Genomic DNA, 57,671 nt, shown 5'->3' on the forward strand with positions numbered 1-57,671 from the left:
GTCCCGCACCTTGGGTACTTTGACGGGTACCGGACCCAGAGCGGTCATGATCTCGCGCTCCGGCAGATGCCCATTACGCACGACCGCCTGACGCCCATCAACCATCCGCACCGTCGCAAATTCTTCCAGCAATACCGCCACCTCTGCCTCTATGGCCTGCTCAATCAGAGAGCGTGCCGCGCGTCGAAGTATCCCTTCAATGCCCAGACCCAACTCTCCCATCCCACCTGCTATTACGGTATTCTTTTCCACGGCGTACTCCTTATGTTGCTCTTTGAGTCGGAAACCCTTTGTAGCAACAGTACGCCACCTCATTCAAGCCAGTTGTAACGCGCCCGTACACCACTTTCGAGCATAGCTCCACCTTGCGTCCCGACGGGCAGAAGCTGCTGGCCCGGTTGTGAGGGTGGGTCAAACCGTATCAAGGCTGATCATGGGCGTCTCACTGTGATCGTGATAGACCGCCTATAATCATTAGATGAGCCGTTTTGCGACATTAACGCCATAATATTAGCTGTATGGCGACAAATCACGAGAACTACATGCCTTCTTTAGCTGGAAAACGACGATTGGGCATCGAGGACAGCGCAGTTCTTCGCCTATGTAAGAGCGAATGAAACGGTCAAGGGCGGCCAGATGGCCGCCATTTTCACCTCCGACCTGGTGGCCACTGCCTGGTAGCGTGTAGCACACGCAGCACGCGCACCAGGTCGCCAGCGACGTCATAGATCAGGATGTAATTCTGATGAACCACTAGCTCGCGAGTGCCTGCGACACGACCAGGCCGACCGATGCCGGGATGATCGAGCAAACGCCCGGCCTTTTCTGCAAACAGTTCATCAAGGGCCAATGCGGCGGCCGGGTTGTCGGCCTCAATGTAGTCATAGATTTCGTCGCGGTCTTGTGTCGCCTCTGGCGTCCAGAACAACGCCATCATTCGGCGGAGGCTTCAAGTCGGCGGCGTGTTGCTGCCCGCTTGACCGCGAACTTTGCTTCGACCTCGGCCGCTGGGATCAGATTACCGGCATTGGCTGAGTCAAGGCCGATTTGCGCCTGGCGACGAAACCAAGCGTCATGCTCGGCGGCTTCCTGCTGCTGCCGAACGAAGTCGCGCATGAAGTCGCGTAGGAGCTGCGCGGCGTTGCGATCGCGGTTTTTGGCTGCGGTGGAGAACTCGGATTTCAGCGCTTCATCGACCCGGAAAGTAAAGGTAGACTCGCTCATGGCGTTGCCCTCATGTGTTACAGGATAAATACATCGTAGCACAATGCTAGGTGCGCTGAAATTGTTTTGCCGTGTCGCGTAAGTCCTGAAGGGAGGGCGGAAGGCGCCTTGCGCACTGCGGAAGGCCGGCTGGTGGCCCAAGGGATGCCCGGGGATTCGGGCGCGCTGCACCGCCTGGGCCGGCCGGCCGATGCCCTGCAGGAGACCCCCTGCCCTGCTTGACAATAGAGTTCTTTGAGTCAGGGCCTTTTCTGAGAAGCCATTAATCTGAAGTTTCAGTAAGTTTCATGAGGCACAGATTGTTGGGCGCTACGCTACCATATCCATTTGTGCCTGGACGAATAATTTATGAGGAGTTGGCAGAGATTTGACTAAATCCCCAGAATTGATCGGGGATGATTTCGTCCGCAAGCAGTAAGTGGATACACTCCTGCACCACTACGCTAATACATTACGACATGTTGATATGTTAACATGTCGTAATAATTACATGTATACACGTAGCATGATAGGCTTGGCTTTTTGCTTCTTGTAATTGCGGTATTATCCGGAATTATTGGATCGACGTCATTGACGATGGTGCTCATCGAGAAAAACGAGAGGCTGCCACTCCTCTGTGATGGATAAGGCATATATCGCTGTATTGACTAATATATCCGCCATACAATACACTTATACAAGTATCCATTATGACATAACGAGGTGTATACATGTCAGAGTGTAAAGTTGTGTCGGTAATTGCAGAAAAAGGAGGTGTGGGCAAGACTACAGTTGCCTTGACTCTTGCTGTGGCTGCTGTTCAAGCAGGCAACAAGGTTGCCGTGTTTGACCTTGATCCTCAAGCAACTGCAACACAATGGACCGATCGTCGTGAAGCCGAATTTCCATGGGTTGTTGCAATTCCATCGACTCGTTTGTCGGTTTCTTTAGAAAACGCCAAGGCACAAGGCGTAAATTTTGTGGTGATTGATACGCCTCCCCATGCAGGAAGTGCTTCTGTAGAAGCTGTTCGATATTCAGACTTAACGGTAATACCCGTAGAACCTCACTTATATACTATTGAAACACTACCAAAACTAAATGACATAATAAGATTGGGTGGGGATCGGCCGGCTTTATTCTTAATAAGTAAAGCAGCAACACAGGGTAAAGAAGGATTAGATGCCGCAACATACATTACGAAACAAGGGTTTAATGTCTGTCCTACAATCCTTCACCTCCGCGCAGCACATCGACATGCGGGAAATGTCGGCATGACAGCACAAGAGTATGAACCAAAAGGGAAAGCTTCGGAAGAATCTAACCTTGTATACATGTATACATTATCGCTTTTAACCATTTAGGAGAGAGGCATGGCAAAAATAAACCCATTATCACAAGGACTTAAACAACAAGAGCTACATCCTGACAACGCACAAGGGAAATCTATTCAGATTGATGTGCAAAATGAGCATATCGAGCATACAAAAAAATTGCCACCATCCCGTGCTGGCCGCGTCTTGATTGGAGGACATTTTGCACCTGAGGTACAAACAGAGTTGAAGATATTAGCGGCTCGAGAAAGAACAAGCGTTCAATCACTTATTGCTGAAGGTATAAATGCTGTTTTTGCTAGGCGGCACAAACCACAAATAGCAACAATCTCTCCGCTATCTCTTTCTACAAAGAAAACAAATTAGTTCATTATAAATTAAAGGAGATGTGCCATGGAATCTAAGACACGCCCCCCAAAAAAAAGAAATATGCAATCTATCAAACCAGTCCCAGAAAATGCCTTTAGCAATAAGCAACTGAATTTATTCCAAGATTTTTTGGTTAACTCTGACAGCGAATCGGAGGCACTATCTAATGCTATTGACTTATGGGATAGCATACCACGCTATTCTATATCAAGAAAGAAAGAGGATGAATTGCGCCTTCCTGGCGGTTTTCTTCCTGCAAGAAAGGTCGACTTTAAATATAGGGGACGGAACTATATAGCACAAATAAGACCTGCTAGAATAGATATTAGAGATAAAAACGGAAATTATACAGGTGATACAATAGAACATTATCCAAGCGCGCGCGAAGAACTAATTGAGCACACATTACGTAAATTAGCTACAGAGAGTTTTTCGGGTTTTTACGATGCGCCAGACTATCGGAGCGGTGTGTCGTTTACCTTACATAGATTACGTACAGAGCTAGCAAAACACGGCCATTCAATGACTTACAACGGAATTGTAGAAGGCCTTGAAATATTGCATTATTCATATCTAGCAGTAATTGATGCTGAATCAGATCCTAATGACCCAAATATGATATCCCAACCATACTTTCCAGCCTTAGCAAAGGTTAATAGAAAAAAAAGAGCAGAAGATCCAGAGGCAAAATGGTTTGTTCAGTTTCATGGTCTTGTCACTAACAGTATAAATCATATTACATATAGACAATTTAATTATCAGCGCCTGATGAAGTGTAATTCACAGCTTGCACGGTGGATAATTAGTCAGCTGGTGTTAAAATACACGCAAGCATCAATTACAAATAGTTTCCAGATTAATCTAAGTACAATTAAAAGAGACAGTGTTTTGCTTGATGGGTATTCACGCCAACGTGATGCTCTGGCTGCTTTAAACGAAGCGTGGGAAGAGATCAAATCTCTTGGGGCGGTTTCCTTGGTTGAGAAAGTGGAAAAGCGTGGCGTTCGAGGAAAGCTAGAGGATGTCGTCTACACTATATTTCCAACCAGTGAGTTTGCACAAGAGCAAAAAGCGGCTAACCGGAGACGTAGAAATGCGGCGGAATCTCAATTATCTGACTCACCCCATGAAATTTAAGAAATTTTCCAACAAGGGGATAGAAATCACATAGCAGGTTATCCAGGTCGCACATAGCAGGTTATCCAGGTCGCACGTCATTTTTAGGCAGGTTATCCAGGTCGCGAGTTTTGCTAAAGGCAGGTTATTCAGGTCGCGGGTTTCGCTAAAGGCAGGTTATTCAGGTCGCGGGTTGTGATCAAAAAGAAATTAGCGATCGTGATCACCACAATTTATAGCCAAACACACTGTAAAATATATACATAGCAGGTTATCCAGGTCGCACATCATTTTTTCAGCGTTTTGTTTTTTAACAATAAAACTCGAATTAACCAGCCCCTATCCTTTTTATCCTTTTAATTAACCTTTTATTATCCTTGGCTTCGCAAGCTCCGCCGCCGTCTCTTGGGGGCTTCGCCCCCGCCGACTCGAACCCACGCCTTTGGACGCTTCGCGTCCGTCTGCGTGTCCCACCCGGCATCCCCCTTATTTTAATGAGCACCCACTTGCCGCCTACGGCGCCGGGCACAAACCTAACCCGGCGGGGACCCTGCTGGTCCCCCTGTCCGCGCCTACGGCTTGCCGGGTCGACCCCCTTCGGGGACTGCGTCCCCCACTGCCTACGGCAGTGGCTCCCCCTCTAGTTTTACAAAAGAGGGGTAAATTTGGCGTAGGGCGTTATTTTGGTGGTTGAGTGATGGAAATGTACCGGAATAGGATTTACGTCGGTTCTGGGGCGGTTTCTGGGCCTTTACAGTAGGATTCTGTGTCGGCTTTCTGATTAGCTCTTTGTCAACTGTTAGGACGATTCCTCTTGTGGTCGTTACAGTCACGGTTTATGCTCTGCTCCTGTAACCGTTTTGGGGGTTCTTAAAAATGGGCAAAAGCCCGGCTGAACGACAAAGAGACAAGCGGGAAAGGGATTATGCGTTGGTCTGGGGGGGAGGAGGTGATGAAACCCAGTTGTCCGATACCGCCTTACTGGAACAAATCGCTATTGCCTATCGCAAGGGACGAAACCTTCCCGGTGAGAACGTCATCCTGCGCGGATTGATTCAGGAACTGATGCAACGGGCGCGGCTGTTGTCAGAATGAACGCGCGGACCCCGCAAGCCCGCCATCCTCTGGCGGCTCAGGATATGGGGCGGATTCTTGCCTATCTGCAGCAAAACCCCGGTACCTCCGTGGAGATTGCCCGGGCCTTACGATTGACCGTGAACCGGGTGAATGGATTGCTTCTGGAGTTGCGGGCGCAGGGACTAGTGTATGTGCCTTCCTGTACGATCGGCAGTAAGGGCAGTACGGTCAATGTCTGGGCCTGTAGGGAAGCGGAGGAGGGCGCCCGATAGGGGGGGAGGGTTCTCTATATCGCTCGTGCGGCTTAGTCCCGGCAGGGCTGACAGGTTTTTACGGTTTTTATAGGACATACCGATCGCTGGAGGAGAATGGGTCATGGATACGTCCGATTCAGATAGCGATCTGGTTTATGATCTGTCCCACTGGTGGTGTGTGACCTGGCAGAAGGTTCAACCCGATGCAGTACCCCCGGTCTTCCGCTATTACCGGCTCTGTCTGCAGCAGAATCTTTGGGGACAATGGGAGCTGCTCCGCTGTTGGGGCAGAATCGGTCAGAAACCCTCCCGCGAACAGCGCGAAAGGGTGGGTTCTCCGGGAGCGGCAGAAGTCATTCGACAGCAAGTTCAGAAAACCCGACGGCAGCATCGCTATGTGCCGGTAGAAGTCCCCTTGGTCGCGCTGGATCTGGCCGACTGGACCTCCGAGCATACAGGGAACACCGTTTTGCGGGGAAATCTAAATAAAGGATAGCTCGAAAACTCCATTTTTTTGACGGATGAAGAAAATAAAGGCAAAGAAAACGCTCAAAAAAAAGGTTTTTGAAAAGACGTAATGACATTATCTGGCTGTTTCTATGTGGAAGAAAATGTGGATACAATCATCCAAAATTCTCTTTAGATAAGCTGACGAATCAGTAGCACTGTGAGAAAAACAATGACGAAATCCGAACTCATGGACACGATCTATCAGGCCTTACGGGATCAGGGAAACCAAGCGATATCCCGCCAGGAGGTCATTATGGCCGTCGGACTGATCCTGGATCATTGTGCCCAAGCTTTAGGGGCCGGCGAGCGGATCGAGATCCGGGATTTCGGGGCGTTTACCCTGCATACGATAGCGGCCAAAGCCGGCCGGAATCCGAAGACGGGTGCGTCTGTAGCCGTACCTGAAAAACGCAGCGTGCATTTTAAGCCCGGTCAGGCGATGCGGAGATTGGTCAATTCGCAATAAAACCTTACGCGGAATGGCACGCGCTTGTGTTGCGCCGGTTATGGGAATTCCCTACATTGGCCAGACACGTATCCTAAAAAAAGAGGTTCTGATGAACAAAACCGAATTTATTGCTGCCCTGGCCCGTCATGGGGAGATGTCCAAAGTGGATGCGGAAAAATGTTTTCAGGTGTTCCGTCATACGTTGGAAACGGAATTGCCTGCGGCCGGTAAAATCACTTTTCCCGGATTCTGTACGTTTGAAATCGTGGACAAACCCGCGCGTAAGGCCCGGAATCCCGCTACGGGACAGGAAATTGAAGTACCTGCCAAGAAAAGTATCAAGTTCAAGGCGGGGAAAGAGTTTGCCGGGAAAGTGAATCACTGAGGAACAGAAAAGGAGAAAACGTGACTGAAGGGAAAAAACGGGTGCGGCGCACTCCGGAACAGCGTCTGGCCGATCTGGAGAAAAAGCAGACGGAGATTCTGGAACGCCAGAAAGCGGCACTGGCCAGAATCGAGGCGGCGAAAAAACGGTTGATGCAGACTCCGTCAGCTCGTAAGAAAAACGTAGCGCAGGAAAAACGCTTTGTGCGGGCGGCTGAGGCATTAGCTCCGGAATGGGATTACCGTCACTTTATCGCGGCTATTGAAAAAGCCCTTCAGGAAGATCCACAGGCCTTGCAGGAACGGGGGGAAGCTTTGTTGGAAGAACATGGCAAGGCCCGGCGGGGACGGCGACCAAAGGTCCATTAAGCATGCGGTCAGGGTAGGGGGCCGCAGGGGGAATGGTCCTGGTCCTGACTCGGCGTACTATGAAAACTGTCACGGGTCGGCAATATGGCGCCATTGCAGGGTCACCATAATGGTGCCACCTGCGGCTTAGTTATCAGGGTCTCGAACTTCTATTGGATCGGTTACCTTCCTCACTTTTGGAGGGAACCATGAGCAACAGGAGATTTGAGATGTTTACGATTCGTCAGATTTTGGTGCGGATGCGCCAAGGCGACACCGACCGCAGTATTGCCCGTGCTGGACTCATGGGCCGTAAGAAATTGGGGCTGTTGCGGCAGCAAGCTGCACAAAGGAACTGGCTGGATCCTCGGCAGCCATTGCCCGAGGATGCCGAGATGGCGGTGGCCCTACAACGGCCGCCAGAAGGTCAACCACCCCAGCGTCTCTCCAGCCTCAGAGAGCATGAGGAACGCATCACCGCGTGGGTAGCCCAAGGTATTCAGGGGACCACCATTCATGCAGCACTGGTGCGGCAGTATGGCTTTGGCGGTAGCTATTCCGCCGTTAAACGGTTGATTCGTGGGATTCATGCAGCCGAACCCCCTCGCGTCACCTCCCGACTGACCTTCACTCCGGGGGAAGCGGCCCAGGTGGATTTCGGTGCGGGTCCGCTACTGGCCGATCCCAGAACAGGAGAATTACGCAAGACGTGGTTTTTTGTGATGACCTTGTGTTGGTCGCGACATCAATATGCGGAGTTCGTTTGGGACCAGAAGGTGATGACGTGGCTCGCTTGCCACCAGCATGCTTTTCGCTGGTTTGGAGGCGTACCCAAGCGGGTGATTATTGATAATGCCAAATGCGCCATTACGAAGGCTTGTATCAATGATCCGGTGGTACAACGGGCTTATGGCGAATACGCTGAGGGGTATGGTTTCCGGGTCGATCCCTGCCCACCTCATGACCCGCAAAAAAAGGGTATCGTGGAATCGGGTGTGAAATACATCAAGCGATCCTTTTTGCCCTTGCGGGAGTTTCGCCACCGTGATGACGCCCAGCATCAGCTTCAGGAATGGGTGCTGGGCGAAGCGGGCAACCGGATCCATGGCACGACCAGAGAGGTGCCACTCAACCGCTTTGCCGAGGTCGAGCGGCCCTTACTGCAACCGTTACCGGAGAACCCGCCAGAAATCTCCGAATGGGCTCGCCCAAAGGTCTATCGCGACGGGCATGTCCAATACAATCGTTGCTATTATTCCGTCCCCTTCCGATTTGTTGACCAGCAGCTCTGGTTGCGTGCCACCTACACCACTGTCCGAATTTATTGGGAACAGGCCTTGATTGCTACGCATCCACGGCTCTTTCAACCGGGCAGCTTTGCCACCGTCCGGGATCATCTGCCACCGGAGGCCCAAGCCTGGCAGACTCAGGACATCCAATGGTGTTTACGCATGGCAGAAGGTGTCGGCCCTCATTGTCATGCGGTGGTTCATCAGCTCTTTGCTGACCGTCAACTCGTCTATTTGCGCACGGTGCAGAATCTCTTGCGTCTCCGCGAGAAGTACAGTCCGCAGCGGTTGGAGAATGCTTGTGCACGAGCGGTGCATTACGGGAATGCGCGCTATAAGCCCATCGCTGAGATCCTGAAGAAAGGGCTTGATCAGGAACCACTCACTCCGGTCGACATTCAGAACGACAGCACCTATACGCGCGGTGGCCGTTTCCTGCGCGACAGCAGAAACCTTTTTCATTGAGAGGCATACACCATGCAAACCCAAGAATTACTTTATGCTCTACGCTCCTTGCGTCTATCCGGGGTACTGGAGACCCTGGAAGCCCGTAATCGCCAGGCGATCGACGGGCAACTCGCCTACACCGAATTTCTCGCGCTTTTACTTCAGGATGAAATGGCCCGCAGGGACCAAAAGAAATTCGACACGCTCTTACGCCAAGCCCGGTTTCGCAACCACAAAACACTGGAGGATTTTGCCTTTGATCGCCTGCCGACCTTAAATCGCAGCATGGTGCACGAGCTCGCCACAGGCCGCTATCTCCAGGAGAAAGCCCCTGTGCTCATCGTTGGGCCCTGTGGTACGGGCAAGAGCCATCTCGCGCAAGCGCTGGGCCACAGCGCTGTCCGCCAAGCTGTTGATGTGCGATTCCTCACGCAAAGTGAATTGGTGGGTGGTCTCCATGCGGCTCGGGCTACGGGTACCTATGACAAGGTTTTCCGGCAGTGGGTCAGAGTCTCTCTCCTGATCGTGGATGATTTTGGACTCAAGCCATTGCGACCGCCCCATGATGAGGACTTTCACGACCTCATCGCCGAGCGCTATGAACAGACCACAACTATGGTGACCAGTAACCTGGATTTTAACGAATGGGGAGACGTCTTTCCCGCTAACCGAATGCTGGGCGTAGCCACGCTGGATCGGTTACGGCACGGTGCTTACCGACTCATCCTGGAAGGGGAAAGTTACCGCACGCCAAGGCCCTGCCAGAGGACCCGAAAAGGACGGTTGCGAAACACCCAAAAATCGCCCAATCTTGACCCTGTTTGAGACCCCGATTTTGACACTTTGAAATGGCGCCATTATGCCGACCTTCGGTGGCGCCATATTGCCGGCCCGTGACAGTCCCTTCAGAAAACGGAATATAAAACCCGTTAAGCTCCTGCGAAGGGCCTCAGCGGCCGATATTTTCCCTGCCTGGGGGTGTAAGCCGGAACCCCAGAAAATTCCGTCGGGAAACATCGGCGGCAGAGTTTCCGAGCATCGCACCTGACCGACATGGTTTTCCGACAGCCCGCACCAGAGCGGGGTTTTGGTCTTTTTTTCAAATCATCTGGGAGGCGTTTCACACAAAACTCCAGAGCAGGTTTTTCAAGTTTGACGTAAAAATCTGAGGTTCAGGCTTACACCCCCATGACGGAGAGCAAGGTGGCATCGGCCAGGAAACTTCTGGATAACGGCACACCACGCAGAGAGGTCGCGGAGCACCTCGAGGTATCCTTGCCGACGCTCTATCGCTGGATTCCAGGAGCATCGCGCCCTTAACGGGTTTTATATTCCGTTTTCTGAAGGGACCCCTAATACAATACCGGAAACGGGAATACGTCCGGTGCTCCACAAGCACTGATTAGCCCCTGGCCGCCTGAGTCATTCAGGCACTTTGCACAGAGGGCTTAGATCATGGAAAACCTCACAGATTTAACCGAGATCAACGAAGCGCAATATTTTGATGTGGACCGGACTGACAGCTCCGGTGCGGCGGCGCTCGACGGCATTACAGCGATTCTGTCCGTTCTTCGTGGCGATGTATCGAATGACAGATGCGCTGATTGTACTGGTAGGCCAGCGGTACGCCTAAGTCCATATACAGCGGGTGGCCTCATCGAGGCTATTGAAGTGCTGACGGAAGTCGCGAGAACCGAATTGGACGGCAGTTGAGAAAAGGGGAGAGGCGTCTGACTGCCTGTCAGACAGCACGGTTTTTTTGTCTGACCAAGCGTCTGACACCCCGTCAGACAATGCTGTCGGACGCCCTGTCCGACGCTTTTTATTTCACCACACCTGACGCACCAAAGGTGCAGTTTTTAGACCCCGTCCAGATGGCTGGATGTCGGACAATCAATAGGTTGCGCGTCTGTCAGTAGGTTTGCTAAAACGGTTGTTATTCTTGTAAGGAGGCTTTTTTATGAGCACACAAGCATTGGCCCAGACCCAGATCAATAACCGGGAAATCCGCTACGCCAGAGTTGAGCGGTTTACCGGCATTGAAAGCGTCATTCAATTGATGCCCCCCAGAGACAACGGGCGACCCGAGTTCACTACCCTGCTCGACAGTGCTCGGGAAATGGGCATCCTGAATCCGGTTGTCGCCATTGAGCATAATGACGGCGCGCTGTATGTCATTGACGGATACATGCGGATAATGGTCGGAGATCGGCTGGGACTGCAGCAGATTCCCTACATCCACACGCCGTTAAATCCCGATGATCCCGCCGTAGTGGACATGGCCGCCCGTCTCAATTGGTCTCATCGCCATCTTTCGGATTTTGAAAAGGTCTGGGTGATTGGGAACCACTATATCAGTGAAAAACAGAGAGAGGGCGCACCAAGTGGTAATTTGAATGCAGCCAAAACAACGGTGCCAAATGACACCGTTGTTTCCTCAACATCGGCGGATGGCCGTACAAGAGAAAAGCTTGCAGATCTTTATCATGTTGGTGCGCGTACCGTTCATCGCTACGGCAACATGGCCAAGGTCTGCCGCAGCATCATCCGCGTGCTGGCCGGACAGCTGCAGATCAGCGAGGAAGATGCTACATCGCGCTTCTTCGATTTGTGGAAGGACACCCAGCGCGGCAAACATGTCGATCTCAGTGTGCTTTCCAAAATCAGCTATCGGCTGGTGGAATACGGAACCATTGATGACCCGGATCCCTGGATTCGGCAGGCTTTCAGCGCCTACGCTGTGGATCTCGCCCGATTTCCCAAAGATTCCGCAGCGCATGAATATGCATTGCCCAATCTGAGAGCGGAAGGATTGATCCTGGCCACCTTTGCGGAACTCGAAAAGACCCTACCCCCCAAAAAGGGAACAGAACAATGGACCCGACAAAATAAGGCCGCACCGACACAGACAAAATCCGGAGAATATCTGCCAGCAGAAAAAAACATGGGACAGCCTGAAGCAGCGATCGTTGAGGAAATTCCGTCTATTCCAGAAGATTCATCGCCCATCAACCACATTCAGCAGCGTGCCGTTCAGTTTCAGTCTGGGGTCTCTGCCATGCAGCACCAACTGGATAACACGTTGACGGCATACATCCCCAATCTGACCCGGCTAACAGACGATCTGATCCAGATCATGGAAGACAACTGGAAAGAGGACTTCAACAGCGCCAATAAAGCGTTGCGGCCTACCTGGGAAGACATATCCCGCTTTTATCGATCTCTGAACCTCAAAAAAGGCATTTTGCTGGAAGTGATGGAGGCAGACCGGGATGCCATCACCCGACTGCGTAGCCGTCTGGAAAAACTCGCGGAGCTGGTCAATAGCAGGATGCCGGAGATTAGCAGCGGACTGTTCTAGCGACTAAATCCTCCGTAACCATTATTGCGATACGTTACTGTTACGGCGTAACGACAGTCACAGAGTTTCGTGACTGGTCGCAAATAGGGTTTTTCGGGAGACACTTGGGCGCATTTTGGGCAATGTGGTCAAATCTGCCCCATTCAAAGACCAAAAACCAGCATGGATAATGGCTTCAGAGCCAGTCAGACCAGCGGATTAACAATCCGGGGGTCTGTGAAACAGCCGTTACCGTAACGATTGCGGCAGACCTCCCAAAATAGGGTTGTTCGTGATGCTTCCGTGAAACTTGCTGTAGCAAGTCCCCTCATAACTCCTCATCGGCCGGGCGATGATGCTTCGATGAATAGGCATCGAGAATGGCTTCTCCCAGCGCGTTTTGTGCTTGTTCCATAATGCACCAGTCTAAAGCTTCTAGAGAGACTGATAATTGGCGGATCATCTCTGCGAGGGCTTTGTGGTACTCCCTATGACGCTGATCTAATGGGCTTCCTTCTGATACACCCAGATGCTGCATCGCCCTGTGTAATGGACAAACGCCAGGATCTACCATCTCTTTATAATTCATCAGCCGAAGATTCTGGCGCATGGTTTTTTCCAGGACGCTGTGGAGGCTGAGATGAAGGGCGTATAGCCCCAAAAAGGTATGAGGATAAGTCGATCGCTCAATGGCTGGGCGCCGCAAGAATTGCTGTAGTTCTTTCATGGGCAAGGGCCTAGCAATAGCGTATCCCTGTAAAAGGGAGACGCCTGCAACCGTGACCGCATCCAGGATGTCTTCTGTTTCCACCCCTTCTACAACCAGAGTCACCCCTAAACTGGTAGACAGATCCTGCACCGTATTCACAAAATAAAGATCTCGGGGTTGTTTCTCCAGTGTGCGAACAAAAGCCTGATCCAGTTTGATTTTATCAAAAGGCAGTGTTTTTAAGCGCAGGAGTGAACCATAGGCGCTGCCGAGATCATCTAATGCCAGATGAACACCGAACCGTTTCATTTCAAGAAGATGCTCTATGGACGAGGACTGCTCCAGGAAGTCATCTCCTTCAAGAATTTCCAGGGTAATACGGGATGGATCGATGCGGGTTGGCGCAATCAGTGCCCTTAAACATTCTACGCATTCGGCAGAAACGGAATGCGCATCAAGATTGACGGATACCCATAAGGAATATCCTTGCCCGTCCAGAACCGCAAGATCCACCAATGCTTGTGAAAGCACGCCCTTCGTCAATGTAGTAAGGTCCATGGTCTTTAATTCCGGTAAAAAGCGAGCAGGGGTCCAAAGCTTCCCCTCGGTATCTCTTAAGCGTGCCAACGCCTCTAATCCAACAATCTTCCGGGTAAAATTATCAAGAATGGGTTGATACCAGACCTCCAGTGCGCCGTTATCCAGCAGAACCTGTGCCGGATTACGCTGATCTGGATGGAGATCTTCGCCGAAAACCATCCAGCAATTCTCCCGATCCGCTTTGTGGGCTTTGATTTCATAGAGCGCCTGATCAGACCAGCGCAGCAGCTGATCTGCTTGGTCTGTATCAGCAGTAGGATAGAGCGCGATACCCATGCTTGCCCCAACCTGAACGCTTTCACCATTACTCAGACGGATGGGTACGGTGATGATCTCCTCAATCTTTTTCAGGAGTTGCGCAAGGTCTGCATGCCCCGCCAAATCTTCCAGCAGGAGCACGAATTCATCCCCTCCGTAACGGGCGATAAAATCGGTTTTGCGCAACGTATTAGACAAACGTTTACCCAGCATCATCAGCACTTCATCGCCTATCTCATGACCATAGGTGTCATTGATTGGTTTGAAATTATCCAGATCGAGCATACAGACCGCCAAAAGACGATTGTGCCGAATGGCTCGGAGCATGGCTTGCTCCATCTGCGTTTCCAGGAAACGCCGGTTGGGCAATCCCGTAACCAGGTCGGTCCTGGCGAGCTGCGCCTCCTGTTCCTGCAGAAAACGCAGACGCTCCTTGAGGTCATATTCGTCCAGGCTGTGACCCAGCAAGGAGGCTGCGCGCTCACAGGCGGTGATGGTGTCACTATCGAAAACCGGTTCCGTGGAAATAAACGTTATGACGACGAAGGGTTTTCCATCTCTCCATACAGGAGTCGCTAATGCCGAACTCCATCCGAATGTAGCGAGTATCTGTCCCCACGGACGGTCTGCCTGTGAAGAAGAGAAATCGGAATGTACGATGGTTTTCTGCTCGCTCCATGCGCGTGCAGAAAGGCAAGAAGGATCGTCCACGTAGATTTGGAACGGTTGCATCTTCTCGACTCCGGGACCCGCCCCAGCTAGCACCTGCACTCTTCCCTGCGGGTCAGGGCGCACAACGCCGATGGTATGAAAGACCTCCATGTCCACGAGCTGGGTGCAGGTAGTTTCCAGCATGTCCTGTACATCACGCCCCTGCAAAAGGAGATCCGCTTCCACGGACAAAGCCTGATAGATCTTCTGCTGTTTCTTTAGCTGCTGTGCCTGCTGCACCGACTCCGTCACATCCACCATGGTCCAGATGGAGGTCTCCTGATCCTCCAGCAACGTCCCGAATGCGTCGATGAGCAGTGGTTGTTGATCGGCATGAGAGAATGCGATACGGCGGACAACGGTCGTTCCCGTTTGGAAGAGCTCGGAATAGGCCTGTCCAACCCGTTCCCAGTTTGCCTCATCAGGGTAAAGTAACCGGGTGTCTTGCCCGATCATGCGCTCTAGCGACAGACCCATCATGTCTGCCATATGCTGGTTGCACTGCACGATGTGGCGTTGGCGCACTACCATAATCCCCACCGCCGCGTTGTCCAGCAGTGTCTGGAGAAGATTCCTGTTTTCGCGTTCCTGGGTGATGTCCTGTTGCAGGCCGATGAATCCGGTCAATGTACCTTGATCATTGAGAACAGGATCAATGTGCAAACGATTCCAGAACAAAGTGCCGTCCTTGCGCTGGTTGAGGATGTCTCCGGTGTAGGACTGTTCCTGCGCCAAAGCAATGGCAATCTCCCTGACAGTCTGTGCATCGGTCTGCCGGGTTTGCAGAAACTTGCAGTCGCGTCCAAGTACTTCTTCCTCTGTGTAGCCGGTGAGTTTCAGAAAAGCTTGGTTGGTATAGACAAAGTGTCTTTGTGGGTCAGCAATGGTGACGCCGCCATCCAGCGCCTCCACCGAGGCGCGCAAAAAGCGCAACCTCTGCATATCCTGCAGTCGCTCCAGACCCCGACTGATCTGGAGGGACATTTGTTGCAGAATGGTCCGCAGGACATCGTCGAATGGGGTTCCATCGCCGCTATAGACCGATAAAAGTGCCCAGACCTTTCCGTTGCGGAAAAGGGGCAGTATTGCGCTGGCGGTCAGTCCATAGGCCAGTGCACGCTCTTTCCAAGGGGTCAGAAATGGCGCGTTTGCAAAATCATTGTCGATATAAGCGCGCGCCTCGCGCCAAGCACTCCCTGCGGGGCCTTGCCCTTCTGGAATCTGCGCATCACTGGAGATGAACAGATCTTTGAGGTAGTCCACTTGTCCGGCAGTAGCCAGAAACTGAAATCGCCCCTGTGCATCTGGTCGGGAAATAAAGGCTAGCTTCAGATCGGCTTGCTGCACGGCAATTTCGCATAGGTGTTGTAGCAGTACAGACTCGTCTTCAGCGACAGAAATGGTCAGATGGATTTGGGTCAGGAGAGTGTTTAGGGCCATGGTTTTCGCTTTCGTCTGTGCACCTCCACCCTATGACTTATATGGAATCGGGCAATGAACGCTAAGAAAGGTTCAGAGGTAGCATGAAATGGTTTGTTCTTGGTCTACAGGACAGAATGCGTCATTCTGTCTCGTAGTCCCAAAACCCTGAACGGCAGATCGCCCGGTTTTGCTCGGTTCTTCTGCCACCCACGAGGGCCGATTATGGGACATTACGTTGGGTCTACTTATTTGGTCATTCCAAAATGGCCTGTATTTTGGTTATCACTTCGTCGACTATGGAATCTGGGACCATCTCAACAAACTTGCCATCTCTTGCCATAAGGTCAACGGTGCGGGATTGGTTACTCATCACTATCCCCTGTGTTTTTGTTCCAGACTCCATCAAAGAGACTGCAAAGCCCGCGAATCGAGCTTGATTGCCACCTTGGGTGATAGGGCTGACCCAAACCAGGCCAGAGCGATTGAAGGCTTCTCTCGATATGATCAGCATAGGGCGATGACCTTGCTGCTCACGGCCTGAAGTCGGGCTGAGATTTGCCTGCCAAATCTCCCCTCGCCGTGGCCACCGCATCAAATTTCCTCAATGCCTACGGATGGCGCGTCTATCCATTCGCGCTCCTCGGTGCTTATGGGCTGAGTGAAGTCACATTGTGATAGCAATTCGTCCAAGGTGTAACGCTTTTGTGCTGGTCGTGCTACCAGTGCGCCGTTTTCAATCTTCAATGAGACGGCTTGACCCTCGCCGACGCCCCAACTCCGTATAGTCGTGGCGGGTATGCGTAGGGCCATGCTGTGTCCCCACTTCTGAATTTTGGTCTGATTCATGAGTGTGCCCCGTGTTTAATGAATAAACATTGTAGATTCAATTCGATTGTGGTGCAAGCCTCTGAGGGAAACTTATGGACAGATTTTCTGATTGACATGATATATGTCAACAACATTACACTAAATGACATATACGGTTAACAGGTGAAGACATGTCTTTTGTTACGGTAACGCATGCTGCAAAATTGGCAGGAGTCAGTCGCCAATATCTTTACAAGGCTTACATAAATACAGGGAAAATAAGCGTTGAAAGGGATCCAAGCGGAGCCCCTCTGATTGAAACATCCGAACTTATTAGAGTTTTTGGGGTTTTGGAAGGGAAATTTTCGGAGAGACAAGAAGGCGACAATAATTTACATGAAATGACGCAAGAAAATGTTGTTGACATCAAGGTGTTGGAGGTCGAGCTTGCTGCAAAAGATGAAGTTATTCGCCGTTTGGAGCGGCAAATAGCTGAGGGAGGAGAGCGCGAAGTGTGGCTGCGTCAACAGCTTGAGAGGGCGCAGGCGGTATTGACCGACCAAAGGACAACAGAAAAGCGTCGATGGTGGCAGTTTTGGGGCTAATCTTGCCGAATAGAGGCTCTCGGGCGTAGTCTCAGAGGATTAATAACAACCGAAGGTATTACCCATGATAGAAATGGTAATGCCCCGTAACCTGACAGTCTGGGCAGACAAAGGTATACGGGGCATCGCAAGTCCGGCGACCGACAGGTCCAGTATAGCCACCCTTGGCTATGCAATCAAAGCCTAGCCTGTCCGATCCCCATGCAGAGCATGAGCGCGATCGGGGGCTTTGATGGGCAGATTTGATCCCACAGCCTCCTGTGTTCTTGACCGCTTTGCCGAACACCTGCCCCATAAGCCGTATTGCACGGATGACCTGACTGCAGGCCTGCAAATCCGGTCCTTAAAAACCGCCTTACAACGCGCTTACATCCAGCACAACCACCCCGGCATGATCTGGGCCATGGTCTATGACGTGGACCGTGCCTGTGTGAATCCGACAGACTGGTGGCCGATCTGGGAAAGTGTTGGACTGCCTGCGCCCAACATGGCCGTCATGAATCACCGGACAAAGCGTGGCCACCTGATTTATCTGCTGGAGGCGAGTGTATGCCGGACGGAACTCGCGCGCCTCAAACCCTTGCGCTACATCGCCAGCATTGAGCGGGCCTATACCGCCGTTTTGGGTGCGGACCCTGGTTATGCTGGCCTCATCTGCAAAAACCCCTTTAACGACCGCTGGCAGGTTTGGGAGATCCACAGCAACCCGTACACGCTGGACGAGCAGGCCAGTAGCCAAGTTGCCATGAGAAAATCGTGGTGGCGATTTTGGGGATGAGTGGCTTGTTTGGTATCAGAAGCGATATATTAAATCATAGCTGACAAGAAGCTCGTTGATGAAGTTCATCATATTTCCAGAAAGCGAGGGAATGGGCAGCTGCGCCGGGAAGTGTGGGTGGATGAAAGGGGCGAAGTAACGCGGTACAACCTAGTGTAGTGTTGCATTCTGTTTGCTGCTTAAGTGGCTATTGGCGCGAATGACCTTTTGCAGGATGTCGCGGGCGGTTTTGGTCCAGATGAAGGGTTTGGGATGGGTGTTGTGGTGGTCGATGTACCCCTCAATGGCCTGGATGAGTTCAGGCACACTGGTGAACGCCCCACAACGTAACCGCTGGGTCGTGATATCCCGAAAGAAACGCTCGACCATATTGAGCCAGGATGCCGAAGTGGGCGTGAAGTGCATGTGAATACGCGGGTGCTTGTCGAGCCACGCCTGTACTACCGGGTGTTTATGGGTCGCATAGTTGTCGGCGATCAGATGCAGAGCCTTGTCCCTGGGCGTCTGCCGATCAATTTTCTTCAGGAACTTCAGCCATTCCACATGGGTATGGCGCTGTTGACACTGTCCGATGACCTGACCATCCAGCACGTTGAGTGCGGCAAACAAGGTCGTAGTGCCATTACGTTTGTAGTCGTGGGTCATCGTTTCTGCGCGGCCCTTTTTGAGGGGGAGTCCCGGTTGGGTCCGGTCCAGGGCCTGTACCTGACTTTTTTCATCCACGCAGAGCACCAAGGCATGCTCCGGGGGAGACATATACAACCCCACAATATCTTCCAGCTTTTCCACAAAATGCGGGTCTCGTGACACCTTGAAACCACGCAGCAGATGAGGCTTGAGGCCATGCTTGCGCCAATGCCGCGACACACTGGCGGCACTGACACCCAGTTCTGCCGCCATCCTGCGCGTACTCCAATGCGTCATCGCTTCCGGCTTACTCTGCGTGGTCAATTCTACCAGACGGGCCACATCCATTTTCACCGGAGGGGCGCCGCGCGGTAAATCGCGTTCAATGCCCGACAAGCGGTGTTCCAGATAACGCTTGCGCCAACGTGCGACTTGCAGGCAGGCGATCCACCCCCAGGCGCTCCGCAATTTCCTTGTTCTGCAAGCCCTCTGCCGCCAGCAATATCATCCGTGCCCGTAATGACAAGCGGACACTGCTTAATCGGGAGGAGACTATACGGGACAACTCGGACCGCTCTTCGCTGGTTAAAGTGACTGTGGGCGCAACTCGCAAGGCTCGACTCCATTCATACCCTCAACATGGAGCTATTTTATCATCATTAACCTTAAGGTTCACCAAGAATGCAACACTACACTAGCCTATATCAGTCACGCGATATGCGCCGTGGATAATGGTCGTGTTGTGGGATACGACAACCAGCCCGGATACCACCATCGTCATTATTTGGGGGATATGCACCCGATAGATTTTGTCAGTTTTGAGGAAGTCGAAGCACGTTTTGAAGAGGATTGGATGGCCTTAAGGAGGCAATAAAATGTTACTGCAGGTAGCCAATGAAAAAATGTTCTTTGAACGGGGTAGGAAGATTGCTCGTACAGCGGATGCCAGACAGTCCATTTCCGAAGAAAAGATCATTAGTTTTGAAGGCGCCGCAGACTTGCTGCATTTGCTGACTACGGCCCGGCTTGCACTGATGCAAGTGGTGTTAGAGAGACCACTTTCCATTACAGAGATTTCGGAACGTCTTGGGCGGGATCGTAGTGCTGTGAAGCGGGATATAGATTTATTAGCGGATTCCGGACTGGTTATCGTGGAGGAAAAACCGTTGCCTGGTCACGGACGAAAAAAAGAAGTGAGGCCTGCCGCGCATTCTCTTCGCCTGGAGGCTGTATTAGCGTGACTGGGCATCTTCGTTTTGATCGTTATGTGTAGCGGCTTACAATCCAGATCCCAACGACTGGTCCATTTGTCCACGATCAGATACAGCATGACGCTCAGCCCAAAAACAGGCAAAAGGGTGGGCAGCACAGCACCAAAGAGAACTATTTCAACGGGCATGCTCAGCCTCCTTTTCAATAGAAAGGCGGCGGGAAACACTGGCTATCACATGAACATAAACACGAAACAAGGCATCGGGCGGCAAAATAGGGTGCAAAGTCTTATCAACGTTTTCTGTGGGCAAGCTGGCTGCAGCGTCTATCACCGCACATAACCGTTCCTCATAATTGGCCGACATGGGCATTACATATTTTTGCGGAAACGCATCAAACAGAGGAGTCACATATTGTGCTTCGTAGCGCTGCAAAGGTTGCTCACCTTCCATTTCTGCCTGTGCATGCAGCAAAATACGCAGCTGCAGGATCCCTTCGGCGAGATCGTCAAGGCGCATTGCTTCGTGCAGAATTTTCAGGTCACTCGCCTGATGCGGAGACAAATCTGCGGCCAATAAACGCAAATATTCACGACTTTCCGCTTGGAATTGATTGCGCAAGTTAAACAGTGGAGCTTGGGCTGCGACCCGGACAAGTCCGCGAAAGCGTTTCAGAATACGCTCTCGCTCCCAGCTATTACCTACTGGAAAAATGAGATAAAAAGCAATACCCACTATAAATACGGCCAGCAATTGTGCGATCCCATTATTCAGCAATGCAGTATAGGAAATTTCCTGCCCCTCTCCCGGAATAGCAAACAGGGGGAAAAATATACCAAAGCCCGCCGCTGTTCCTGACCACCGGGTACGCGTCAACAACCACGGAGGGATCAACAAAAAAGGCAACAGCGCAAGGGCCAGCATAGGAAAACCCGATATTCGGGGTAAAAACTCCAGACTGAACAGGAGAGCCGCGAGAAATGCCAAAAGCACACCGAACCCCATCTGCCGCACCGAGGCCAGCGGATTGGGAAAGGTGGAAAATAACGCGCTGAGGACTACGGCAAAAATGACGGCTTCGGGGCCAGAAGGCCACGCCGTGTTTAGCCAGAAAAGCGAAACCACCGCAACAACAACCATGCTGCGCAAGGCTGCACTCAAGGGCTGGGCTATTTCTGTAGGCGGACGGTCAAAAGAGGTGTGCCAATGTTTCCCTTGCACTCTGGCAATCGTCAGTGGTAAGGGAGGGATCGTTTTGATCGTCTCGGGACAAATCAATTGCCCATAACTGACCACATAGCGCCGGAGTTCAGCCAGAAAGCGGGTGAGTAACAGGATCAGACTATCGAGAGCCAGTCGTTGATCATAATTAAGTTCATCTTGCAAAGAGACCCGTAACTCATCTAACTGCTGTTCGGTCCTGTTTTGCAGAACCTGCAGATGGTTTTCTGCCTTAGGAATCTCACTATTCTGAAGTTGCTGTTGTATCTCCTGAAAATCCAGACGTATCGAATCGATCAAATTTTCAGTTTTGATACGCACCGGTGCGAGCGTATCGCGTCGCAATCTGCGAATATGACTGTTGAGTAAATGCAAAGAACCCGAAGCAAACATCATATTGGCAATCATTTCCCGGACACGGATGTTTTTGCTGCGTCCGCGTTTACTTTCAAACAGCGCCCCGGAACGGTAACTGTCCAACTGTAAAGTTTCCTGAATCCCTTCAAGATGCAGGGCAATCCAGTCAGCCCTCGGCACCCCTCCCTGCAGTACGCGCAAGGTATTGCGCAAAAAATGCTGCAGGCGCGTTTGTGCCGTATGCTGCAGCAGATCTTCCAGCGGTTGCGGAAATACAATGGCACTCATGACCGAGGCCACCATGATCCCAAGCATCACATCGCTCAGGCGCGCAACGCCAATATAAAAGGCATGTTCAGGATCCAATGCCGCAGGCAGCCCGACCAGAGCAGCAGTATAGCCAGCCAGCACAAAGGCATAGGCCTGAAAATTACGGAAATAACGCGCCCCGGCAGTGCAAAATCCCACCCAGAGGGCCAAGCCGGCAAGGAATCCCAGTCGTTCATCCGGAAATGTCGCTACCAGCAACAAGGCGACAATACTGCCTGCAATAGTACCAATCGCCCGGTAAAAACTCTTGGCAAGAACCATCCCGTTACGCGACTGCATCACAATAAACACGGTGATTACGACCGTACTGGGAGAGTCCAGCTGGAATCTATAAGCCAACCAAAGACCAATCAGCGCTGCAGCGGCTGTCTTGGCCCAGAAAATCCAGGTTTGCAGATCGTGCTGGTAGAAACTCTGCCAATATTGGCGACTGGCAAGATTCAGGGTACTCATGATGGTGAATGCGGTCCCGTCCAGGTTTTTGGAATCACCCTACCCCCCAGAGCGGCATAGAGTTTGATCAGATTCTGCCGGGCATAAGTATCCAGGCGAATTTGCTGCATCTGATTGTCGATGATAGGCAGTTGCGCCGTCATGACTGGCAGGGCATTACTTAGACCCGCTTGATATCTTTGTTGTTGTAAAGCCGCGCTGCGCGACAAGGCTTGCGCACGCCGCTGTAAGATTTCCCGCTCCTGACTGGCAGACTGCAATTGTCTCAGACTGAAAGCGACTTGCTGCAAAGCCTGTAACAAGCTTTTTTGATATGCGGCGCGAGCCAGCTGATATTTCGCCTGACTGGCATCAAAGTGGCCCCGCAGTCGCCCCCCGGTAAACAATGGCAAACTGATAGCTGGTCCCACACCTGCTTGTAAGGACCCCGGATTCAAAAAAGTAAACAAGCCGCCTGCCGCTGCCAAACCACCCGCAAAAGCCACCAGATTGATATTGGGATAATAGGCATCGCGGGCAATATGCACCGCTGCAGCAGCCGCCTTGATGGTCATCCGCTGGGCGACAATATCCGGCCGCTCGGCAATCCATTCAGCCGGAACAGTGCTGGGTTGCTGCCAATGGGTCTGCAACAGATTGGGCTGATAATGACGCAGCACCAAGGGGAGTTGGACACCCACACCGCACAGTGTCGCCAAGGCCTGACGATTGCTGTCGTACTTGGCCTTTTGTGCGGCTATTTCCTGCTCCAAACCCGCCAGACGGGCGACACTTGCCAGGCTGAGCAAGGAATCACTGAGGCCATGCTGCTGTCTTTCCTCTTCAATTTGTTCAAGCCGCTGCAAGATGTGATGCTCGGCCTGTAAACGCTGCAGAATGGCAGCACTGGCATCTATTGCAAGAAGCTGTTGCAACACGGCATTTTCAAGAATCAACCTGGCAGCGCGCCGTTGCTGTTCGGCTGCCTGCAAGCGCAGGCGCGCCTCCTTGACCTGCTCCTGCTCCTTGCCCCAAAGATCAAGATGAAAAGAAAAATCAAACTTTAACGAATTGTTCCAGGAGGTTTCTCCGGCATAGGGTGGCAAATAAAATTGATTTTTGGTCCAACGGCTTACCCCAATCTGACCGGTGCCCTGGAGTTGTGGTTCGCGCTGCGCTCCCGCTTCGCGCAAGGCAGATAAAGCCAAGGCTATTCTAGCTTTCGCAGCAAGCATGTCCGGATTTTTTTCAAGAGCCAGTTGCATGATGTTTTGCTCTGGCTGATTGAGTAAAGGACGCCACCAGTCCGCAACAGCAGCTACAGACGAGTTTTTTTGTGTCAAGTCACTGCCAAGCTGTAAATCCTGCAATGGGGTAGGTTTTGCCAGATGCGGCATGGGCGGTGCACAGCCAGCCAGCATCAACGCTGGCAGCAAGCAGCCCAGGAAATGCCAGGATTTCAATCATGTTCTCCCGTAGAAGATTTTGGAGATTTGCCGAGACTGGTGGTTTTCAGAACAGTCGATAGATACCGTCTTATCCAGAGCCTTCAATTACAAATAGCCTAAAGTTTCACGGTGGGTGCCGCTCTTTCTAGCCCTTTTACATCCTCTGCGTCTTACACTCCACGAGAAGCAGTTCTCCAAATCACTCTGAATGACCATAGAATAAATTGCCCTCTTCCTCAGATAATGAAAGAAACGCCTAAGTCTATCAGATGGATAATGTCATTTCAGCGGAGTTAACTGCCGAATTAGATTCAATAGATTTCTCGCTTTTCCAGTTCCAGAACATGCAGGGTGGTTTTCAGTACGGAATCCGGGTTGAGGCTCATGGATTCAATGCCAATATCGACCAGAAACTCAGCCATTTCCGGATAGTCTGAAGGCGCCTGACCACAAATTCCAGAGTGGATACCATGCCGTTTACAGCCATCCACAGCGAGGCGAATCATAGTTTTCACCCCTTCGTCGCGCTCGTCGTAGTCAAAGGCGACAATTTCCGAATCCCGATCAACCCCGAGAGTGAGTTGGGTGAGATCATTACTGCCAATGGAGAATCCGTCAAAGCGCTGGGCAAACGCATCAATTAAAAGCACATTGTTGGGGACTTCGCACATGGCATAAATTTTCAGGCCATTTTCGCCGCGCTTCAGGCCAAATTCTGCCATTTGCGCAAGAACGTCGTCGGCTTCCTGCACGCGGCGTACAAAAGGCAGCATCAAAATGACATTATCCAGGCCCATGGTTTCTCGCACTCTTTTCATGGCCAGGCATTCCAGATGAAAACCTTCTTTGTACGCTGGATGTGCATAGCGGGAAGCACCGCGAAAGCCCAGCATGGGGTTGTCTTCTTCGGGTTCGAAGCCGCGACCTCCAAGCAATGAGGCATACTCGTTGCTTTTGAAATCAGACATACGGACCACTACCGGTTTGGGATAAAAAGCGGCAGCCAGGGTGCCGACGCCCTCTGATAGCCGTTCCACAAAAAAATCCTGGGGCTGCGTGTAGCCTTGGGTGAGCTTCGCCAGGGCCAGACGCTCCTGCGGGTCTTTGACCTTTTCCGGGTAGAGCAAAGCCATGGGGTGCGCCTTGATGGTATTGCTGATGATGAATTCCATCCGCGCCAGACCAATACCATCGCTGGGGAGATTAGCCGTCTGGAAAGCAATTTCCGGGTTGCCCAGATTGATCATGATTTTGGTTTTGGGTCGGGGAAGTGCGGCCAGATCGGTATGCTGAACGGTAAATGGCAATTGACCCCCATAAATATTTCCCATATCGCCTTCCGCACAGGAAACTGTGACCGGCTCACCGTCGTGCAGTATTTCGGTGGCTGTTTCTGCGCCGACTACCGCCGGTATCCCCAGTTCACGGGCAATGATGGCAGCGTGGCAGGTTCGTCCGCCGCGATTGGTGATCACCGCCGCTGCATTTTTCATGACCGGCTCCCAATCGGGCGTGGTGGTGTCTGCTACCAGTATTTCACCGGGGCGAAACTCGGCGAGATGTTCAAGACTACGAATAATCCGGACGGGTCCGGTAGCAATTTTACTGCCTACGGCCCGACCGCTGCCAAGACGTTTTCCGTGTTCACCCAGAATATACTCCTCCAGAATTTGTCCCTTCTTTTGCGAGGCAACGGTTTCCGGTCGGGCCTGCACCATGTAAATAGCCCCATCCAGTCCGTCTTTTGCCCACTCCATGTCCATGGGTCGGCTTTCGCCCATTTTCTGGCTGTAGTGATTTTCAATTTTGATGGCGTAATCGGCGAGAATGAATATATCCTCATCCTTCAAACAAAAGCGTTCCTGTTCATCGAGATGTGTCGGTACATTGCGGGTCCCATGGCGGGTGTCTCCCTCGGTATAAATCATCTTGATTTTTTTGCTGCCGAGAACCCTGCGCAAAACTGCCTTTTTTCCCTTCTGGAAGGCGGGTTTGAAGACATAATATTCATCGGGATTGACGGTTCCCTGGACAACATTTTCACCCAGACCCCAGGATGCCGTAATAAAGACGGCATCTCTAAAACCAGTTTCAGTGTCCAGTGAAAACATGACGCCGCTGGTGGCGAGATCGGAGCGCACCATTTTCATGATGACAATCGATAGGGCCACCTTGAAATGATCAAAGCCCTGATCAACGCGATAATGAATGGCCCGGTCGGTAAACAGGCTGGCAAAGCAGCGACGACAGGCATCCAGCAAAGCGGCCTCACCGGAAATGTTCAGATAAGTATCCTGCTGACCAGCGAAACTGGCCGTTGGCAGGTCTTCTGCGGTGGCAGAAGAACGCACGGCCAAAGACAGCGTATCTCCGTATTCCTGACGTAATTGGGCGTAAGCGGCCAAAATTTCGGTTTGCAAATCTTCGGGAAGGGGCGCGCTGTAGACAATTTCCCGAGCCTTGGCACCCCGTTTGGCCAGATCGCGAACATTATCGGGGTCGAGGCCGTCCAGTGCCTCATGCAGCTTTGACCAGGCACCGGCCTGATCCAGCAGATAGTGATAGGCGTCGCCGGTAATGGCAAAGCCGTTGGGTACTTTCACTCCCTGCGGCGTGAGTTGGTGATACATCTCTCCCAGAGAAGCGTTTTTACCACCGACCAAGGGCACATCTTCTATGCGAATTTCATTAAAAAAACGTATGTATTTCGCAGTCATAAGATTTTCTCCAGATAAATCAGAGTAAACACTCTGAATAAAAGATAGTCAAAGTACACAGTACGGACAGGCTGATCGCTGCCATTAGAGTTAACTGCTGTATGGTAACAGATAACAGAGCAGCATTATTTCCCGAGCTTTTCAGGGATGCAGAATGATCTTCCAAGATATGCCTGAAAGAAGATGCCTGGTGGCATCAAAACCACGAAAAACCCTTGCGCGGCAAAGCGGGAAAGACGATCCATGATGACTTCCGAACCGGGAATGTGGCACCGATTACCCATCTCGGCTTCATGAAAGTCCACTTGCGGCCCCACTGGGGGAGCATAACCATAGGTATGATATGCATTTCCTGAAGATCCTAAAAATAGTAAAAAACTATTCACCATTTAGCATCGTTTAAAAGAGCTTTTTTTGATCATACCGATTCCCATCGCTAAAAAACGGTCAAAATTTAGATGGCAAGATCTATTTCTTCTGCAAACTAGAGTCAGACTTTTCGCTTGAAGTAATGGAGAATAATATATTGATTATTATCATAGCATTTTATTATCGAACCAGAGCAAAGATTGCCGGAGTACATCCAGGAATACCCGGGTACTGTGACTGCTTTCCTTGCGATACAAAACAGAGAGGTGGTGTGGAATTCGGGGCACCGTTTTCAAAGTCACCAGACCTGGCCGCAGATCACCACCATCACTGAGCGCAGAAACAAAACTGACCCCTAATCCGCAACGCACGGCAGCCCGGATAGCCGCAAGACCGCTGAGCTCATAACGAATTTCCGGGTGAACACCTGCCGCTTTCAAGGCCTGTAAAGCCTGTTCACGAATGCCTGAACCTTCTTCCCGCCACACCAACACCTCTGTTTCTAATGACAGCAGAGGCACGAGTTTTGGGGCTAACTGAAGCCAGCGTGGCGTTTCGGGAGCCAGCAGGATAATAGTGCTGTCCACCAGAATTTCTTCTTTCCATCCGGAACCTCTGGATAATGCCGGGCTGTCTTCCACGAACACCAGATCAGCCTGATCGCGCATTTCCCGGGCCGCCCGGCTATTGGTCGCCACCAGACGCAGGAATACACCCGGATAATGCTGCCGGAATCGCGCGATCACCTGCGGGAGGAGCGTTTCAGCGTTGCTATGACTGGCAAGAATCGACAAAGAACCCCGCAGCAGGTCTTTTCTGTCCCGGCAAAGGACGCGAGCACTTTCCAGCGCGCTTTCAATTTGCTCGGAGATACGCAATAAAGCCATGCCAGTGCTGGTCGGCGTAATGCCCTGCGGATTGCGTTGATAGAGCGGCTCGCCAACAACGTCCTGTAATTGCCGGAGTCGCTGGGAAACGGCAGGCTGGGTCATGAAGAGCGCTTGCGCTGCCGCATGCAGATTCTTGTGGCGCGCAGCCTGCGCCCAGACCAGTAATAACGCGGGATCCAATCGTTCATGCAACATCACCCGTTCCTCCTACGCACCAGGAGCAATCAACCCCCCTGCTGGTGTTCTCCCCAAGAAATCGGCATGGAGTAATTCAGGAGGATTTCATCCTCACCCGGGTCCTGTTTTTTGATAAAGGCGTTGGAAATATGCGCAATTTTCAGGCCGAAACGGGATTGATTGGCAAACTGATAGTCCAGGCTGAGTTCCAGGCGAAACTGGAAGGTCCCATACAGCTGCTTCCCACGGCCCTGATGGTATCCCCCCATCGCCAGTACCGGGGTCAGTACCCAGTGATGCCAGGCAATATCCGTGTAAAACCCGGTATAACCCATGAAACCGCCATCGGTGTTGGCAACTATCCCGTAAACAGATCCTATCCCAAATAACTTGGCGCCGGATTGGTATTCCAGATCCATTTCCGGAAGCGTCGCGTTATTTTTGCCGACACCGGGACTGACCCCTGCCGCATTAAACGCACCGAGCCCCATATTGAAGTACGCAGGACCACCCTGAATGACCCGTATTCCCGCATTCTCAGCCTGGGCCTGAGCAGGCAGTGCGATGAACCCGCCCAGCACCATACCCGTTACCATTCCTTTACAAACACCTTGCCAATCTTTCATGAATACTCCTTCGTAATCTTAGTTGCCACCGACATCGCGCCCTGACAAATGAAACCCTCTCCACAGCCCCGTGCATGAACGCACTTGTTGCTTGAAGAAACGAGTCCTACAACAGGAGCGGCCGTCGGAATCCGGGTGCTTTCAATGCTCAAATACCGATAACCGGATAACTTCCAGAAAGGACGCCACCAAATGCCCGTAATGCGTGCGATGCAACACACTTAATGTATGGGGAATACTGGGAACCACCGGAATGAGGCGCACACCGACCAGCTGCTCTGGCGACAGTAATGTCGAGGAGAAACCGATACCAATCCCGTTTCTGACAGCGCTGCGCACCGCCGCCAATCCGCTGAATTCATAATGGATATACGGATAGATTCCCGCTTGTCGAAAGGCGTGGATCACATCCTCCCGGATTCCGGAACCCTCCTCACGCCAGATCAACTTTTCCGATGCCAGATCTTCAAGGGGGATGGCGGTCAACGCCGCCAGCGGATGGGAGACCGGAACCAGTGCCGAAATCTCGGTTTCTATCAAGGTCGTCCGTGTCCACTCAACCGGCTCCCGCACCAGGTCTTCTGCGCTTTCAATCAACAGCAGATCCACCTCATCGCGGTGGAGCCAGGCCTGTTGACTGTTCATGGTCGCGGTTCGCACATTGACTGCGGGATACTTCCGGCAGTATTCGCCCACCAAGAGGGGTAACAGATACTCGGCATTCGTGTGACTGGCAGATAAGCGTAAGGTCCCGCGCAACAAATCTTTGGTTTTGTCACGTACGGCCTGGGCTTCCTGCAGGACCGCTTCCATATTCTCCCCTGTCCTCTGGAGAATCCGGCCTATCTCGGTGGGTTCAATACCCCGGGCCGTCCGGTGGTACAGGGGTTCTCCCAACCAGTCTTGCAGCCGTTTGAGCTGGTGGGAGATGGCTGGCTGACTCAAAAACAGGCTCTTGCCTGCGGCCTGCAGATTTCTCAGCTGCGCTACACGCGCCCAAACCAGCAACAACGATGGATCTATTTTTTGCATAAAACGGTATAACCACGCACTGGGACGTTATCCACCCACCCGCATCATAAAAACCGGTGCGGAGCGATCGGGCACGTCCTCAAAATAATGGCGTTCCGGCTTGTCATGCCAGACACCCTGCTGAATCTTCTGCGCAATGTGCCGGTCCGCAAGGCCTCCCCGTAATACCTCACGCAGTTCGAGCCCGGCTTCCTGCCCAAGACAATAGAGTAATCGTCCCGCAGCGTTCACGCGCACCCGATTACAGGCCGCGCAAAAATTGTGACTCCAGGGCGTAATGAATCCTACCCGCGATGCAAAGCCCGGTACGCGATAGAGACTCGCCGGACCGTCCGTGGGGGAATCCTGCACGGGCAGTAGCGGACCAAATACGGTTTCTATCAGCGCCTTCGCCTTTTGGGCGGAATAAAAATCACGCTGATAAAGCGTGCTGCCAGCAGAACCCAGGGGCATCAACTCAATGAAACGGATGTCCAGGTCCCCGACCAGGGCAAACTCTGCAAGACGCAGCAAATCTTCGCGGGTGCTGGACTGATGCAGGACGACATTGAGCGCAATTTGCGGCACGCCTATTTGCCTGGCCACCTCGATCCCTTCCAACACGGCATCCAAATCTCCCCCCCGGGTAATGGCCGAGAAGCGTTCCTTGTTGAGGGAGTCCAGGCTGATATTCACTTTACTGAGTCCTGCACGCAGCAAGGTGGCACCCTTCCGGGCAAAGAGAACACCATTGGTGCTGACGCTTCTTTTCGCCACACCCGCCGCTTTGGCTTCGGCAATGAGCTCCGGCAACGCCGGAAACAACAAGGGTTCTCCCCCGGTAAATCGGATATGGGAAACACCCAGCCCGGCAAAAATACGGATGAGCCGTTTATATTCGTTTGCCGTCAGCTGTTCCGGTTTCGGAAACCAGGGTGCCCCGCTTTCCGGCGTACAATACTGGCATCGGAAATTACAGTGGTCGGTCACCGAAATACGCACATAGCGAATGCTTCGTTGCCAGGAATCCTCCAGTGTCTGGGGCTTATCCTGCATGGGTCAGCCCCTCCCGATATCCCGCATCTGCAGACACTTTTTCAGGAATGGACTGCACCTGGATGTTCATACCAGCAGCCGGTCTTGTCGTGATCCACGCTCCTGTGCACAGATAACTGGCAGGTTCTTTTAATCCTTTCACTATGTGCCTTCTACCGTCGTTTTACGCACGTGGATGCATTTGCGCATCGACTTCCGCCGCCACCTGGGCAATGCTCCGGGCCAGGCACGCTTCGGATTCCGTCAATTCCCACTCGCGTTCACTCTCCACAGACACAGGGTGCTCTGCGCAGGAGCCTGATAAACTTTGTGGGGTCTGGCTTTGATATAAAAAGGTCGCATAATCCAGCACCTGATCGTTATCGATAACTTTTACCGCCGCATCCAGGGTGACGGAATCGCATCCGCACAGCTGCTCTGACACGGCCAGGAAAGCCGCATCCAAGGCACTGTGTAAACGCAACGCCAAGGCCCGTTGTATGGCTTGCTGAGGATCAATTTTCTTCATTGTCTTCTCCTGTTCAAGATGTATCTCATTCAGACTATCTCTCGACCCGCGTCAGCGCCGAAGGTTTGAAATTTTCCGAGGCCAGCAGAAACTGCCGGTAATGTTGTCGGACCGACATGAACCGATACAGCGCATAGCCACCGGTGAACCCGGAAATCAGGATAAACAGGGCACCAATGGCGATGACCCATGAATATCCAAAGAACCGAATCAACACCAGTCCCGAGATATTAAAATCCAGCGTCGTCCGTAAAAAGGAATAGAAAGTCCGGCGATTCGCCGCCGCTGTCCGGTCCAACGCGAGCCAATCCCTTAACACCAGCTTACTTTTCGGATAGCGATGAAAATGATGACGATGCGCATCCAGAAACCGGAAATGCCAGCGCTTTGCAGAGGCAGCACGGAGCGGCCCTTTAATCATGCGCATCCCATTTGGCACAGCGCTCTATGCGATCCAAATCCCGACGATGCTGGCGGATGCGCATGAACTGCAGCACCCCCGTCACCAACAGAATAAACGCCACCATAAACCCCAAATAAAGCAGCGTGTCCCAAACGTGCCCTCTGAAAACCGCCAGAAAGACAATCGTCGCAATCACCAGCGTCGTGAAAGTCTTTATGTAGTCCATGAAGGTGCGTGTCCCGGCAAAAAGCGTTCGATCCATCGCTAACCAGTCCCGAAGAATCATTTCTTTTCGGGAATAATCATCATAGGGGAGTCGCCGCAAAATGCCCCCTTACGCGTAGATCTTGCCGGGATAGATGGTGACCCGCGCCTTGTCCGTCCAGGCCTCCTGAATCTTGCCGATACTCTCGGGATCGTCCAGCGTTTCGATGATAATTCGTGCCCAGTGATCCAGATCGGCACTGCGCAGCTTGGGCAGCCGAAGAACGGTCGATGCGAGCCTGGAACCCCATCCAAACTTGGGGCCATTGAGATAGGTGAAGTGGCCCTGGGCGGCACTGTCCTCGCTCGCTTCGCGGACAATGATTTCCCCCAGGCCTTTGCTGCGCAGACGCGCATTGGAGGACAAGGGACTGGCTCCATAACAACTGACGTGAACGATCCGGCACCCGCCGATTTTCACCGCACTGTGGATCATGCGCCGGGGAATTTCGATATGCACTTCCTCAAAGTCCCCCCGCCTGGCGGGCGGCAGATCGATGCGGCTACGTCGCTCCTCACGATGAATACTCACCAGATTGATGACCGCATCCGCCTGCGACAGCAGGGTGTCCAGCGTACTGGTATCATATTCCCTGATCTGATGGACATGGACGTTGTTGAGGGCCGCGAATGCGGGTTTCAGTGCCCCGGCTTTCCGCGTGCTCACCAGTACCCGACGTTCTTTTTGTGCCAGCTGCTGGACCAGCTTCTGCCCGAGAAAACCGCTCCCGCCCATGACCAGCACATCATAGGGTCTCACTTCCTGTGTCATCTGCGTAAGCTCCTTCAACATTGCTGCCGACCGTGATAGAGGTTCACGACATGCTGCGCCTCAATAAAGAACAGCCAGCGCTCGACACCAAATCCGGTCAACACCAATAAAGCCGCCAGGACCGCGAGGGCAGCCACCTGCCCCCAGAGCGCGATGGCCAGCAAAGCCAGCGGCAGGATGATGGCAATGAGATACATCAGTATCTTGATGCTTTTGGCTTTGGCAGGCGGAAGCTGATGTCCAAATTCTTCCGTCAGGAAGGTACCAAAAGTGTGTCCCTGATCCAGAATCCGCACGGAAAAACGATTGAAACCGGTGGCCGTGCGAATGGTCGGTCCGCCAGGGCGACTGATCCAGAAGTAATAAATCCCCTTGAGCACGCCCGTAGCCACGAGCAGGGCCGCTGCAATGCCGATCAGTGCGGGGTCCGGCTGGCCCGTCGTGAGCTGCTGAATCGCCGCTAACCAGGTGGCCCCTATGGCCAGTCCCATCGCGTAAAAGTTGGCGGGAACCAGTGGTGTATTCCATTGCCGCATCGTCCGGAGCACCGCATAAATCATGCCCTGACAGAAAATCGTGATCAGACCGATAATCGCCGCCAGATTCGCGAGAATCAATCCGATAGCGTCGTGGGTGCCGCCCGTGAAAAAGACCCAGACCAGGTATAAAAAAGCAAAGGGATAGTACATCACCGCGAAAACGCCCTCGCGCGCCAGCCACGAGGTTCTCCATCGAGTAAACGCTCTCCAGGCATTTTTCGGATTCGCCAGATGCGCAGTGGATGACAGCAGCCCGATGGAAACAAAAGCCATGGAAATAATCAGTGCTATCATGGTCTGCAGTGGATTGAGTCCACCGTCAATCTGGAAATCATTGACCAGCGCCGTCAGGGCCATGAGGCCAAAACCACCCCCTGAAAAAAGGGTCAGAAAGATTACTGCTAATGCGGGATGCATACGGCTTCTCCTTTACCGGGTAACGGCCTGATGAATCCAGTCTTTGACCTGACGGATTCCCCGTTTTTTGAGATTCTCTGTGGGAATGGGCCGGGTTGGACGGGGCGGCAGATACTTGTTACTCGGCTGATAATTCAGCTCCGGCATCAGCTCATACCCACCTCTTTCCCGGACAGCGCGACTGACTGGACTCTCCGGATCATCAAAATCACCAAACATGCGTGCGTGGGCCGGACAGGTCAAAACACAGGCCGGTTGTCGCTCTTCTTCCGGAATTTCCATGTCATAGATGCGATCCACGCAAAGCGTGCATTTCTTCATGGTTCCGGAGGCCCTATCCAGTTCCCGGGCTCCGTAAGGACAGGCCCAGGAGCAGTAATTGCAGCCCATGCATTTATTTTGATCCACCAGGACAATCCCGTCTTCCGCTCTTTTATAGGAGGCGCCGGTCGGACAAACCGTCACACACTCCGCATTTTCACAATGCATGCAGGACATGGGAAAATTGATGGTTTTGTTGTGCGGATAATCCCCCAGCTCAAAATGCCGTATGCGGTTGAACCACACCCCGGAAGGTTCCGCGCCATAGGGATGATAGTCGGTCAAAGCGCCCGTGGTCCCACTGGTGTTCCATTCTTTACAGGCAACCGCGCAGGCATGGCAACCTACGCATGTGTCCAAATCGATAACCAATCCAAGTCTCATCCGATGCCTCCTTAAGATTTCAGGTTGACGGGCGGGTGCGTGTGGTACCGCAAGCGGTCCACTGGTCGCGGCTCATCCGGTAATGGCTTGATGGTGGGGAAGGTCGGCCAGGTGCCTTCTTCGCCAGGGGCGGCCGGATAAATGCGCACCCGTAAATCATACCAGGCCGCCTGACCGGTGATCGGATCCGAGTTGGTCAAACGCCTTTCCCCCGTCTTCTCCGGCAAGAGCTCTGAGATCAGATGGTTCATCAAGAATCCGCGCGTGGCTTCCGGGGCATCGGGCGAGAGTGCCCAGGCCCCGGACTGTTTGCCAATGGCATTCCAGGTCCATACCGTGTCTTCCTGACAGCCTTCGATCAGTTTGACCTGAACCCGAATTTTACCATTATGGCTCTCCACCCATACCCAACTTTTATCCGCAATGCCGAGATGCTCGCCACGCTGGCGATTCATATACAGAAAATTCTGCGCAATGATTTGCCGCAACCAGGCATTCTGGCTATCCCAGGAATGGTACATCATCATGGGCCGTTGATTGACCGCGAAGAAGGGATATTCTTCCGCACTGACCCGTTGTTGTTCCAGGGGTTCGTACCAGAAAGGCAGCGGATCAAAATATTTGGCCAGCCGCTCCCGGTCTGCGGGCTGTGTGGGCCGAGGTCCGTCATAAACCCCTTCTCCGGCCAGGCGGAAACGTTGCAAGGGTTCCGAATAAATCTCGATAAACATCGGCTCGGCCTTCGGAATGTAGGCTGCTTCCACCGCAAAATCCAGGTAGGCCTGATTGACGAACCGGAAATACCGGATATTCAGGGGCAGATGGTGTTGAAAAAAGCTTTGGTGATCGATGTAAGCTTCCCACTGACGCGGGTTGGGTTCCCCGCGCAGATGCTGATCCCCATTTTTGCCCCGCCAGCCGGAAAGAAAGCCTATGCCGGGCTCTTTCTGGTAATTGACAATGAAATCCTTGTAATCCTGGTAGCGCTTTTCGCCGTTTTCGTGCACAAAGGCGGGAAACTGGAGTCTTCCCGCAAGATCCACCAGCACTTCCTGCCAGGCGCGCACATCACGATTCGTTTTGAGGATGGGGTGGCGAATCGAATCGCATACGGCATCGGTCTCAGAAATCGGACGATCCAGCATGGACAAGGTATCGTAACGTTCCAGATAGGTGGTATCGGGCAAAATCAGATCGGCAAAATTGACCATTTCCGAATGATAGGCGTCCGACACCACGATAAACGGGATGCGATACTCGCCATCCTCTGAATCCTTTGCCACTAACATCTTCTGGATTTCTGCAGTGTTCATGCTGCTGTTCCAGGCCATATTGGCCATAAACAAAATCAGCGTATCAATACGGTAAGGATCATAGTTGTGGGCATTGGTAATCACCATATGCAGCAAGCCCTGAATGGAAAGGGGCGTTTCCCAGGAGAATGCCTTGTCAATCCGTTTGGGATTCCCTTGCTCATCAATCACCAGATCTTCAGGTCCGGTCGGGTAGCCCAGGGGAGATGAGGAAAGCGGCTGGTTGGGCGCGCTGTGTTGCGCCGGCTTGACGGGCGGTGGCACCGGCTTCGGATAGGGCGGCTTCGCGCAAAAACCGCCGGGACAATCAATGGTGCCGAGCAGAATTTGCAGCAGATGAATGGCACGGGCCGACTGAAACCCGTTGGAATGCGCAGAAACCCCGCGCATGGCATACATGGAGACCGGACGGCCGATGAACTTGTCGTGTTTCCGCCCCGTCCAATCCGTCCATTCACAGGCTATTTCAATGGTTTCTTCAAAAGCCACCTGGGCCATCTCCAGGGCGAGACGTTCAATGGTTTCCGCCGGCACGCCGGTGATTTTACTTACCTGTTCCGGGGCATAGGATGCATCCAGATACTTTTCGATCATCAGGGACATCACGGTACGCACGGTGCGTCCGGCCGGGGTAATATGCTTATCCAGCAACGACAGGGAGGGATTGGAGCCCGCTTCCATGCCATCGGCGAAATTCTGGGTACACATATCCCACACTTGTGGATGACCGGCAGCATTGCGCCAAAACAGGCCATGATCACTGCTTCCCGGTGCATCAATAATCAGAAAAGGCGCATTGGTGTAGCGGATCAGAAAATCCCAGTCGAAGAGTTCTCTTTCCAGCAGGACATGGACCATGGATAAGGCCAATAGCCCATCGGTTCCCGGTTTGATGGCCACCCACTCGTCGGCGATCGCCTGATAGCCTGTGCGTGCGGGGTTGATGGCCACAAATTTGGCGCCTCTGCGCTTGAGCTTCTCCAAGGCAATTTTAATGGGATTGGAGGCATGATCTTCGGCGACACCCCAGAGCATGAAATACTTGGTACGATCCCAGTCGGGATCGCCAAATTCCCAGAAGGCGAAGGGCATCATGTAGAGCCCGCCGGCGGCCATATTGACCGAACAAAATCCCCCATGCGCAGCCCAGTTCAGCGTGCCAAACTGCTGCGCCCACAAGCCTGTTAGTGCCTGCATTTGATCGCGACCGGTAAAAAAAGCCAGCTTGTCCGGATTGGTGGAACGGATATTCTGAAGACGCGCCGTCAACATATCCAAGGCCTTTTCCCAGGAGATGGGGACGAACTCCCCTGCACCCCGGGCCGTTCCCGGCTTGCGCAGCAACGGCTGGCGAAGTTTCCCCGGGGAATTCTGCTTCATGATGCCGGCGGAGCCCTTGGCACAGAGCACTCCCTGATTGGTGGGATGATTACGATTCCCCTGGATGAAGCGGACGTTGTCATTTTCGATCGTCACTTTAATGCCACAACGACAGGCACACATATAACAGGTGGAATACTCGATCCGCTGATTTTTATGGTCTTCAAAGACCGTCACTTGATCTGTCATCATCCTTTACCTCTCGCCATCATTGAAGTTCACCATAATAGAGTCCTGCCGCCTTTACCAATGCAGGTTTTGGATGTTGATATTCATGCAGAGAATATCAGTGCGTTTGCACCTTCTGTTCCGAGCGCTCGCCGCGTTCTTCCTGCACATAGGCCTGATAATGCTGAAGCTTGCCCAGATAGCGTTGCAATCCGATTCCCCAAATTACCAAACCGGTGGCCAGGCTGACGTATCCCAGTGCCGCCCACAGTTGCGGTCCAAAAAAGCGGATAAAGGTCAGGCCCGCCAGAATCAGCGTCAACGCCGTGCGGGTGTAGGACAAAAGTGTCCGTTCGTTCGCCAGAATCGTCCGATCCACGGCAAGCCAGTCCCGTAGAATGAAATCCCGCGATAAAAATTTCTCATAAGGTAACAACGCATCTCCTTTTGCCGAAAGAACATCCACAATCATGCACAAGCCATCTAAACCCGCCCAATCAGGACTGTCAAAGTTTCCAGTCGATTTTAAGCGTTGGAGCATTTATTCCCACCTGACCGGACAATTTTACTGCCCATTGGAAACGTCGGAATACCAATAACTCATTGTAGAAAAACCCATCAGCCTTTACCCATGCAGATTTTAGATGTCATTATTCGCATATGGAATATCACAAAGACGTTCTATTCTTTGGCCATCTCGCGATAGGTATCTCACATAACGGCTTCCAGACATTTCAAAGCGCTTCGCAGCCCGCCCCGGAATGATCGCGCCCAGGAAAATGTCAAGACGCTTTGTGGTGCGGTTTTGTTGTTGTAGTGCTCTCTTTTGAAGATCCCGATGCTTTTGAGCCCGCATCTTTCGGAGTCACCGATTTCTTTTCAATCGATCTGCCCTTTTTGTATGGCTGAGCCGGCTGACAATGCCCGCAGTCATTCTGCTTTTGATAAGCAGTCGGAAAAGGAACACCCGTATGGGTAATAATATCTGCGTACGAGAAATTACCAAAAAGAATAGTAATAACAGCTAACGCTACCGAACTTTTTTTCATGATCAACTCCCTCATCGTCGACATAACAAGCGCCGCACATCTGACTTCCACGTCCAACAGACGCTTATACAACCATTTACAAACTAAATACTCTGCGTCAGAGCGTGGGTTAACACGCCAATAACCGCAACAACAAACAGGCCTATGAGAACGATGCCGGCGCCGGTAATGGGCGCCGCGTAGAAATGTAGACCGATCCAGACCCAGGAATGGGCATACCGCAAAGCCAATGCACCCAATATGCCCAGAATCAATAAGATGAAAAGAACATGATACCAGACACACCAACATAAAAACCCACGCCATCCGGCACGAGACATATCGCGCTGCGCCGATATCGGTTCGGATTCCTTCCGCACGCCCTGAAAGGTTTCATGTGGTTTTTGTCCGGCACACATTGCGTTTCCTCACATCTCCCTTTACTCCGTACGTTTATAAGCCCTGTCAGCGCAACAGGCCAATGATAAGATCGAATCCTGTTATTCCTATCAAGAATAATGCTTTATCGCGATTTTGCGTGCGCATCGATCAACGTCAATAATACCGGCATCAGTAACGCAAAAGACACAGCGGGATCGTTTGGGTGAAAACAGGCTACAGAGAGAGGGATAAACTGTAAGCGGCACACGGCACACGGCACACGGCACACGGCACACGGCACACGGCACTACGAGCTAACGCTGCTAATTAGCGTCATTTGTTTGCCATCTGTTAGCATCAGGTAGTTACCATCTCATATCGTGGAGTATGAATCATTAGTTTGTTGAAATATTAAGTGTATTAGCTAAATGCTGAGGCCCTCAATGGCGAACCATCCAAACCCTGATTTCTGCTGAAAGCTGGCTGATCACCAGCGATCCTTGACACTGGATGAAACTGTTCCACCTTCTTTTTGTAGATTTGTGCTAGAATTATTCACTGATCTGCTGCGCAATGCGACAGGTTGTTTTGCGATTTATTCTGCCGGGGCTTAACCCGGCACTTTTTTCATAAGCATATTGATCTTTCAGATATAATTCTTGTCGTTTTTAGTCATGGCAAGTTCTCATGTCTGGCTACAGGCCCAAGCAGAGCATAGCAATGACCGCCCGTCGTCCGCATTTAAAAGCGGCTAGCGGTCAAAACTCAATCTCCTCTTGCTTGCATCCGGTACCGAAGCGACCTAGGATTATCGGCGAATCTGATTTTTCATGGTCAGACTCCTCCTCACGGGCTAGGCACTGTTGTCTGGCCCGTGCTTTTTCTAGTTTCGCTAGGCATTCCGTTATTATGCCTTGCGATTTCCTGATATTGTTGTATGCTTTCCACATGAGGTAGGCAAAAAATACACACGCCCGCATTTTTGGGGCGGTGCCAAGCCTCTAACTTGTTTCAGGAGGAGTATCAAATGAAAAAGAATTTAATTGCTTTGGCAGTAGCAGCGGCTTTTGTAGTCCCCGGTATGGCTTTTGCGTCTACGAACGGCGTGTTCGCGCCCGCAAATAACAATGATGATACTGGCCCCATTCTGTATGGTTACGCTCAGATCACTGGTGCCCAGCAGTGGGGAACATCAACGAACGGATCCGCCTCAGGATCGAATGGTTTGGTTTTCGGCGCCAATCGAATTCGCTTGGGCGTCAAGGGTGAAGCAGTTCCTGGTGTGACGTACAACATTGAAGCGGGCTGGGATAATGCTGCGATCACTGGCAACACTTATTATCCTGGCGGCAATATGTTGAATGACGGCCTCGGTAATAGCGGCAATGCCTCAATCATCAACGCTTGGTTGAATTATGCTCCTGTACCTTTTGCTCAACTGGAAGTTGGTAAGTTCAAACTGCCTGTGGGTAATGAATATGTGAGTAGGGCAGGTAATGAGTTGCCTTTCGTATTCCGTAGCATGGCTCAGTCCTTACTCCCGGGTCGGTCTGCCGGCGCTATGATCCATGCCAATGACGTGATGGGAACAGGTGTAAGCTACGCAGCAGGTTTGGCTGATGACACATCCCTAGATGCTTATAACGCTTATAATTGGACTGCAAACGGCTCCATGCCGTTCGGAAGCGGCCAGGGCGGTTACTTGAATGGCAGCGGTAATTACATCGCCTTTGCCCGTTTGGGTTATGACTTCATGGGGCCGTTGCTGAAGGCTGAGTTGAGCGGATCGCGCATGAGTCTTGGCTCTACACCCAACGGAAGCCCTATCCCACCCGACGGTTTGTCGCGCACAGCCATTTACACTTGGAACGTCGGCGTGCATGGCGGCTTGATGGGTATTCACTATGTGGCTTCTTATACCAACATGACCTCCGGGCGTAGTTTTGGTGTGAACGGTTACAATAACAACGGTATGCTGGCTACTGACTGGAACGTAGGTTTAGGTGTAAACCTGCATCAGATGACGCTAACGCCATCATGGTTAGATATTGAACCTGCGGTACGCTTCGATTCCTTCAGTATCAATAACCACACTGGATACGATGCGAAGATCGACAACACGACGGTTGGATTGAACTATTTCGTCAACCCAAACAACCAACACGCTGCAGAAATACAGTTGAATTACATCATCCCAACTGCACGTCAAGGTAAGTTCGGAACAGGAACAATGGGAGGTGTATTCGGCGCCAATGATGCTCCTATCAACGGCATGGCCTACAATACACTGATGTTGCAGTTCCAGGCTGGATTCTGATTAGTTAATCAGCAAAAAATGGGTCGCCGCCGCAATGACAGCGGCCCGTTTTAATTGATCGGCATGCCATACAAAAAACAAAGCGCAAACGAAGATGAGCAGTTTCGATTGGCTGCAAAGGCTATTATTGTCCTACGTAGCGAAAAGCTGTCCAGCATAGCGAAAGCTCTGCAACTTGATCCCGGCGGACTCTCAGGATGGTTGGGAGGCACTCCAAACAGGCTGTCTTTAGAAAAAAAAGAGATCCTTTCAAATTATTTAGGGCTGGAATATACACATATAAAGCCTGGCATTGTACATTTTTGGAACACAAACATAGAAGATTTGAGCGAACTTGCTCCAGTAGTTATAAACAAAGACCTTCTAAAGAAAATAATAATAACCCCAATACTGGCAGACACAATCACTATTGGGTGTGTTTATCACTCGAAAGTAGGAGATGTTACGTTAGTTATTTTATGTAGACCTCAAAACAAGGCTTTTCAAATACCTATTTTATCCCCAGAAATAACCGGATGGGGAAATCTATCTCAACCTGTTGAAATAAAAAAATGCATGTTTGAATCATGGTGGAAAGAAAAGAATATATCTCCAGAGTATATCTGGACACAAATTCACGATGGCATAAAATAAAGACCAAATCTTATGAGAGGTTGCCTGATAAATTATGTAAAAAAGACAATCAGTTGCAGTTAATGTGAGCACGGCTCTTTCGATTGCAAGCCGCTACACATAGGTCCCGCAGTGTTTCAGTTGCAGCAAAAACACTGGAGGCCCTTACTGTGAAAGAGATGGGATTACGGGCACAGAAGTCCCTGGCCTGTGAGGACCATTTGACGGGATCTGAAAGCGGTTATGCCGGATCGGGCAGGAATCCGAACTTGATCAGCTTTTTAATCCAGCGTGCGGCATTACGTTGTACGCTCAAGGCTTCATAATCGGTGGCGGTGTCCCGGTAATATGTGCCGCGAGAGAGCATGAAGTAGATGATGCGCAGCATTTTGTGGGCCAAGGCGATAATGGATCGTTTATGACCTCGGCGCACGACCAGGTTCTGGAATTTGGTGGGCAGAGCGCATTGGGTGCGACTGGCGGCATGGGCGCATTCGCACAAGACGCGGCGCACGTAAGGATTCCCTTTCCGGGTGCGACCACTTTTGCGCTTACCGGCCGATTCGTTGTTGCCCGGGCACAGACCGGCCCACGACGCCAGGCGATCGGCACTCCCGAAGGCCTTCATATCGTCCCCGATTTCCACCAGCAATAAGGCAGCACCTATGGTATCCACCCCCGGCAAGGTCTGCAGCAAGGCCAGGGCATGCTGTTGCAGGGCCAAACCGTCCAACAAGCGGGTATCGAAGCGCGCGATCTGCGCTTCCAGGGCTTCGATATGGTGCATCACTTCGTCCAGAACAAAACGATGGCAGGCACTCAAATCGCCCTGCAACGCATCCAGAATCTCCTCCCGGCTGGCCTTGAGGCGATGGCTCGCCAGGGACAGTACCTCCTGAGGCGTGGCGCCCTGAATCAGCGCCTTGATCATGGCGCGTGCCGATTGACCATGAATGTCGCTGACCACCACGCCCAGGCGGATCCCCCCGTCGGTCAGCACCTTGTGTAGCCGGTTTTTTTCGGAGGCCAGCATGCCGACCAACTTCTGTCGTTGGCGGGTAATCAAGCGTTATTCCCGCAGTGGCGCTGGCGGGACAAAGGAACCGCGTAACAAGCCCGCGCGCGCCAGCATGGCCAGCCATTCCGCATCGCCGACATCGGTTTTGCGACCGGGCACCTGTTTGACGTGACGGGCATTGACGACCTGGGCACGAATGCCGACCTGCTCCAAAGCCGCATAGGGACTTTTCCAGTAAATCCCGGTACTCTCCATGACCACTGCATCCGACTGCCAGGTCGCACACCAATCCGCCAAGGCCCAGCGGTCTTTCTTGAAGCTGCCAAACTGACGGCGCTCTACCTCCACAGTGCCATCCGGGTTACCAATGATGGCACAGCCCGTCACTTGTGCCTGATGAATATCCAGGCCGATCACACGTTGAAAAATGGGTTTCAGTTCCATTGGCTTTCCTCTCCATCTATACTGAAAACGTGGGAGGCGATGGATGCCGATGCCGAATCAACCTGCCTGCAGCAAGCCACAGGCGGTCCTCTTAATGTGCGCTCTCATGGAGGCAATCCGGGGTACGAGTCGGCCCGGCGGGTCACGTTAGAAACGGGATCAAGTCACCAAAATTTCGCGCGATCTCAATCCGCCGCCACCCGCTCCCATTCTCTTTCATTCTCCGGGGTGGCGCGAGTCGCAATGGACGTTAGAAGAAAACGAATAGCATGATGCGTTTCCAGGTTTTTATCCGTTCAGAGTGTTTTCCTCCTTTTGGGTATGTACTGACCGACCAAACCAGAGATAAAACGCCGGAACCACGAACAAGGACACCATTGATCCAAATCCCAGGCCGCTGACAATGACCAAGCCCATGGAAAACCGGGCATCCGCATTTCCTCCACTGGCAAAAAGCAATGGCATGGCTCCCGCAATCATAGCGGCCACCGTCATTAAAATCGGACGCAGGCGCAAAGTGCCCGCTTCTATTACTGCGTGTAATTTATCCAGATGCTTTTCTTCCTGCATGACCCGAGCAAATTGCACAATCAGAATTCCCTGCTTGGCGATCAGACCAATCAGCATCACCATCCCCACCTCAGAGTAAATATTCACGCTAGAAGCGCCAAGACTAATAGGCAACAAGGCCCCGAAAAGTGCGACGGGGACGGCGGTAAGAACCACCAGGGAGTCACGGAAGCTGTTGAACTGCGTCGCCAGCAACAGGAACACCATCAAGAGGGCAAAGCCAAAGGTAACCAATAAAGTGTCACCCTGATGTTCATACTGGCGAGACTCACCTGCGTACCGCACTTGATCGCCACTGGGAAGAATTTTCTTCGCATGCACTTGCAAAAACTGTAGTGCTTGGCCCAGTGATACACCGGGCGCTGGATTGGCTTGAATGAATACTGCTGGCAACTGTTGAAACTGCGGCAAATAGGTCGGAGCAGATTCTGGTTTCAAGGAGACAAACGTGGATAGTGGAACCTCAGTACCTGCAGGCGTCTTGATGGTATATGCCTTGAGAAAATTGGGATTAGCCCGCAAGGCTGGCGGCACTTGGGGGACCACCCGATAACTTAGTCCTTTCATGTCGAAATAGTTGACATAATTCCCCCCTAGCAGGGTCTCCAGATTTTGGCCAATATCCGCCATGCTCAGTCCAAAAGAGGCTACCATTTGTCGATTAATAACGATTTTCTGAATCTGATCGTTGTAATCGAGGTTTTTAGAGACGAACGAAAACAGTCCGCTGGCTTTGGCCTCTTGTACCAGTTTAGCGGATAGGGCATCCAACTGCTGATAAGAAGATCCCCCTGCGCTAGTCAGTACAAACTGCACCGGCAAGCCTACCGCAGCGCCAGGGAGTGGCGGCAGGCCAAAGGCGGACAACTTCATGCCAGGCACCTGTTCTGACAGGGTCTGCACTTTGTTCCTTACCTCCTGGGTAGTAACATCACCTCGCTTGGGATTGAGAACCACCCCAGCCATCACTTCATTATTCAATAACATGCCTCCGATCCCGACTCCGTTGACCGCAAAACTATGTCCCCGACTCTGGATTTTGTCGAAAACGGTCTTAGTCAGATAACGATCATAGGTATTCATATACTCAAGGGTTGCGGTGGGCGGAGCCACCCCATTGACATACACAAGCCCCTGATTGGCCGGAGGAGCCAGTTCACTCTGACTGATGCTGAAAAGAAAATAGATTCCTCCGGTCAAAACCAGAGCCAAAGTCACCGTCACTGGCCAGATCTTCAGACTGGCGAAAAGAAGACGCCCATAAAAAGCCTTTAAGCGCCCAAACACATGATCTACCAAATGAGCAACCCGGCCTTCCTGCCCAGCCTTCAGAACCCGTGAGGCCAGCATGGGTGCCAGAGTCAGAGCGGCAATCATAGACAGCAGTACGGTGGCCACAATGGTGAAAGCAAACTCGCTGAACAGGTGTCCCACCAGGCCACCGATAAACGCCATGGGCGCAAAGACCGCTACCAGGGTCGTTGCCATCACCAGGATGGGACTGGCCAACTCTTTGGCACTTTGCAAAGCGGCATGCAAAGGGGTTGCGCCGTGTTCAATATGTCGGTGGACATTTTCCACTACGATAATGGCATCATCCACGACCAAACCTATTGCCAGCACCATGGCCAGCAATGTCAGCAGGTTAAGGGTGTAACCCAGCGCGTGAATGATCGTCATGGCTCCTACCATCGCAACCGGAATAGCCAGAGCCGGAACGATCAATGCGCGCCAGGAACCCATAAAAAGGTAAATCACCAGGATAACGGCCAGCAGAGCCAAACCAATAGTGCCCTCTACTTCCTGAAGGGAGCTTTTGACAAATTGTGCACCATTATAAATGACGGACCCTTGTACACCCGGTGGCATGGTAGATTTCAACCGGGCCATTACCTTTTCGACTCCACCGGCAACCTGCAGCGCATTACTGCCAGGGGCCTGTTCGATCCCGATATTAACGGCCGCTCGTCCGTCCACCATGACGGAAGAATCATAAGTCTGGGCACCCAAAGACACCTTGGCGACCTGACTCAGATGAATAGGTACACCGTGGACGGTCGCCACAACCAGGTTGCGGAATTCCGCAGGGGTATGCAGGGCGGTGTTAGCGCTCAGAGAAACAGCGGTGTACTCCCCCCTCAATCGCCCTACTGCGGCAACAAAATCATTTTTCTTCAGGGCGGCGCTGACCTGGGATGGGGTGATACCCAAGACCGACATTTCATGCGGGTTCAGCCATACCCGCATCGCAAAAGTATTTCCGTTGGGGCCGGTCCCCGGCGGAAGAATCGAGGTTAGCCCTATCCCCGGGACAGACTCAATCGCAGGTTGCACGACACGGGTGAGATAATCGGTGATCTGCTGCTGGTTAAAGCCTTTGCCATGGTAAGTCAACATCATCAAATAGGCCCCAGAACCCGACATTTCCTGAACGATTGGCTGCATCACCCCTTTAGGAAGCTGATTGAGTACCGTATTAACCTTACTCTGCACTTGAGATAAAGCGGCGTTCGGATTCTCTCCCATACGCATATAGAGTGTAATTATGGAAACACCATCTTCGCTCACGCCGGTCATATAGTTGATGCCCGGAGCCTGCCCAACGGCTTTTTCCAAAGGCGCGGTGATAAAGGCATTGACGGTTTTTGGCGTCGCCCCAAAATAATGGGTGGTTACCGTGAGCATTGAGCTGTCAGTGGGTGGATACTCAGTAATGGGCAACATTCCCAGAGAACGCAACCCGAAGAAAAACAGGACGAGCGCTAAAGAAATGGCGAGAACAGGGCGACGGATAAAGGGTTCGGTAAAATGCATGCTGATCTCCGTCGTTATAGGTGTGCAGCGTTGTTAATGTGCACAGAATCCCCACTGTGCAGCTTGACCTGCCCAGCAGTGACGACAGTTTCACCCGCCTTGAGACCACTGATAATGGCGGTATATTTGCCACGCTGTATACCGGTCACTACCTTCTGTTCCTTGGCGATGAGATGATGCTTTGACTCGGCGGAAGTGAGTACGTAAACAAAATCACCATAGGTGTTAAAACTCACCGACACTGTCGGGATCATCAGCATTTCTTTAGGCGCTGACTTCTGCAAGTCCACCTGGACAAACATGCCAGGTTTAAGCCCCTGGGCTGCCTTCACAATTCCCCGCACACTAATAGCCCGGTTTGCTGCGTCCACATGGCTGGAAATGGCGTACACCGTGGAGACGTAATGTTTTACTTTTTCTCCGTCATGGATGTCGATTTGTACAGGTGCCCCTGGATGTAGCACTTTGGCATCGCGCTGAGGAACGGTGAAGTCAACATACAGATGATGCAGGTTCTCCAGATGGACCACCGGGGTATCTGCATGAATATATTCACCGGCATTTACCGTGCGCAGGCTGAGCATCCCTGAAAATGGGGCTCGTATCTGGGTGTCCGCCAATGATTCCTGTAGGGCCGCTACTTGTCCCTGAGCCGCCTGGGCATCAAATTTGGCCTTATCCAGCGCCGCCGTGGAAATTCCGTGAATGGCATACACTTTCTGTGCCCGTTGATAATCGACTTGGGTCAGTTCAGCGTGCGCCTGTGCAGCTTGAAGTTGACCGGGCAAATTCCCGGGGTTGAGCGACAGGAGTAGCTGTCCCTGGGTCACCGTCTGCCCGGAATGGAAATAGAGTTTTTCGATCACGCCACCGACTTGAGGGCTGAGTACCGCACCTTGTTGCGGAACAATTTCCCCAACGGCCGTTAATTTACCCGCAAGACTGTGCTCGCGGACTTGGGTAGCGGAGACCGTCACCGCCGGATTGGCCTTGGCCGCGAGGTGTGCCTGTAGTCGCTGTTGCCGCCAGGAGTGCCAGCCATAGATGGCAGCAAAAAGCAGCACAACAATCAACCCTAAGAAAAGAAAAGCCTTTTTCATGCGGGAACTCCTGCAGAGTGATTCAAAGTGGAAGGAGATGTTTTTTCAGGATGTGGGACAGCTCCCGATGTTGGCTGCCAGCCATCACCCAGAGCGACAAACAAAGCCACGCTATCCAGATAACGCTGACTGCGTCCCTGAATGGCCTTTACCGTATCCTGCTGATAGGCAATTTCCGCATCCAAGACATCTGTGTAGCCGGTGACCCCATCGCGATATCGCGCTTCAGCCAATTGCAAGGCCTTCCCAGAGGAAATTTGTGCCCGTTTTTGCTGAGTGTATGCGGCATCGGCACCTTGTAGGGCGCGTAAAGCGTCCGCCACTTCCCGGAATGCATTGAGCACGGTAGAGCGATACTGATCGCTAACGACGTGATATTGATCTATGGCAGCACGGCGTTGGGCGTGCAAGGCGCCACCATTATAAATGGGCGCTGCCAGCCCTGCGCCCAGCGACCAGATAGTAGAAAACGGATTGAAAAAGAGTCCCCCTGTCATAGCCGCCTTGCCAATATCGGCAGTAATATTGAATTGAGGGTAGAGGTTGGCGGTTGCCACATCGGCCTGTGCAGCCGCCACCTTGAGTTCTGCCGTCGCCGCCTGAATATCCGGACGATTTTCAGCCAGTGCAGAGGGAATTGTCGCGGGTAAATGCGCAGGCAATTGCAGATTGTGCAGTTTCGGCATAGTGAGTGGCACATTCGGAGATTCGCCCAATAAATCTGCTAGCGCGTGCCGGGAAGCGGCGAATGCCGCCTGCAAAGGGGCTATGCGTGCGCGAGCAGCGGCCGTCTGGGCAGCTTGTTGCTCTACGTTTTGTAAGTTTTGATCCCCAATCCGATATTCTTGCTGTAAAAGTTTCAACAAGTGTTCATCTGCAGTGGTAATTTTTTGAGCCGCGTGTAGTTGTGCCTGGAGGGCGGCGCCCTGAATAACCGCCCGACTCACATCAGCAGCCAAAAACACTTCGGTTTGATCGAGCTCCGCCAGACTGACCGTCTTGCGCGCTTTGGCGGCATGTATCAGGTCATTCTGGCGTCCGAATACATCCGGGTTATAACTAATATCGAGAGTCCCCAGGAAAAGGCTGTAAAGATTGCCTGGTATCCGATAGCTCTGTCCTCCATTGGACCCTGTACGCAACGCACGTTGTCGACTGATTCCCGCATTGGCTCCGATTTGAGGATAGAGCCCGCCCTGGGCGGCAAGCACCAAGGCCTGCTGCCGTGCCAGTGCTGCGTGAGCCGCCTGCAAGTTGGGGTTGGCTTTCATAGCCTTCTGAATGTAGGCAGTCAGCGTTGTTGAGTGAAATAGAGACCACCAGGATTTTGCTTGCTGTCTGGTCCACTGTATGTGTTGTCGAGAGGAGCTTAAAAACAGTGAATGTGCATTGTACGATTTGGGCGCCGCGACATTCGGCGCGGATAAATGTGGACCGACTGCGCAACCCGACAATCCCATTATCAGTGTGGCCCCTATCAACAGGGTGACATATTTTTTTTGAATAGGATGTGTCGATTCCTGGTGTACCACAGATTTTTTTGGAGCCATGAATCATCCTTGCTCAGTTCAATAGAAAATATTCGCATATTATAACGAGGCTCACTGTAACAATCGTGCGCATAACCGCTGTGAGATGTAACAATTTGTTTTTTTGTAACATGATAGGCTTTTTAGTTACACTTTTATTTGGCTAATTCGATCGATAAATGTACAGTGTGATTCATGAAAGACAAACAACATATTCTCATTGTCGATGACGATCTGCGTCTACGCAGTCTGGTGGAATCCCATCTGAAAGGATACGGTTTTGCTGTACAGGGCATGGGGGATGGCAGTCAGATAGAGTCTGTTCTTGGGACTTTTCCTGTTGATCTGATCATTCTGGATCTGGGCTTGCCCCAGGAAGACGGTCTGCAGATCTGCCGCCGATTGCGTCAGCATCACCATGATGTACCGATTCTCATGCTGACGGCCAGGGGAGATGAAATTGATCGCATTCTGGGATTAGAAATGGGAGCTGATGACTATTTGGCCAAGCCCTTTCATCCACGGGAGTTGGCAGCGCGTATCCAGGCCATATTGCGTCGTGCTCGAAATCCCGTATCAGGCACTACTGAAGTTTCTCCCAGTTTTCAGAAAGGGCCCTTTTTAGTAGATATGAGTCGTCAAGAAATACGTCTTCATGGCCAAGTCATCGCGCTAACTAGTACTGAATTTTTAACACTGTCTACCCTGATCCAACATGAGGGACAACCGCTAACGCGCGAGAAACTCATGTGGCTGACACGTGGCCGCGATCTGGAGACAGATGATCGCAGTATTGATATGCAGATATCACGCCTGCGTCGCCTGCTCGACAAGAATCCGGGGCGTCCCCGACATATTCGCACGGTCTGGGGACATGGCTATCTCTTTGTGGCTGAACCCTGAATATCGGAGCCTTCTGGCCTCGCAGCACGCTGGGACGGACTCTGCTGCTGCTCGGACTGCTGTTACTCAGTACGCAGGCAGCCGTTTATGTGCTTTTTCATCAGTACGTGTTAAATCCCTCCGCAGAACGCTTTGCCGAGTTTCTGTTGCAGACTGACCATGCCCTTGTCAGTCGTCACGCGCCATACGGCTCTGCCGGGAAACTGCAATGGCGTCCGGCCAATGCGCATCCTGGCCATATTCCCGATCAGTATTTTCTCCGCGAAAGCGCGCGTTATCTGCAACAACGTACGCCGGGGGCTCGCCTTCGAATTGGCCCTGAAGAAGGTAACGATACCTGGATATGGATACGCGGCGGTCCCGATCAGTCCTGGTTGGGGATGCCTGTTTCGTCCATGGACTTTGGTGGACAAGGATTCATGCTCATGCGCCTTGGGATCATCGCACTGGTTACCCTGCTGGGGGCTTGGTTGATCGTGCGACAGATTAATCGTCCCTTGGCACGCCTGGCCGCTGAAGCGCCGCGCATTGGTCTCGGCGACTCGCCTGATGCGCTGGGACCGATTGGTGGACCCCTGGAAGTACAGCGATTAACCGAGGCTATTACCAGCATGGCCAATGATCTCCATCGACTCCACGAAGAACGCACGCTACTCCTTACCGGTATTTCTCATGAGTTGCGAACACCGCTTTCTCGCCTACTGTTGACCCTGCACTTGCCCGATAGAAACTTTTTGGCGCAAAAATCTTCCATGCGCATAGATGTCCGCGAGATGGACGAAACGATTGATAAATTCTTGGCACTGGTGCGCAGCGGTGACCAGGAAAAGGGCATTTCCATTAACGTGCAAGAATGGTTGGCCAAAATGACAGAAATAGCCCGGGAGCGTTACGGACTGCTTGTTCACGTAGAGAGGCCCGTACCAGATTTCAGTCCGCATGTTTTGCAATGCCGCCCGCTGGCGTTGGAAAGAGTTTTTCGTATTCTTTTCGATAACACAAAGCGTTATGGCGGAGGGATCCTGGAGATTCAGTTTTTAGCCTGTCCAACGTACCTCGAAATTCGGCTTCGTGATTATGGGCCTGGTGTTTCTGCTGCATTTCTTCAAGCACTCAATCAGGGCAATTTACCTCATCAAACAGGGCATGGAGCGGGAATTGGTGTCCGGATTTGTCACCGCATCATGGCGTTGCATAACGGGAGTCTTCACTATGAAATGGCAACAGATGATGGGTTAATTGCAGTGCTTCGCTTTTATAGTCCTCCAGAAAGACATGATTCATTATAAAATGCTTGGTGTGATTTATAAAATATCAAATTGTTGCAAATGCCATGTAAAAATATGTAACCCCGTTTCAATCTTTTACATTTATATTATTGATATCTTATATCGAGAGGTTTAGGTTTCAGTAACTCAATGATGATACTGAATTATTCATTAACAAATTAGAATTTTCTAATTGTTCAGCACGCCTCATGAGAGAATTTACAACGAGGTTGTTTCACATTTTCAACGCGCGAGGAGAAGTGATGAAATTCCGCAAAATAGTCATATTGTCAGCAGTCAGCATCTTGATTTCCGGGACCGCCTGGGCGCAAACCAATCAGGTTCCCCAGGATCCCATTAACAATACCCTGGACCCCCAAAGTCCCTTTGCGACGCTATATTTACCGCAAAATGCGCCACAGGCCAATGATCAGGTCGGTCCTTCAGAGTGGACCCACGCCTATGGAAACCCTCAGCACAATGCCGGATTCCCTGTTGCGCACAACGCGCCCCGTTGGATTCGTGATGGCGTCCGCTGGAATTTTCCTGAAGCCCGGGCCTGGCCGCTCAATGATAACCATCCCTACGGCGAAAAAGTGGATGGCATCAAGGAAGCACTCCCGGTACAAACCCAGTTTTATGGAAATGCTCTGGGCGTTTCGGTGGTCAAAGGGGTCGTGTATGCGGAAAGCGATGATATGTTCGCTTACGCCGTCAATGCTCAAACTGGCAGGCTGATCTGGCGGAGCAGCCCGGTAGCCAATACCCTCATGGGTAATCCTCTGGTCGTCGGCAAAAAGGTCTATCTATCAGCGGGTAGCGTGTCTTTCAATTTTGCCAATGTCATGGAGTACTCCAAGCATCCCAAGCAGGCCGGACGTGGCAAGGATATCAGCTATAACGGGATTTTCTGCCTGGATCGTAAAGATGGCAAGCTACTCTGGAGTTTCAAGACCCAGGGTGATGCCATGCCCACCCCGGCCTATGCGGACCACTCGCTTTTCATCAGCACCGGCGACGGTAATATTTACCGGATTCACTCTACGGACGGAAAGGCCATCTGGAAAACCCATGTAGGGGGCATAGCCAACATGTCCAGCCCCGTAGTCTGGAAAAACCATGTCTATGTCTCCATGTCCGTCATCCCCGGTCTTTATGCACTGAATATCAATAACGGCAAGGTGTTGTGGAAGGGTGAAATTCCCGGTGCCGTCAACACCGGTATGGGCGATGTATCCCCCGTTGTGGATAACGGTATTGTCGTCATGGACACCGTGGCCAACCCCAAAATGGTAGATGGCAAACCCACCATGGAAACCCTGGTTCGGGCTTTTAATGCCAATACCGGACAAGTTCTGTGGACAAACAATATGGGACGTGGCCCCAAGATTCCGGCATTCAAAGGCGGGGTTCCCATGATTCATGATGGGATGGTTTATGTCGGTTCTCCTGTCACCTCGACCTATGAGGCCATGAATCTGCATACCGGTAAAGTGGCTTGGACCTGGCACGTACCCAATCCTGGTCCTGCCGGAGCAGGACGTGGTGCACCGACGTACTATCAAAATATGCTCTATATTTCTACCGGACCGGATATTTATGCCATTCAGCCTAAAACGGGGCAGATGGTTCACGAATATCATGTCGGGGGTCGCTTCGGCATCGTGAATCCCACCATTGTCGGAGGCACCATGTACCTGGGTAACTCGTGGGACTGGATCAACGCCGTACCGGTCAAGGACGTCAACCCGCAATTCAACGCCAACAAGGCTTAAATAAGGCTTAAATAAGGCTTAACAGAGGTTCAGAATGGCAACGACCATGAAATCTGCAGCAAGCGCACAAATCGCCGCTCATTAAAGGCATTTGACGTGAACCATTCGGCGGGAGACGATCTGGTTAGTCTCTCGACGAGCGGTTTTTATATGAGCGAAATATCTTCTGCATTTGCGAAAATGGGTATTAACATTCTACCCATTCACCATTTTACTCGGCAGAATTTTGGAAAAGCTACATATTGCTATTCGGCACTAAATATTTAACCAAAACATCACGAGGTGATGAACATGTATCATAGCCATAGATTTTCCAGAAATACGCTTATTTATGCAGTGGCTGAACTCGGCTTTTCGCCATTAGTTAACGCCTCATACCCGTTACTACTTCTGGATGCGGGATGTGCCGCATCCGCCTAATCCGGAGGCGGATAGTTTTTCCCAATGCCGTGGATAATGAATTTGCCATGCAGGCGATGATTGCCTTTTGAAGAAGATAGCGAGGAGACAGTGATGTTATTGAAAGATTTTTTGAAAGTATCCGTATTAGTCAGTGCTTTGCCAGTGATGGGAATGCTGGGTATGACCACGGCTTCGGCCAATGTCGATTCAGCCAATGTTTCAATGCTCCATGATTTTCGTTTTGATCATCCCGCTTTTATTCATGACTTGCCTTTTGCCGAGCATCATGTGGTGATCCAGGTCAGTCAGGATAATCCGGCCCGTTGGACTATGGACCTGAACATCACCCAGAATCTGCTCAACTACTTTGGTCATAAAAAGATTCAGATTGTCGTCGTGGCGTTTGGTCCGGGCATCAAAATATATTCTCCTAACAACTCGATGGCGAGTCGCATTGCTGCGATTAATGCTGAGGGAGTAGAGTTTGATGTTTGCCATAACAGCATGGAAGCTTTTAAGAAGAAGAGCGGCCATTTTCCCAAACTGGATCCTTCGGTAGTTATTGTTCCGGGAGGTGTCATCCGTATCATGCAGCTGGAGCACGCCGGTTTCGATTATATCAACCCCTAAACTCAAATTTTCGTTATAAGCAGAAAATTTGGATGTGTCATGCTCTCAATGAGGAATTAACTGATGCTTGACCTCTATGAAGATGTGTCTGAAGGAACTTCATCAAACGCTTAAAGTCCATCAATGCATGCCGCTGGCAATTTTTCATAGCGACGCGCGCTGAACCATAATGCGCTGACCGGATTCACGCAGATATCCGTGTCTCTTGAAATCCGCCATGACGGGGTCCCCTCAGAAAACGGAATATAAAACCCGTTAATCTCCTGCGAAGGGCCGCAGCGGCCGATATTTTCTCTGCTTGGGGGTGTAAGCCGGAACCCCAGAAAATTCCGTCGGGAAACATGGGTCTGTCTGCATAAAGGTACCGAAAGTCCCACAGGATTATCCTCCGGTTAAGTTTCTGCTGAATGCTCCTTCCTGAGCGCCTTGATCCGGTCTGTCGGAAAATAGCGGTAAAAGGCCGTCCTACCGATCCCCAGCTGGTCAATCACGTCACCAATGAAAGGGTAGTTTGCTGTATCTTTGAGTAAAGTTTCCGCGTGTTTGATGGCTTGCTCATTCATGGCTTTTGGCCTACCACCCCGCCGCCCACGCCTATTCGCTGCAGCAAGACCCGCACGAGTATTTTCGACAATCAATTCCCGTTGGAACTCATCGAAAGCGGCGGTCATATGGAAAAAAAGCCGCCCTTCGGAGGTGCTGGTGCCGATGTTTTGGGTCAGCACCTTAAGGGCTATTCCCCGCTCATGGATGTCAGCCGCCGTCTGGATGACTTGCGTCAACGAACGGGCCAGCCGGGAAAGTTTCCAGACCACCAGCGTATCCCCTTTACGCAAGTAATCCAGGGCGCCTGTAATTGTGGCCGGTCCCGATGCGAGCCGGAGGCTTTCTCCGTAAAAATTTTTTCGCAACCCACGGCCTTGAGGGCATCCATTTGAAGGGCTGGGTTTTGATCCATAGTCGAGACGCGGGCATAACCGATCAGCATGGCAATCTGTTCTTTAATGGAGTTAACGAAACTGTAAGGGAAGTTAAGTTTCGGGACAAGGAAAACGGATATCCTTTGGCGTGTATTACCTCCCTTTGGAGATGTGGCCTGACGCATTGTCCAATAGTGGAAAGGCGCTTTGCGCCAGGTGAATGAACGACTGAAGCGCAGGACTTTGCTGCGCTGCTTGGTTCTGCCAAGCCAGAGAGACTTCGCTGTCGGCCATCTCATCCTGCAGGGGCAGGAAGGTGACACCGGGGCGGGCGGCCTGGGCGAACGAAGAAAAGAGAAAGCTCACTGCCAAGCCAGCGGCTACCATACTGAAAACAGCATTAGAATCGGCCAGTTCCGTGAAAATATGCGGCTCCAGGCCGTGGGCTAGACAGTTGGCCCATATACGGTCATAGGAGCCCGGCGCCACCTCGCGGCGCAACAATACAATATCTACATCAACGAGCCGTGAGAAAGTTACAGGTACCTGTTCCACCAGGGCATGCCCTGATGGAACCAGAAGCAAGAGGCGCTCCTTTAGCAAAGAATGTTGCTGGATGTCTGGAACCGCCTCCATGTCACGGATCAGAGCCAAGTCTATCTGGCCTGCAAGCAGGGCACGGGTTTGTGCGGCACTACTCATTTCCTGCAACTCTAGACGCACTCTGGGATGGACAGCGCGGAAGGCGCGCAGGAGAAAAGGCAAAAGGGTAATGGCCGTGGAGCTGATAAAACCGATGCGGAGCAGACCGGCATCGCCCCGGACGATATCTTGTATCAGGTGTTGAGTGCGCGTCGCCTGGGCAAGGAGTAAACGGGCTTCGGGCAGCAGTGCGGCTCCGGCGGATGTCAGTCGCACCTCGCGCTGGCTGCGTAGAAAGAGGGAGGTTCCCAAGTCTTCTTCCAGCGTCCGAATACTCCGGCTCAAAGAAGGTTGGGCCAGATGCAGGCGTTCAGCGGCGCGATGAAAATGCAGGGTCTCGGCCAGAACCACGAAGTGACGCAGATGATGCAAATCCAACGGGCCGGTGCTCCCAGAGAAAAGCTCAGCGTACGCCATCCTGGCCTCTCGCCGCCAGGTTTGTGACCGCACTCGCAGCCCTGGGCCGCGCTGTCTCCATCCAGGGGGGCGTCGGCCCCTGATGGGGTTTGCCGCCAACACGGATGGTCACAGACATGGTTAGTCCTGGACGGAGGGGGTGGGCAATGAAGCCCTGTGGGTCAAGGGCAATGCGTACAGGTACCCGTTGGGTGAACTTGATCCAGTTGCCGCTAGCATTTTCTGGGGGCAGGACCGCAAAGACAGCCCCTGAAGCACCGCCAATCCCTGCCACCCAACCATGGTAGGTGACCCCGCTGCCGTACACGTCGGCGTGCAGGGTGACTCTCGCCCCCACCCGCACACCAGCCAGATCTGTTTCCTTGACGTTGGCGTCTACCCAGATCTGATCGAGAGGGACGATACTAAACAAGCGCTGCCCTGGCTTTATCCACTGCCCGCGCTGAACTGACTGCTGGGCAAGGATACCGCTGACAGGAGCACGAATGATCTGCCGATGTAGCGCCAATCGTGCCAGCTTGACACGTTCCAGGGCAGCCTTGACGCTAGGGGTGTTGTCCGGGTTGTGAGCGCCTAGGCGGGCCTGGAGAGCTCGGCCATGGGCGCTTTCCGCCGCTATTTCTGCCTGCAGGCGGGCCACATCGTTCTTGGTGGTAATGGCCTCTAGGGCCTGCGTCGCCCCGCTCTCGGCCGCCGCTCGATAGCGCCAGGCTTTTTGTCGTGCCGTGGCCAAAGCCGCCGCTAGGGCCGCCCTGTGGGCCCGACTTGCGTCTATTTCCGCCACGAGGGCGCGGGCACCTTGAAGGCTTTGGGCCAATTGAGCTTGGGCTTGGCTCAAGGCCAGTTCTGCCCGGCGTCCGCGCAGACTAACCAGCGGATCACCCTGGCGAACGACGAGCGTATTATAGCCGGCCACGGACAGCACGGTACCGCTGACCCGAGCATCCACCGGATAGATATTTCCCGCCACATAGGCATCGTCCACATTCACCCACCAGCGGCCCATGAAGAACCACCAAGCCGCCCAGCCCGACAAGGCCAAAAGGACGATGAGCAGGAGGAGCCACAAATTGCGCCGTCGGCGCCAGTTTTCTTTGGCCAAGCGCCGCAGCTCGCTCGTCGTCTCAGCGAGAACCATAACCGCCTCCCAATGCCGTCTCCAGTTCGGCCCAAGCCCGGAGACTGCCATAATGTAGTAAACCAACCCGCATTTGCTGTTGGATGATTTCTTCCTGCTGAGCTAGGACCGCTGTTTCGTCATCCAGGCCTAGTGTTCGGCGCCGCTCCACCAGAACCGCCCGTTGTGCAGCCGATTGTATGGCCTGGTGTTGAGCCGCCAATTGGCCGGTCTCGCTAGTCCAGGACGAAAGCGCTGTGAGTACCTGGCGAGTAGCCTGTAACACCGTTTGCTCATAAATCGCCACAGCCTTTGACTGCTGAGCCTCTGCGGCATGCAAACGGGCATGGAGTGCGCCGCTGGTAAAAATCGGCAGATGCACGGCTGGTCCTACCGCGTAGGCAAAACTGGCCGGATTCAACAGAGTGACCAGGGAAGCACTATTCAGGTCGAGCAAGGCAGAAAAGGAGATATCTGGATAAAATTCCGCGCGTGCAGCTCGGGTGCTTGCCATACGTGCCACCGCCACATCTCGCGCTGCGCGGACGTCAGGCCGATGCGCCAAGAGATCCAGACGCAGATGCGGAGGTAAGGTTGGGAGAACGTTTTCTTGGGGGTACCCCGGCTGCATGGGCAGGGCATCCGGGTCGGTGGCAGCCAGCGCGGCCAGATCGGCCCGTGCATCGTCCGCCAGTCCGGCCCAGCGTTCTGCCTGCGCCTGGAGAGTCGCTACTTGCTGACGCTGGAGGGTGAGAGGGATTTGCGAACTCAGGC

General features: G+C 52.3%; 53 protein-coding genes and 4 pseudogenes (1 of these 57 running past the window's edge). 24 read left to right on the plus strand and 33 right to left on the minus strand.

Translation table 11 applies throughout. The annotated features are described in order from the left end of the window. The 3 genes and pseudogenes from H7F11_RS07495 to H7F11_RS07505 all read right to left on the minus strand — a co-directional run. Window positions 1-315: pseudogene (locus tag H7F11_RS07495) on the minus strand (IS256 family transposase); the annotation flags it as partial. A 334-nt stretch (window positions 316-649) separates the two neighbouring features. After that, window positions 650-937 carry a type II toxin-antitoxin system RelE/ParE family toxin gene (locus tag H7F11_RS07500; protein WP_227485342.1) on the minus strand — a complete coding sequence of 96 codons (288 nt, stop codon included), beginning with the start codon at window positions 935-937 and terminating at the stop codon, window positions 650-652. Continuing rightward, complete coding sequence (locus H7F11_RS07505) at window positions 934-1,224, minus strand: CopG family ribbon-helix-helix protein (protein ID WP_075323829.1); 291 nt, start codon at window positions 1,222-1,224, stop codon at window positions 934-936. The genes H7F11_RS07500 and H7F11_RS07505 overlap by 4 nt, the downstream gene beginning before the upstream one ends. Before the next feature lie 710 nt (window positions 1,225-1,934). Between H7F11_RS07505 and H7F11_RS07510 the strand changes: the two genes are divergently transcribed. From H7F11_RS07510 to H7F11_RS07575, 14 genes are all read left to right on the plus strand, one after another. After that, a complete protein-coding gene (locus H7F11_RS07510) occupies window positions 1,935-2,567 on the plus strand; it encodes an AAA family ATPase (RefSeq protein WP_024894655.1) in 633 nt (210 codons plus the stop codon). Between the two features lie 9 nt (window positions 2,568-2,576). Further along, complete coding sequence (locus H7F11_RS07515) at window positions 2,577-2,903, plus strand: ribbon-helix-helix domain-containing protein (protein WP_024894654.1); 327 nt, start codon at window positions 2,577-2,579, stop codon at window positions 2,901-2,903. Between the two features lie 27 nt (window positions 2,904-2,930). Then, window positions 2,931-4,043, plus strand: a complete 1,113-nt coding sequence (locus H7F11_RS07520) for a hypothetical protein (protein ID WP_075323830.1) — start codon at window positions 2,931-2,933, stop codon at window positions 4,041-4,043. An 855-nt stretch (window positions 4,044-4,898) separates the two neighbouring features. Beyond that, entirely contained in the window at window positions 4,899-5,117 is a 219-nt protein-coding gene (locus H7F11_RS07525) for a hypothetical protein (protein WP_075323871.1), read from the plus strand. After that, window positions 5,114-5,371 carry a winged helix-turn-helix domain-containing protein gene (locus H7F11_RS07530; RefSeq protein WP_075323872.1) on the plus strand — a complete coding sequence of 86 codons (258 nt, stop codon included), beginning with the start codon at window positions 5,114-5,116 and terminating at the stop codon, window positions 5,369-5,371. The genes H7F11_RS07525 and H7F11_RS07530 overlap by 4 nt, the downstream gene beginning before the upstream one ends. Before the next feature lie 103 nt (window positions 5,372-5,474). Then, complete coding sequence (locus H7F11_RS07535; protein ID WP_075323873.1) at window positions 5,475-5,849, plus strand: WGR domain-containing protein; 375 nt, start codon at window positions 5,475-5,477, stop codon at window positions 5,847-5,849. Between the two features lie 183 nt (window positions 5,850-6,032). Then, a complete protein-coding gene (locus tag H7F11_RS07540; RefSeq protein ID WP_075323874.1) occupies window positions 6,033-6,329 on the plus strand; it encodes an HU family DNA-binding protein in 297 nt (98 codons plus the stop codon). 91 nt (window positions 6,330-6,420) lie between these two features. Continuing rightward, window positions 6,421-6,696, plus strand: a complete 276-nt coding sequence (locus H7F11_RS07545; protein ID WP_075323890.1) for an HU family DNA-binding protein — start codon at window positions 6,421-6,423, stop codon at window positions 6,694-6,696. 20 nt (window positions 6,697-6,716) lie between these two features. Next, the gene (locus H7F11_RS07550; protein WP_075323828.1) at window positions 6,717-7,064 is read left to right on the plus strand and encodes a hypothetical protein; all 348 of its coding nucleotides are present in this window, start codon (window positions 6,717-6,719) and stop codon (window positions 7,062-7,064) included. Between the two features lie 209 nt (window positions 7,065-7,273). Then, window positions 7,274-8,797: an IS21 family transposase gene (gene istA / locus H7F11_RS07555; RefSeq protein ID WP_084546933.1), complete on the plus strand. Its 1,524-nt coding sequence runs from the start codon at window positions 7,274-7,276 to the stop codon at window positions 8,795-8,797. Window positions 8,798-8,809: 12 nt separating this feature from the next. After that, on the plus strand, window positions 8,810-9,604 hold the full coding sequence (gene istB / locus H7F11_RS07560) for an IS21-like element helper ATPase IstB (RefSeq protein WP_075323826.1): 795 nt from the start codon (window positions 8,810-8,812) through the stop codon (window positions 9,602-9,604). Between the two features lie 363 nt (window positions 9,605-9,967). Continuing rightward, entirely contained in the window at window positions 9,968-10,099 is a 132-nt protein-coding gene (locus H7F11_RS07565; RefSeq protein WP_227485343.1) for a helix-turn-helix domain-containing protein, read from the plus strand. Between the two features lie 135 nt (window positions 10,100-10,234). Continuing rightward, window positions 10,235-10,492: a hypothetical protein gene (locus H7F11_RS07570; protein ID WP_075323825.1), complete on the plus strand. Its 258-nt coding sequence runs from the start codon at window positions 10,235-10,237 to the stop codon at window positions 10,490-10,492. Window positions 10,493-10,739: 247 nt separating this feature from the next. Beyond that, the gene (locus H7F11_RS07575) at window positions 10,740-12,140 is read left to right on the plus strand and encodes a ParB N-terminal domain-containing protein (protein WP_075323824.1); all 1,401 of its coding nucleotides are present in this window, start codon (window positions 10,740-10,742) and stop codon (window positions 12,138-12,140) included. A gap of 307 nt (window positions 12,141-12,447) precedes the next feature. Here the strand turns inward: H7F11_RS07575 and H7F11_RS07580 are convergent, their stop codons facing one another. From H7F11_RS07580 to H7F11_RS07590, 3 genes are all read right to left on the minus strand, one after another. After that, on the minus strand, window positions 12,448-15,837 hold the full coding sequence (locus H7F11_RS07580) for an EAL domain-containing protein (RefSeq protein WP_075323823.1): 3,390 nt from the start codon (window positions 15,835-15,837) through the stop codon (window positions 12,448-12,450). Window positions 15,838-16,072: 235 nt separating this feature from the next. After that, window positions 16,073-16,411, minus strand: coding sequence for a type II toxin-antitoxin system PemK/MazF family toxin (locus tag H7F11_RS07585; RefSeq protein ID WP_075323822.1), 339 nt, complete (start codon window positions 16,409-16,411; stop codon window positions 16,073-16,075). Beyond that, complete coding sequence (locus H7F11_RS07590; RefSeq protein WP_075323821.1) at window positions 16,411-16,665, minus strand: AbrB/MazE/SpoVT family DNA-binding domain-containing protein; 255 nt, start codon at window positions 16,663-16,665, stop codon at window positions 16,411-16,413. The genes H7F11_RS07585 and H7F11_RS07590 overlap by 1 nt, the downstream gene beginning before the upstream one ends. Window positions 16,666-16,817: 152 nt before the next feature. Here H7F11_RS07590 and H7F11_RS07595 point away from each other — a divergent pair, with 152 nt between their 5' ends. After that, the gene (locus tag H7F11_RS07595; RefSeq protein WP_075323820.1) at window positions 16,818-17,231 is read left to right on the plus strand and encodes a hypothetical protein; all 414 of its coding nucleotides are present in this window, start codon (window positions 16,818-16,820) and stop codon (window positions 17,229-17,231) included. A 232-nt stretch (window positions 17,232-17,463) separates the two neighbouring features. Next, window positions 17,464-18,009, plus strand: a complete 546-nt coding sequence (locus H7F11_RS07600) for a replication initiation protein (protein WP_075323819.1) — start codon at window positions 17,464-17,466, stop codon at window positions 18,007-18,009. 150 nt (window positions 18,010-18,159) lie between these two features. On the opposite strand, the pseudogene H7F11_RS07605 reads toward H7F11_RS07600, so the two are convergent. Then, a pseudogene (locus tag H7F11_RS07605) lies at window positions 18,160-19,249 on the minus strand (IS630 family transposase). A gap of 45 nt (window positions 19,250-19,294) precedes the next feature. On the opposite strand from H7F11_RS07605, the gene H7F11_RS16720 reads away from it, so the two are divergent. Together H7F11_RS16720 and H7F11_RS07610 are read left to right on the plus strand one after the other, a co-directional pair. After that, window positions 19,295-19,510, plus strand: coding sequence for a DUF6516 family protein (locus tag H7F11_RS16720; protein ID WP_278278542.1), 216 nt, complete (start codon window positions 19,295-19,297; stop codon window positions 19,508-19,510). A 1-nt stretch (window position 19,511) separates the two neighbouring features. Further along, entirely contained in the window at window positions 19,512-19,877 is a 366-nt protein-coding gene (locus H7F11_RS07610; RefSeq protein ID WP_075324173.1) for an HTH domain-containing protein, read from the plus strand. Between the two features lie 147 nt (window positions 19,878-20,024). On the opposite strand, the gene H7F11_RS07615 is transcribed toward H7F11_RS07610, so the two are convergent. The 18 genes from H7F11_RS07615 to H7F11_RS07700 all read right to left on the minus strand — a co-directional run bounded on the left by H7F11_RS07615 (window position 20,025) and on the right by H7F11_RS07700 (window position 38,397). Further along, on the minus strand, window positions 20,025-22,208 hold the full coding sequence (locus tag H7F11_RS07615; RefSeq protein WP_193651288.1) for an FUSC family protein: 2,184 nt from the start codon (window positions 22,206-22,208) through the stop codon (window positions 20,025-20,027). Then, window positions 22,205-23,650, minus strand: a complete 1,446-nt coding sequence (locus H7F11_RS07620; RefSeq protein WP_193651287.1) for an efflux transporter outer membrane subunit — start codon at window positions 23,648-23,650, stop codon at window positions 22,205-22,207. The genes H7F11_RS07615 and H7F11_RS07620 overlap by 4 nt, the downstream gene beginning before the upstream one ends. A 296-nt stretch (window positions 23,651-23,946) precedes the next feature. Continuing rightward, complete coding sequence (ppsA, locus tag H7F11_RS07625; protein ID WP_193651286.1) at window positions 23,947-26,352, minus strand: phosphoenolpyruvate synthase; 2,406 nt, start codon at window positions 26,350-26,352, stop codon at window positions 23,947-23,949. Window positions 26,353-26,477: 125 nt separating this feature from the next. Beyond that, complete coding sequence (locus H7F11_RS07630) at window positions 26,478-26,657, minus strand: hypothetical protein (protein WP_158025236.1); 180 nt, start codon at window positions 26,655-26,657, stop codon at window positions 26,478-26,480. Window positions 26,658-26,888: 231 nt separating this feature from the next. Continuing rightward, window positions 26,889-27,806 carry a LysR family transcriptional regulator gene (locus tag H7F11_RS07635; protein ID WP_075324146.1) on the minus strand — a complete coding sequence of 306 codons (918 nt, stop codon included), beginning with the start codon at window positions 27,804-27,806 and terminating at the stop codon, window positions 26,889-26,891. 29 nt (window positions 27,807-27,835) lie between these two features. Next, window positions 27,836-28,414: an acyloxyacyl hydrolase gene (locus H7F11_RS07640; RefSeq protein ID WP_075324147.1), complete on the minus strand. Its 579-nt coding sequence runs from the start codon at window positions 28,412-28,414 to the stop codon at window positions 27,836-27,838. Between the two features lie 141 nt (window positions 28,415-28,555). Next, window positions 28,556-29,446, minus strand: coding sequence for a LysR family transcriptional regulator (locus H7F11_RS07645; protein WP_024895523.1), 891 nt, complete (start codon window positions 29,444-29,446; stop codon window positions 28,556-28,558). 27 nt (window positions 29,447-29,473) lie between these two features. Beyond that, on the minus strand, window positions 29,474-30,481 hold the full coding sequence (moaA, locus tag H7F11_RS07650; protein WP_193651285.1) for a GTP 3',8-cyclase MoaA: 1,008 nt from the start codon (window positions 30,479-30,481) through the stop codon (window positions 29,474-29,476). A 163-nt stretch (window positions 30,482-30,644) separates the two neighbouring features. Next, window positions 30,645-30,989 (minus strand): hypothetical protein, encoded by a 345-nt coding sequence (locus H7F11_RS07655; RefSeq protein WP_075324114.1) that lies wholly within the window; start codon window positions 30,987-30,989, stop codon window positions 30,645-30,647. Window positions 30,990-31,023: 34 nt separating this feature from the next. Then, complete coding sequence (locus tag H7F11_RS07660; protein WP_077218535.1) at window positions 31,024-31,410, minus strand: DUF202 domain-containing protein; 387 nt, start codon at window positions 31,408-31,410, stop codon at window positions 31,024-31,026. Further along, window positions 31,403-31,717 carry a DUF202 domain-containing protein gene (locus H7F11_RS07665; protein ID WP_227485344.1) on the minus strand — a complete coding sequence of 105 codons (315 nt, stop codon included), beginning with the start codon at window positions 31,715-31,717 and terminating at the stop codon, window positions 31,403-31,405. Before H7F11_RS07665 ends, H7F11_RS07660 begins: the two co-directional genes overlap by 8 nt. Before the next feature lie 9 nt (window positions 31,718-31,726). Continuing rightward, window positions 31,727-32,428, minus strand: coding sequence for an NAD-dependent epimerase/dehydratase family protein (locus tag H7F11_RS07670; protein ID WP_075324115.1), 702 nt, complete (start codon window positions 32,426-32,428; stop codon window positions 31,727-31,729). A 14-nt stretch (window positions 32,429-32,442) separates the two neighbouring features. After that, on the minus strand, window positions 32,443-33,384 hold the full coding sequence (locus tag H7F11_RS07675; protein WP_075324116.1) for a dimethyl sulfoxide reductase anchor subunit family protein: 942 nt from the start codon (window positions 33,382-33,384) through the stop codon (window positions 32,443-32,445). Window positions 33,385-33,396: 12 nt separating this feature from the next. Further along, window positions 33,397-34,089 carry a 4Fe-4S dicluster domain-containing protein gene (locus H7F11_RS07680; RefSeq protein WP_065957758.1) on the minus strand — a complete coding sequence of 231 codons (693 nt, stop codon included), beginning with the start codon at window positions 34,087-34,089 and terminating at the stop codon, window positions 33,397-33,399. Window positions 34,090-34,100: 11 nt separating this feature from the next. Continuing rightward, the gene (locus H7F11_RS07685) at window positions 34,101-36,974 is read right to left on the minus strand and encodes a molybdopterin oxidoreductase family protein (protein WP_075324117.1); all 2,874 of its coding nucleotides are present in this window, start codon (window positions 36,972-36,974) and stop codon (window positions 34,101-34,103) included. Window positions 36,975-37,068: 94 nt separating this feature from the next. Continuing rightward, entirely contained in the window at window positions 37,069-37,491 is a 423-nt protein-coding gene (locus tag H7F11_RS07690) for a DUF202 domain-containing protein (RefSeq protein ID WP_227485345.1), read from the minus strand. Window positions 37,492-37,732: 241 nt separating this feature from the next. Next, complete coding sequence (locus H7F11_RS07695; RefSeq protein ID WP_143214979.1) at window positions 37,733-37,999, minus strand: hypothetical protein; 267 nt, start codon at window positions 37,997-37,999, stop codon at window positions 37,733-37,735. An 83-nt stretch (window positions 38,000-38,082) separates the two neighbouring features. Next, the gene (locus H7F11_RS07700) at window positions 38,083-38,397 is read right to left on the minus strand and encodes a hypothetical protein (protein ID WP_075324118.1); all 315 of its coding nucleotides are present in this window, start codon (window positions 38,395-38,397) and stop codon (window positions 38,083-38,085) included. Between the two features lie 989 nt (window positions 38,398-39,386). Between H7F11_RS07700 and H7F11_RS07705 the strand changes: the two genes are divergently transcribed. Continuing rightward, window positions 39,387-40,676, plus strand: a complete 1,290-nt coding sequence (locus H7F11_RS07705) for a porin (protein WP_075324120.1) — start codon at window positions 39,387-39,389, stop codon at window positions 40,674-40,676. Between the two features lie 63 nt (window positions 40,677-40,739). Then, a complete protein-coding gene (locus H7F11_RS07710; RefSeq protein WP_075324121.1) occupies window positions 40,740-41,309 on the plus strand; it encodes a hypothetical protein in 570 nt (189 codons plus the stop codon). A 220-nt stretch (window positions 41,310-41,529) separates the two neighbouring features. On the opposite strand, the pseudogene H7F11_RS07715 reads toward H7F11_RS07710, so the two are convergent. From H7F11_RS07715 to H7F11_RS07730, 4 genes and pseudogenes are all read right to left on the minus strand, one after another. Then, window positions 41,530-42,750: pseudogene (locus H7F11_RS07715) on the minus strand (IS110 family transposase). A gap of 288 nt (window positions 42,751-43,038) precedes the next feature. Beyond that, window positions 43,039-46,134, minus strand: coding sequence for an efflux RND transporter permease subunit (locus H7F11_RS07720; protein WP_075322786.1), 3,096 nt, complete (start codon window positions 46,132-46,134; stop codon window positions 43,039-43,041). Between the two features lie 14 nt (window positions 46,135-46,148). Further along, complete coding sequence (locus H7F11_RS07725; protein WP_075322787.1) at window positions 46,149-47,234, minus strand: efflux RND transporter periplasmic adaptor subunit; 1,086 nt, start codon at window positions 47,232-47,234, stop codon at window positions 46,149-46,151. After that, window positions 47,231-48,784, minus strand: a complete 1,554-nt coding sequence (locus H7F11_RS07730; protein WP_077218297.1) for an efflux transporter outer membrane subunit — start codon at window positions 48,782-48,784, stop codon at window positions 47,231-47,233. Before H7F11_RS07730 ends, H7F11_RS07725 begins: the two co-directional genes overlap by 4 nt. Before the next feature lie 174 nt (window positions 48,785-48,958). On the opposite strand from H7F11_RS07730, the gene H7F11_RS07735 reads away from it, so the two are divergent. The 4 genes from H7F11_RS07735 to H7F11_RS07750 all read left to right on the plus strand — a co-directional run bounded on the left by H7F11_RS07735 (window position 48,959) and on the right by H7F11_RS07750 (window position 53,741). Then, window positions 48,959-49,666, plus strand: a complete 708-nt coding sequence (locus H7F11_RS07735; protein WP_075322788.1) for a response regulator — start codon at window positions 48,959-48,961, stop codon at window positions 49,664-49,666. Window positions 49,667-49,755: 89 nt separating this feature from the next. Then, on the plus strand, window positions 49,756-50,955 hold the full coding sequence (locus H7F11_RS07740; RefSeq protein ID WP_242947743.1) for an ATP-binding protein: 1,200 nt from the start codon (window positions 49,756-49,758) through the stop codon (window positions 50,953-50,955). Window positions 50,956-51,197: 242 nt separating this feature from the next. Further along, window positions 51,198-52,709, plus strand: a complete 1,512-nt coding sequence (locus H7F11_RS07745) for a PQQ-binding-like beta-propeller repeat protein (protein WP_075322790.1) — start codon at window positions 51,198-51,200, stop codon at window positions 52,707-52,709. Window positions 52,710-53,222: 513 nt separating this feature from the next. Continuing rightward, window positions 53,223-53,741, plus strand: a complete 519-nt coding sequence (locus H7F11_RS07750) for a DsrE family protein (protein ID WP_193651284.1) — start codon at window positions 53,223-53,225, stop codon at window positions 53,739-53,741. Window positions 53,742-54,133: 392 nt separating this feature from the next. Here the strand turns inward: H7F11_RS07750 and H7F11_RS07755 are convergent. From H7F11_RS07755 to H7F11_RS07770, 4 genes and pseudogenes are all read right to left on the minus strand, one after another. Next, window positions 54,134-54,846, minus strand: a pseudogene (locus tag H7F11_RS07755) (recombinase family protein). Continuing rightward, window positions 54,815-55,741 carry a LysR family transcriptional regulator gene (locus tag H7F11_RS07760; protein ID WP_075322791.1) on the minus strand — a complete coding sequence of 309 codons (927 nt, stop codon included), beginning with the start codon at window positions 55,739-55,741 and terminating at the stop codon, window positions 54,815-54,817. Before H7F11_RS07760 ends, H7F11_RS07755 begins: the two are co-directional and overlap by 32 nt. Before the next feature lie 25 nt (window positions 55,742-55,766). Beyond that, on the minus strand, window positions 55,767-56,918 hold the full coding sequence (locus tag H7F11_RS07765) for an HlyD family efflux transporter periplasmic adaptor subunit (protein ID WP_075322792.1): 1,152 nt from the start codon (window positions 56,916-56,918) through the stop codon (window positions 55,767-55,769). Next, window positions 56,905-57,671: the 3' portion of an efflux transporter outer membrane subunit gene (locus H7F11_RS07770; RefSeq protein WP_227485346.1), read on the minus strand. 700 nt of this gene lie beyond the right edge of the window; 767 of the gene's 1,467 nt are visible here — the last part of the coding sequence; its start codon lies off the right edge, out of view; the stop codon is at window positions 56,905-56,907. The genes H7F11_RS07765 and H7F11_RS07770 overlap by 14 nt, the downstream gene beginning before the upstream one ends.

It is taken from the genome of Acidithiobacillus sp. HP-2, from assembly GCF_015100155.1.
Classification (GTDB): domain Bacteria; phylum Pseudomonadota; class Gammaproteobacteria; order Acidithiobacillales; family Acidithiobacillaceae; genus Acidithiobacillus.

What these genes read in the sequence shown, in the direction of transcription:
- H7F11_RS07595 (WP_075323820.1), top strand. Translation starts at nt 16,818, where the DNA reads ATGTCTTTTGTTACGGTAACGCATGCTGCAAAATTGGCAGGAGTCAGT.
- H7F11_RS07685 (WP_075324117.1), bottom strand. Translation starts at nt 36,974, where the DNA reads ATGATGACAGATCAAGTGACGGTCTTTGAAGACCATAAAAATCAGCGG.
- H7F11_RS07690 (WP_227485345.1), bottom strand. Translation starts at nt 37,491, where the DNA reads ATGCTCCAACGCTTAAAATCGACTGGAAACTTTGACAGTCCTGATTGG.
- H7F11_RS07730 (WP_077218297.1), bottom strand. Translation starts at nt 48,784, where the DNA reads ATGGCTCCAAAAAAATCTGTGGTACACCAGGAATCGACACATCCTATT.
- H7F11_RS07735 (WP_075322788.1), top strand. Translation starts at nt 48,959, where the DNA reads ATGAAAGACAAACAACATATTCTCATTGTCGATGACGATCTGCGTCTA.
- H7F11_RS07745 (WP_075322790.1), top strand. Translation starts at nt 51,198, where the DNA reads ATGAAATTCCGCAAAATAGTCATATTGTCAGCAGTCAGCATCTTGATT.
- H7F11_RS07600 (WP_075323819.1), top strand. Translation starts at nt 17,464, where the DNA reads ATGGGCAGATTTGATCCCACAGCCTCCTGTGTTCTTGACCGCTTTGCC.
- H7F11_RS07530 (WP_075323872.1), top strand. Translation starts at nt 5,114, where the DNA reads ATGAACGCGCGGACCCCGCAAGCCCGCCATCCTCTGGCGGCTCAGGAT.
- H7F11_RS07565 (WP_227485343.1), top strand. Translation starts at nt 9,968, where the DNA reads ATGACGGAGAGCAAGGTGGCATCGGCCAGGAAACTTCTGGATAACGGC.
- H7F11_RS07655 (WP_075324114.1), bottom strand. Translation starts at nt 30,989, where the DNA reads ATGAAGAAAATTGATCCTCAGCAAGCCATACAACGGGCCTTGGCGTTG.
- H7F11_RS07680 (WP_065957758.1), bottom strand. Translation starts at nt 34,089, where the DNA reads ATGAGACTTGGATTGGTTATCGATTTGGACACATGCGTAGGTTGCCAT.
- H7F11_RS07585 (WP_075323822.1), bottom strand. Translation starts at nt 16,411, where the DNA reads ATGCGGTGGCCACGGCGAGGGGAGATTTGGCAGGCAAATCTCAGCCCG.
- H7F11_RS07750 (WP_193651284.1), top strand. Translation starts at nt 53,223, where the DNA reads ATGTTATTGAAAGATTTTTTGAAAGTATCCGTATTAGTCAGTGCTTTG.
- istB (WP_075323826.1), top strand. Translation starts at nt 8,810, where the DNA reads ATGCAAACCCAAGAATTACTTTATGCTCTACGCTCCTTGCGTCTATCC.
- H7F11_RS07545 (WP_075323890.1), top strand. Translation starts at nt 6,421, where the DNA reads ATGAACAAAACCGAATTTATTGCTGCCCTGGCCCGTCATGGGGAGATG.
- ppsA (WP_193651286.1), bottom strand. Translation starts at nt 26,352, where the DNA reads ATGACTGCGAAATACATACGTTTTTTTAATGAAATTCGCATAGAAGAT.
- H7F11_RS07710 (WP_075324121.1), top strand. Translation starts at nt 40,740, where the DNA reads ATGCCATACAAAAAACAAAGCGCAAACGAAGATGAGCAGTTTCGATTG.
- H7F11_RS07660 (WP_077218535.1), bottom strand. Translation starts at nt 31,410, where the DNA reads ATGATTAAAGGGCCGCTCCGTGCTGCCTCTGCAAAGCGCTGGCATTTC.
- H7F11_RS07705 (WP_075324120.1), top strand. Translation starts at nt 39,387, where the DNA reads ATGAAAAAGAATTTAATTGCTTTGGCAGTAGCAGCGGCTTTTGTAGTC.
- istA (WP_084546933.1), top strand. Translation starts at nt 7,274, where the DNA reads ATGTTTACGATTCGTCAGATTTTGGTGCGGATGCGCCAAGGCGACACC.
- H7F11_RS07670 (WP_075324115.1), bottom strand. Translation starts at nt 32,428, where the DNA reads ATGACACAGGAAGTGAGACCCTATGATGTGCTGGTCATGGGCGGGAGC.
- H7F11_RS07720 (WP_075322786.1), bottom strand. Translation starts at nt 46,134, where the DNA reads ATGCATTTTACCGAACCCTTTATCCGTCGCCCTGTTCTCGCCATTTCT.
- H7F11_RS07520 (WP_075323830.1), top strand. Translation starts at nt 2,931, where the DNA reads ATGGAATCTAAGACACGCCCCCCAAAAAAAAGAAATATGCAATCTATC.
- H7F11_RS07580 (WP_075323823.1), bottom strand. Translation starts at nt 15,837, where the DNA reads ATGGCCCTAAACACTCTCCTGACCCAAATCCATCTGACCATTTCTGTC.
- H7F11_RS07695 (WP_143214979.1), bottom strand. Translation starts at nt 37,999, where the DNA reads ATGAAAAAAAGTTCGGTAGCGTTAGCTGTTATTACTATTCTTTTTGGT.
- H7F11_RS07570 (WP_075323825.1), top strand. Translation starts at nt 10,235, where the DNA reads ATGGAAAACCTCACAGATTTAACCGAGATCAACGAAGCGCAATATTTT.
- H7F11_RS07590 (WP_075323821.1), bottom strand. Translation starts at nt 16,665, where the DNA reads ATGAATCAGACCAAAATTCAGAAGTGGGGACACAGCATGGCCCTACGC.
- moaA (WP_193651285.1), bottom strand. Translation starts at nt 30,481, where the DNA reads ATGCAGGATAAGCCCCAGACACTGGAGGATTCCTGGCAACGAAGCATT.
- H7F11_RS07500 (WP_227485342.1), bottom strand. Translation starts at nt 937, where the DNA reads ATGATGGCGTTGTTCTGGACGCCAGAGGCGACACAAGACCGCGACGAA.
- H7F11_RS07615 (WP_193651288.1), bottom strand. Translation starts at nt 22,208, where the DNA reads ATGAGTACCCTGAATCTTGCCAGTCGCCAATATTGGCAGAGTTTCTAC.
- H7F11_RS07640 (WP_075324147.1), bottom strand. Translation starts at nt 28,414, where the DNA reads ATGAAAGATTGGCAAGGTGTTTGTAAAGGAATGGTAACGGGTATGGTG.
- H7F11_RS07725 (WP_075322787.1), bottom strand. Translation starts at nt 47,234, where the DNA reads ATGAAAAAGGCTTTTCTTTTCTTAGGGTTGATTGTTGTGCTGCTTTTT.
- H7F11_RS07575 (WP_075323824.1), top strand. Translation starts at nt 10,740, where the DNA reads ATGAGCACACAAGCATTGGCCCAGACCCAGATCAATAACCGGGAAATC.
- H7F11_RS07645 (WP_024895523.1), bottom strand. Translation starts at nt 29,446, where the DNA reads ATGCAAAAAATAGATCCATCGTTGTTGCTGGTTTGGGCGCGTGTAGCG.
- H7F11_RS07510 (WP_024894655.1), top strand. Translation starts at nt 1,935, where the DNA reads ATGTCAGAGTGTAAAGTTGTGTCGGTAATTGCAGAAAAAGGAGGTGTG.
- H7F11_RS07535 (WP_075323873.1), top strand. Translation starts at nt 5,475, where the DNA reads ATGGATACGTCCGATTCAGATAGCGATCTGGTTTATGATCTGTCCCAC.
- H7F11_RS07700 (WP_075324118.1), bottom strand. Translation starts at nt 38,397, where the DNA reads ATGTGTGCCGGACAAAAACCACATGAAACCTTTCAGGGCGTGCGGAAG.
- H7F11_RS07675 (WP_075324116.1), bottom strand. Translation starts at nt 33,384, where the DNA reads ATGCATCCCGCATTAGCAGTAATCTTTCTGACCCTTTTTTCAGGGGGT.
- H7F11_RS07635 (WP_075324146.1), bottom strand. Translation starts at nt 27,806, where the DNA reads ATGTTGCATGAACGATTGGATCCCGCGTTATTACTGGTCTGGGCGCAG.
- H7F11_RS07515 (WP_024894654.1), top strand. Translation starts at nt 2,577, where the DNA reads ATGGCAAAAATAAACCCATTATCACAAGGACTTAAACAACAAGAGCTA.
- H7F11_RS07610 (WP_075324173.1), top strand. Translation starts at nt 19,512, where the DNA reads ATGTTACTGCAGGTAGCCAATGAAAAAATGTTCTTTGAACGGGGTAGG.
- H7F11_RS07540 (WP_075323874.1), top strand. Translation starts at nt 6,033, where the DNA reads ATGACGAAATCCGAACTCATGGACACGATCTATCAGGCCTTACGGGAT.
- H7F11_RS07525 (WP_075323871.1), top strand. Translation starts at nt 4,899, where the DNA reads ATGGGCAAAAGCCCGGCTGAACGACAAAGAGACAAGCGGGAAAGGGAT.
- H7F11_RS07505 (WP_075323829.1), bottom strand. Translation starts at nt 1,224, where the DNA reads ATGAGCGAGTCTACCTTTACTTTCCGGGTCGATGAAGCGCTGAAATCC.
- H7F11_RS07765 (WP_075322792.1), bottom strand. Translation starts at nt 56,918, where the DNA reads ATGGTTCTCGCTGAGACGACGAGCGAGCTGCGGCGCTTGGCCAAAGAA.